The 55,815-nt window shown below is 73.2% G+C and carries 54 protein-coding genes and 2 pseudogenes (2 of these 56 cut by a window edge); 35 read left to right on the plus strand and 21 right to left on the minus strand.

Features of this window, described 5'->3' with window-relative positions; all coding sequences use genetic code 11:
* The 3 genes in view from ACIBEJ_RS08005 to ACIBEJ_RS08015 are tightly spaced (each overlapping or abutting the next) and all read left to right on the plus strand, a layout consistent with a single transcriptional unit that may run on beyond the window.
* Positions 1–752, plus strand: the 3' portion of a protein-coding gene (locus ACIBEJ_RS08005) for an ABC transporter ATP-binding protein (protein WP_397181878.1). The gene continues 250 nt to the left of window position 1, outside the view; the window shows 752 of its 1,002 coding nt (coding positions 251–1,002); its start codon lies off the left edge, out of view; the stop codon is at positions 750–752.
* Positions 728–2,128 carry a serine hydrolase domain-containing protein gene (locus ACIBEJ_RS08010; protein WP_397181879.1) on the plus strand — a complete coding sequence of 467 codons (1,401 nt, stop codon included), beginning with the start codon at positions 728–730 and terminating at the stop codon, positions 2,126–2,128. The genes ACIBEJ_RS08005 and ACIBEJ_RS08010 overlap by 25 nt, the downstream gene beginning before the upstream one ends.
* A complete protein-coding gene (locus ACIBEJ_RS08015; protein WP_397181880.1) occupies positions 2,125–4,035 on the plus strand; it encodes a S9 family peptidase in 1,911 nt (636 codons plus the stop codon). The genes ACIBEJ_RS08010 and ACIBEJ_RS08015 overlap by 4 nt, the downstream gene beginning before the upstream one ends.
* 4 nt (positions 4,036–4,039) lie before the next feature.
* Here the strand turns inward: ACIBEJ_RS08015 and ACIBEJ_RS08020 are convergent, their stop codons facing one another.
* From ACIBEJ_RS08020 to ACIBEJ_RS08040, 5 genes are all read right to left on the minus strand, one after another.
* Positions 4,040–4,666: a response regulator gene (locus ACIBEJ_RS08020; protein ID WP_397181881.1), complete on the minus strand. Its 627-nt coding sequence runs from the start codon at positions 4,664–4,666 to the stop codon at positions 4,040–4,042.
* Positions 4,663–5,901, minus strand: coding sequence for a sensor histidine kinase (locus ACIBEJ_RS08025; protein ID WP_397181882.1), 1,239 nt, complete (start codon positions 5,899–5,901; stop codon positions 4,663–4,665). Before ACIBEJ_RS08025 ends, ACIBEJ_RS08020 begins: the two co-directional genes overlap by 4 nt.
* A 114-nt stretch (positions 5,902–6,015) precedes the next feature.
* A complete protein-coding gene (locus ACIBEJ_RS08030) occupies positions 6,016–7,179 on the minus strand; it encodes a DUF418 domain-containing protein (protein WP_397181883.1) in 1,164 nt (387 codons plus the stop codon).
* A 131-nt stretch (positions 7,180–7,310) separates the two neighbouring features.
* Positions 7,311–7,841: a hypothetical protein gene (locus ACIBEJ_RS08035; protein WP_397181884.1), complete on the minus strand. Its 531-nt coding sequence runs from the start codon at positions 7,839–7,841 to the stop codon at positions 7,311–7,313.
* A gap of 184 nt (positions 7,842–8,025) precedes the next feature.
* On the minus strand, positions 8,026–8,424 hold the full coding sequence (locus ACIBEJ_RS08040; protein ID WP_397181886.1) for a hypothetical protein: 399 nt from the start codon (positions 8,422–8,424) through the stop codon (positions 8,026–8,028).
* A gap of 182 nt (positions 8,425–8,606) precedes the next feature.
* On the opposite strand from ACIBEJ_RS08040, the gene ACIBEJ_RS08045 reads away from it, so the two are divergent.
* The 3 genes from ACIBEJ_RS08045 to ACIBEJ_RS08055 all read left to right on the plus strand — a co-directional run bounded on the left by ACIBEJ_RS08045 (position 8,607) and on the right by ACIBEJ_RS08055 (position 12,106).
* On the plus strand, positions 8,607–9,602 hold the full coding sequence (locus tag ACIBEJ_RS08045) for a hypothetical protein (RefSeq protein WP_397181887.1): 996 nt from the start codon (positions 8,607–8,609) through the stop codon (positions 9,600–9,602).
* 108 nt (positions 9,603–9,710) lie between these two features.
* Positions 9,711–10,889, plus strand: coding sequence for a cytochrome P450 (locus ACIBEJ_RS08050; RefSeq protein WP_397181888.1), 1,179 nt, complete (start codon positions 9,711–9,713; stop codon positions 10,887–10,889).
* Positions 10,886–12,106, plus strand: coding sequence for an MFS transporter (locus ACIBEJ_RS08055; RefSeq protein ID WP_397181889.1), 1,221 nt, complete (start codon positions 10,886–10,888; stop codon positions 12,104–12,106). Before ACIBEJ_RS08050 ends, ACIBEJ_RS08055 begins: the two co-directional genes overlap by 4 nt.
* 71 nt (positions 12,107–12,177) lie before the next feature.
* Here ACIBEJ_RS08055 and ACIBEJ_RS08060 read toward each other — a convergent pair whose 3' ends face one another.
* A complete protein-coding gene (locus ACIBEJ_RS08060; RefSeq protein ID WP_397181890.1) occupies positions 12,178–12,939 on the minus strand; it encodes an SDR family NAD(P)-dependent oxidoreductase in 762 nt (253 codons plus the stop codon).
* Positions 12,940–13,049: 110 nt separating this feature from the next.
* On the opposite strand from ACIBEJ_RS08060, the gene ACIBEJ_RS08065 reads away from it, so the two are divergent.
* Positions 13,050–13,652: a DUF998 domain-containing protein gene (locus ACIBEJ_RS08065; RefSeq protein ID WP_397181891.1), complete on the plus strand. Its 603-nt coding sequence runs from the start codon at positions 13,050–13,052 to the stop codon at positions 13,650–13,652.
* 38 nt (positions 13,653–13,690) lie between these two features.
* Here the strand turns inward: ACIBEJ_RS08065 and ACIBEJ_RS08070 are convergent, their stop codons facing one another.
* Positions 13,691–14,029 (minus strand): hypothetical protein, encoded by a 339-nt coding sequence (locus ACIBEJ_RS08070; RefSeq protein ID WP_397181892.1) that lies wholly within the window; start codon positions 14,027–14,029, stop codon positions 13,691–13,693.
* A gap of 189 nt (positions 14,030–14,218) precedes the next feature.
* Between ACIBEJ_RS08070 and ACIBEJ_RS08075 the strand changes: the two genes are divergently transcribed.
* Positions 14,219–15,376, plus strand: a complete 1,158-nt coding sequence (locus ACIBEJ_RS08075; protein WP_397181893.1) for an alkaline phosphatase PhoX — start codon at positions 14,219–14,221, stop codon at positions 15,374–15,376.
* A 701-nt stretch (positions 15,377–16,077) separates the two neighbouring features.
* Here ACIBEJ_RS08075 and ACIBEJ_RS08080 read toward each other — a convergent pair.
* The 3 genes from ACIBEJ_RS08080 to ACIBEJ_RS08090 all read right to left on the minus strand — a co-directional run bounded on the left by ACIBEJ_RS08080 (position 16,078) and on the right by ACIBEJ_RS08090 (position 18,603).
* Positions 16,078–16,827 (minus strand): ATP-binding protein, encoded by a 750-nt coding sequence (locus ACIBEJ_RS08080; protein ID WP_397181894.1) that lies wholly within the window; start codon positions 16,825–16,827, stop codon positions 16,078–16,080.
* Positions 16,817–17,686 (minus strand): MEDS domain-containing protein, encoded by an 870-nt coding sequence (locus ACIBEJ_RS08085; protein ID WP_397181895.1) that lies wholly within the window; start codon positions 17,684–17,686, stop codon positions 16,817–16,819. Before ACIBEJ_RS08085 ends, ACIBEJ_RS08080 begins: the two co-directional genes overlap by 11 nt.
* Before the next feature lie 131 nt (positions 17,687–17,817).
* A complete protein-coding gene (locus ACIBEJ_RS08090) occupies positions 17,818–18,603 on the minus strand; it encodes a DUF2382 domain-containing protein (protein WP_397181896.1) in 786 nt (261 codons plus the stop codon).
* 337 nt (positions 18,604–18,940) lie between these two features.
* On the opposite strand from ACIBEJ_RS08090, the gene ACIBEJ_RS08095 reads away from it, so the two are divergent.
* Complete coding sequence (locus ACIBEJ_RS08095; RefSeq protein ID WP_397181897.1) at positions 18,941–19,870, plus strand: sulfite exporter TauE/SafE family protein; 930 nt, start codon at positions 18,941–18,943, stop codon at positions 19,868–19,870.
* 61 nt (positions 19,871–19,931) lie between these two features.
* On the opposite strand, the gene ACIBEJ_RS08100 is transcribed toward ACIBEJ_RS08095, so the two are convergent.
* Complete coding sequence (locus ACIBEJ_RS08100; RefSeq protein WP_397181898.1) at positions 19,932–20,483, minus strand: hypothetical protein; 552 nt, start codon at positions 20,481–20,483, stop codon at positions 19,932–19,934.
* 7 nt (positions 20,484–20,490) lie between these two features.
* The gene (locus ACIBEJ_RS08105) at positions 20,491–21,132 is read right to left on the minus strand and encodes a TetR/AcrR family transcriptional regulator (RefSeq protein WP_397181899.1); all 642 of its coding nucleotides are present in this window, start codon (positions 21,130–21,132) and stop codon (positions 20,491–20,493) included.
* A 92-nt stretch (positions 21,133–21,224) separates the two neighbouring features.
* Here ACIBEJ_RS08105 and ACIBEJ_RS08110 point away from each other — a divergent pair.
* From ACIBEJ_RS08110 to ACIBEJ_RS08125, 4 genes and pseudogenes are all read left to right on the plus strand, one after another.
* Positions 21,225–22,070, plus strand: a pseudogene (locus ACIBEJ_RS08110) (MFS transporter); the annotation flags it as partial.
* A gap of 83 nt (positions 22,071–22,153) precedes the next feature.
* Positions 22,154–22,276: a hypothetical protein gene (locus ACIBEJ_RS08115; protein ID WP_397181900.1), complete on the plus strand. Its 123-nt coding sequence runs from the start codon at positions 22,154–22,156 to the stop codon at positions 22,274–22,276.
* A 47-nt stretch (positions 22,277–22,323) separates the two neighbouring features.
* Positions 22,324–22,881 carry a TetR/AcrR family transcriptional regulator gene (locus ACIBEJ_RS08120; RefSeq protein WP_397181901.1) on the plus strand — a complete coding sequence of 186 codons (558 nt, stop codon included), beginning with the start codon at positions 22,324–22,326 and terminating at the stop codon, positions 22,879–22,881.
* A gap of 166 nt (positions 22,882–23,047) precedes the next feature.
* Positions 23,048–24,313 (plus strand): hypothetical protein, encoded by a 1,266-nt coding sequence (locus ACIBEJ_RS08125; RefSeq protein ID WP_397181902.1) that lies wholly within the window; start codon positions 23,048–23,050, stop codon positions 24,311–24,313.
* Positions 24,314–24,349: 36 nt separating this feature from the next.
* Here the strand turns inward: ACIBEJ_RS08125 and ACIBEJ_RS08130 are convergent, their stop codons facing one another.
* On the minus strand, positions 24,350–25,372 hold the full coding sequence (locus tag ACIBEJ_RS08130; protein WP_397181903.1) for a LuxR C-terminal-related transcriptional regulator: 1,023 nt from the start codon (positions 25,370–25,372) through the stop codon (positions 24,350–24,352).
* 37 nt (positions 25,373–25,409) lie between these two features.
* Between ACIBEJ_RS08130 and ACIBEJ_RS08135 the strand changes: the two genes are divergently transcribed.
* Positions 25,410–25,793: a hypothetical protein gene (locus ACIBEJ_RS08135; protein ID WP_397181904.1), complete on the plus strand. Its 384-nt coding sequence runs from the start codon at positions 25,410–25,412 to the stop codon at positions 25,791–25,793.
* Here the strand turns inward: ACIBEJ_RS08135 and ACIBEJ_RS08140 are convergent.
* Positions 25,746–26,129, minus strand: a pseudogene (locus ACIBEJ_RS08140) (NB-ARC domain-containing protein); the annotation flags it as partial. The gene ACIBEJ_RS08135 and the pseudogene ACIBEJ_RS08140 sit on opposite strands and share 48 nt — an antisense overlap.
* Positions 26,130–26,319: 190 nt before the next feature.
* Between ACIBEJ_RS08140 and ACIBEJ_RS08145 the strand changes: the two are divergent.
* Positions 26,320–26,763 (plus strand): hypothetical protein, encoded by a 444-nt coding sequence (locus ACIBEJ_RS08145; protein WP_397181905.1) that lies wholly within the window; start codon positions 26,320–26,322, stop codon positions 26,761–26,763.
* Complete coding sequence (locus ACIBEJ_RS08150) at positions 26,748–27,623, plus strand: HTTM domain-containing protein (protein ID WP_397181906.1); 876 nt, start codon at positions 26,748–26,750, stop codon at positions 27,621–27,623. Before ACIBEJ_RS08145 ends, ACIBEJ_RS08150 begins: the two co-directional genes overlap by 16 nt.
* On the opposite strand, the gene ACIBEJ_RS08155 is transcribed toward ACIBEJ_RS08150, so the two are convergent.
* The 5 genes from ACIBEJ_RS08155 to ACIBEJ_RS08175 all read right to left on the minus strand — a co-directional run bounded on the left by ACIBEJ_RS08155 (position 27,528) and on the right by ACIBEJ_RS08175 (position 32,307).
* A complete protein-coding gene (locus tag ACIBEJ_RS08155; protein WP_397181907.1) occupies positions 27,528–27,902 on the minus strand; it encodes a thiol-disulfide oxidoreductase DCC family protein in 375 nt (124 codons plus the stop codon). The two genes, ACIBEJ_RS08150 and ACIBEJ_RS08155, sit on opposite strands and share 96 nt — an antisense overlap.
* A gap of 22 nt (positions 27,903–27,924) precedes the next feature.
* A complete protein-coding gene (gene ppk2 / locus ACIBEJ_RS08160; protein WP_397181908.1) occupies positions 27,925–28,902 on the minus strand; it encodes a polyphosphate kinase 2 in 978 nt (325 codons plus the stop codon).
* Positions 28,903–28,970: 68 nt separating this feature from the next.
* The gene (locus ACIBEJ_RS08165; RefSeq protein ID WP_397181909.1) at positions 28,971–29,462 is read right to left on the minus strand and encodes a hypothetical protein; all 492 of its coding nucleotides are present in this window, start codon (positions 29,460–29,462) and stop codon (positions 28,971–28,973) included.
* A gap of 49 nt (positions 29,463–29,511) precedes the next feature.
* Complete coding sequence (locus tag ACIBEJ_RS08170; protein ID WP_397181910.1) at positions 29,512–31,029, minus strand: LCP family protein; 1,518 nt, start codon at positions 31,027–31,029, stop codon at positions 29,512–29,514.
* 105 nt (positions 31,030–31,134) lie between these two features.
* A complete protein-coding gene (locus tag ACIBEJ_RS08175) occupies positions 31,135–32,307 on the minus strand; it encodes a LacI family DNA-binding transcriptional regulator (protein WP_397181911.1) in 1,173 nt (390 codons plus the stop codon).
* 83 nt (positions 32,308–32,390) lie between these two features.
* On the opposite strand from ACIBEJ_RS08175, the gene ACIBEJ_RS08180 reads away from it, so the two are divergent.
* The 10 genes from ACIBEJ_RS08180 to ACIBEJ_RS08225 are packed head-to-tail and all read left to right on the plus strand — an operon-like array spanning position 32,391 to position 42,096.
* Positions 32,391–33,260 (plus strand): serine hydrolase, encoded by an 870-nt coding sequence (locus tag ACIBEJ_RS08180; protein ID WP_397181912.1) that lies wholly within the window; start codon positions 32,391–32,393, stop codon positions 33,258–33,260.
* Positions 33,261–33,271: 11 nt separating this feature from the next.
* Positions 33,272–34,801 (plus strand): ABC transporter substrate-binding protein, encoded by a 1,530-nt coding sequence (locus ACIBEJ_RS08185; protein WP_397181913.1) that lies wholly within the window; start codon positions 33,272–33,274, stop codon positions 34,799–34,801.
* Between the two features lie 6 nt (positions 34,802–34,807).
* Positions 34,808–35,749, plus strand: coding sequence for an ABC transporter permease (locus ACIBEJ_RS08190; protein ID WP_397181914.1), 942 nt, complete (start codon positions 34,808–34,810; stop codon positions 35,747–35,749).
* Positions 35,746–36,579 (plus strand): ABC transporter permease, encoded by an 834-nt coding sequence (locus ACIBEJ_RS08195; RefSeq protein ID WP_397181915.1) that lies wholly within the window; start codon positions 35,746–35,748, stop codon positions 36,577–36,579. The genes ACIBEJ_RS08190 and ACIBEJ_RS08195 overlap by 4 nt, the downstream gene beginning before the upstream one ends.
* A complete protein-coding gene (locus ACIBEJ_RS08200) occupies positions 36,576–37,565 on the plus strand; it encodes an ABC transporter ATP-binding protein (RefSeq protein ID WP_397181916.1) in 990 nt (329 codons plus the stop codon). The genes ACIBEJ_RS08195 and ACIBEJ_RS08200 overlap by 4 nt, the downstream gene beginning before the upstream one ends.
* Entirely contained in the window at positions 37,562–38,410 is an 849-nt protein-coding gene (locus tag ACIBEJ_RS08205) for an ATP-binding cassette domain-containing protein (protein WP_397181917.1), read from the plus strand. The genes ACIBEJ_RS08200 and ACIBEJ_RS08205 overlap by 4 nt, the downstream gene beginning before the upstream one ends.
* The gene (locus ACIBEJ_RS08210; RefSeq protein ID WP_397181918.1) at positions 38,407–39,459 is read left to right on the plus strand and encodes a C45 family autoproteolytic acyltransferase/hydolase; all 1,053 of its coding nucleotides are present in this window, start codon (positions 38,407–38,409) and stop codon (positions 39,457–39,459) included. The genes ACIBEJ_RS08205 and ACIBEJ_RS08210 overlap by 4 nt, the downstream gene beginning before the upstream one ends.
* The gene (locus ACIBEJ_RS08215) at positions 39,456–40,877 is read left to right on the plus strand and encodes an amidase (RefSeq protein WP_397181919.1); all 1,422 of its coding nucleotides are present in this window, start codon (positions 39,456–39,458) and stop codon (positions 40,875–40,877) included. Before ACIBEJ_RS08210 ends, ACIBEJ_RS08215 begins: the two co-directional genes overlap by 4 nt.
* Positions 40,859–41,728, plus strand: coding sequence for a hypothetical protein (locus ACIBEJ_RS08220; RefSeq protein WP_397181920.1), 870 nt, complete (start codon positions 40,859–40,861; stop codon positions 41,726–41,728). The genes ACIBEJ_RS08215 and ACIBEJ_RS08220 overlap by 19 nt, the downstream gene beginning before the upstream one ends.
* Positions 41,713–42,096 carry a hypothetical protein gene (locus ACIBEJ_RS08225; RefSeq protein WP_397181921.1) on the plus strand — a complete coding sequence of 128 codons (384 nt, stop codon included), beginning with the start codon at positions 41,713–41,715 and terminating at the stop codon, positions 42,094–42,096. Before ACIBEJ_RS08220 ends, ACIBEJ_RS08225 begins: the two co-directional genes overlap by 16 nt.
* On the opposite strand, the gene ACIBEJ_RS08230 is transcribed toward ACIBEJ_RS08225, so the two are convergent.
* Positions 42,088–42,978 carry an aminoglycoside phosphotransferase family protein gene (locus tag ACIBEJ_RS08230; RefSeq protein WP_397182003.1) on the minus strand — a complete coding sequence of 297 codons (891 nt, stop codon included), beginning with the start codon at positions 42,976–42,978 and terminating at the stop codon, positions 42,088–42,090. The genes ACIBEJ_RS08225 and ACIBEJ_RS08230 overlap by 9 nt on opposite strands.
* A gap of 64 nt (positions 42,979–43,042) precedes the next feature.
* Between ACIBEJ_RS08230 and ACIBEJ_RS08235 the strand changes: the two genes are divergently transcribed.
* The 7 genes from ACIBEJ_RS08235 (at position 43,043) to ACIBEJ_RS08265 (ending at position 53,591) form a co-directional block, all read left to right on the plus strand.
* Positions 43,043–43,357 (plus strand): antibiotic biosynthesis monooxygenase family protein, encoded by a 315-nt coding sequence (locus ACIBEJ_RS08235; protein WP_397181922.1) that lies wholly within the window; start codon positions 43,043–43,045, stop codon positions 43,355–43,357.
* 209 nt (positions 43,358–43,566) lie between these two features.
* On the plus strand, positions 43,567–45,519 hold the full coding sequence (locus tag ACIBEJ_RS08240) for a PIG-L family deacetylase (RefSeq protein ID WP_397181923.1): 1,953 nt from the start codon (positions 43,567–43,569) through the stop codon (positions 45,517–45,519).
* Between the two features lie 78 nt (positions 45,520–45,597).
* Positions 45,598–45,936: a YciI family protein gene (locus ACIBEJ_RS08245; RefSeq protein WP_397181924.1), complete on the plus strand. Its 339-nt coding sequence runs from the start codon at positions 45,598–45,600 to the stop codon at positions 45,934–45,936.
* Positions 45,933–47,096: an RNA polymerase sigma factor gene (locus ACIBEJ_RS08250; RefSeq protein ID WP_397181925.1), complete on the plus strand. Its 1,164-nt coding sequence runs from the start codon at positions 45,933–45,935 to the stop codon at positions 47,094–47,096. Before ACIBEJ_RS08245 ends, ACIBEJ_RS08250 begins: the two co-directional genes overlap by 4 nt.
* A 52-nt stretch (positions 47,097–47,148) precedes the next feature.
* Positions 47,149–48,888, plus strand: coding sequence for an RNA ligase family protein (locus ACIBEJ_RS08255; protein WP_397181926.1), 1,740 nt, complete (start codon positions 47,149–47,151; stop codon positions 48,886–48,888).
* A gap of 43 nt (positions 48,889–48,931) precedes the next feature.
* Positions 48,932–51,856 carry a poly(A) polymerase gene (locus ACIBEJ_RS08260; protein WP_397181927.1) on the plus strand — a complete coding sequence of 975 codons (2,925 nt, stop codon included), beginning with the start codon at positions 48,932–48,934 and terminating at the stop codon, positions 51,854–51,856.
* 7 nt (positions 51,857–51,863) lie between these two features.
* Positions 51,864–53,591: a GNAT family N-acetyltransferase gene (locus tag ACIBEJ_RS08265; RefSeq protein WP_397181928.1), complete on the plus strand. Its 1,728-nt coding sequence runs from the start codon at positions 51,864–51,866 to the stop codon at positions 53,589–53,591.
* On the opposite strand, the gene ACIBEJ_RS08270 is transcribed toward ACIBEJ_RS08265, so the two are convergent.
* Positions 53,527–54,264: a hypothetical protein gene (locus tag ACIBEJ_RS08270; protein ID WP_397181929.1), complete on the minus strand. Its 738-nt coding sequence runs from the start codon at positions 54,262–54,264 to the stop codon at positions 53,527–53,529. The two genes, ACIBEJ_RS08265 and ACIBEJ_RS08270, sit on opposite strands and share 65 nt — an antisense overlap.
* 144 nt (positions 54,265–54,408) lie before the next feature.
* On the opposite strand from ACIBEJ_RS08270, the gene ACIBEJ_RS08275 reads away from it, so the two are divergent.
* Both ACIBEJ_RS08275 and ACIBEJ_RS08280 read left to right on the plus strand, forming a co-directional pair.
* On the plus strand, positions 54,409–55,731 hold the full coding sequence (locus tag ACIBEJ_RS08275) for a hypothetical protein (protein ID WP_397181930.1): 1,323 nt from the start codon (positions 54,409–54,411) through the stop codon (positions 55,729–55,731).
* Positions 55,728–55,815: the 5' portion of a substrate-binding periplasmic protein gene (locus tag ACIBEJ_RS08280; RefSeq protein WP_397181931.1), read on the plus strand. It continues 713 nt past the right edge of the window; 88 of the gene's 801 nt are visible here — the first part of the coding sequence; it begins with the start codon at positions 55,728–55,730; its stop codon lies off the right edge, out of view. The genes ACIBEJ_RS08275 and ACIBEJ_RS08280 overlap by 4 nt, the downstream gene beginning before the upstream one ends.

A 55,815-nucleotide genomic window follows, 5' to 3' on the forward strand; every position in this document is an offset into this window, starting at 1 on the left:
CGGTGCGCCGCCGCATGCAGGTCGTCTTCCAGGACCCGTACGAGTCGCTGGATCCGCGCTTCCGCATCGGCCGTTCGGTGGCCGAGCCGCTGGCCGTCCACGGCGTCGGCACCCGTGCCGAGCGCCGCGACCTGGTCCTGGCCGCCCTCGAACGCGCCGGCCTGTCACCGGCCGCGGCCTTCGCCGAGCGTTACCCGCACGAGCTGTCCGGCGGCCAGCGGCAGCGGGCGGCGATCGCCGCCGCGCTGGTGCTGGAGCCCGAGCTGCTCGTCGCCGACGAGCCGGTCTCGATGCTGGACGTGTCGGTGCGCGCCGGCGTGCTGGCGTTGTTCGACGAGCTGCGCGCCGCCGGGCTGGGCATTCTGATGATCACGCACGACCTGTCCACGACGGCGGCGCACGCCGACCGGATCGCGGTCATGTACCTGGGCCGCATCGTCGAGGAGGGCCCTGCCGCCGAGGTCATCGCCAACCCGGTCCATCCGTACACGCGCGCGCTCGTGGCCGCGGTCCCGCGCGCGGGTGAGGAACGCCGCCCGATCCCCATCAAGGCCGGTGAGCCGCCGGACCCGGCGGCGGTGCCGTCCGGGTGCCGCTTCCATCCGCGCTGCCCGCTGGCGCGCGAGGAGTGCCGCCACGACGACCCGGCCCTTGAGGTGGTCTCCGGCGCGCACCGGGTGGCGTGCCCGGTGAGCCTGGCGGAGCCCGTGACGGTGGAGGAGGAGCGGTGCGCCCCGTCCCGTCCCCGCTGAACCCGCCCGGCGCCCTGCCCGCCGGCCTCGACGAGATCGTCACCTCCGCGCTGGCCCGCTACCGGGTGCCCGGCTGCGCGGTCGCGATCGCGCACCGCGGCCGGCACTGGACCGGCGCGTACGGCCTGGCCAGAACCGACCCCGAGCAGCCGTTCCTGCCGCAGACCCGCGTCCCGGTCGCCTCGATGACCAAGCCGTTCACCGCCACGGCCGTCCTGGCGCTGGCCGAGGCCGGCGCAGTCGACCTGGATGAGCCGGTACGCCGCTACCTGCCCCGCTTCCGCGTCGCCGACGAGGAGGCCACCGCCTCGGTGACAGTGCGGCACCTGCTCACCCACCAGACGGGCTGGCTCGGCGACGAGCCGGAGTTCGTCACCGACCGGGGCGACGGCGCGCTGGCCGCGCAGGTGGCGGCCTTCTCCTCGCTGCCGCAGTTCCTGCCGCCCGGCACGACCTTCTCCTACTGCAACACCGGCCTGGACGTGGCCGGGCGGCTGGTCGAGGTGATGAGCGGGCAGAGCTACGAGTCGTTCGTCGAGGACCGCATCCTGACTCCGCTCGGCATGACCGGCTCGACGTTCTTCGCCGAGCGCGTGGTCTCGCAGCCCGCCGCCGCCGGGCACACCCGCGAGGACGACGGCTCCCCGCACCCCGTCCAGGACGCGTGGCTGCTGCCGCGCGGCGTCAACCCCTCCGGCGGCCTGATCTCCACGGCCGGCGACCAGTTGCGCTGGATGCGCTGGTGGCTGGGCGAGCTGGACGCGGCGGGGCCGGTCTCGGCGCGGACGCGCAAGGCGATGATCTCCGACCCGGTGCCCGTGCGGGCCGGGCGGGCGGCGACCGGGCTCGGCTGGCACGTCGACTACCTTCCGCGCGGGGCGTCGCGGGTCGGCGCGGTCTACCACGAGGGCAGCCTGCACGGCACCGCCACCGTCTGCCGCTTCGTACCCGAGGCGGACCTGGCCGTGGTCGTGCTGACCAACGCCGACGACGGGCAGCTCGTCTACCGGGAAGTCGGTGACGCGCTGCTGGCCGAGCTGGGCGGGATCGGCCGGCCGGACAGGAAGATCGCCCTGGACACCGGCGGGCGGGAGCTCGCCGCCTACACGGGCTCCTACAGCACGCCGGAGCGGCGGGAGGCGTCCTCGCGCGTCGAGGTCACCGCCGGGTCCGGCATCCTTCACCTGCGGGTGACGACCGTTCACTACGACCAGCCGATGGTGATGGGCGCGGGCCGCGCCGGGGGCGACGAGTTCGCGCTCCTGGACGGCCCGTGGCGGGAGGAGCCCCTCGCGTTCCTGCGCGAGCCCTCCGGCGCCCTGCTCGGGCTCCGCATCGCCGGCCGGGTCTTTCTCTACCAAGGAGGTACCGCGTGAAGCGCCGTCTCACGCTCGACGACCTGTGGGACTTCGCGATCCCCAGCTCCCCCGCCCTGTCCCCCGACGGTTCGCGCGTGGTTTACGTGCTGCGCACCGCCGAGCGCGAGCCCGACCGCAACGTGCGCGCGCTGTGGATCGCCGGCGTCTCCGGTACGGCGCAGCCGCGCCCGCTGACCGCAGGCCCCGCGGACGCGGCCCCCGCCTGGTCGCCGGACGGTTCCCGGCTGGCGTTCCTGCGCGAGGGGCAGGTGCACACGCTCCGGTTCGACGGGGGTGAGCCGGAGCGCCGCACCGACTTGCCGCACGGCGCCGGCGCGCCCCACTGGAGCCCGGACGGCGAGCGGATCGCCTTCAGCGCCCCGGTGCGGGTGGCCGAGTCGTGGCCGGGCGGCCCGGTGGTCATCGACCGGCTCGGCTACAAGGCCGACGGCGCCGGGCTGCGCGCGGCCTTCCGCCGCCAGGTGCACGTCCTCGACCTGGGCACCGGCGAGGTGCGGCAGCTCACCTCCGGCGACTGGGACGCCGGCGAGCCCGCCTGGTCGCCGGACGGCACCCGGCTGGCCTACACCTCGGGGGCCGGTCCGCAGGCCGATCTGACGTTGACGGCGGCGCCGTACGTGGTGGATCTCGACGGCGGGCGGCCGCGGCCGGTCGGCGACGAGAAGGGCTGGTTCGGCGGCGTCCAGTGGTACCCGGACGGCTCGGCGCTGCTCGCGACCGGCCTGCCGGAGGTGCGCATCGGCCACACGCGGCTGGTGAAGCTCCCGCTGGACGGTGGCGCGCCCGTCGACCTCACCCGCGACCTCGACCGCAACGTCATGCCGGGCGGTCCCGAGTGGCCTGGCGGCGCCCCGCGTTTCACCCCGGACGGCGCCCACGTGCTCTTCTGCGCCCGCGAGCGGGGCAGCACCCTGCTCTTCCGGGTGCCCGCGGACGGCGGCAGGCCCGAGCGGGTCCTCGACGGCAGCGTCTCCGGCCTGACCACCTCCCGCGACGGCGTCACCGTCGTCGTGACCGTCACCACGACCTCCCACGGCGAGCTCGCGCTGGCCGACCTGGACAGCGGCCGGGTGCGCGAGCTGACCGCGCACACGGCGAACGCGCTGCCCGACGTGGAGTTCATCCAGCCGCAGGAGCGGGAGTTCACGATCGGCGACGGGAGCACCGTCCACGGCTGGATCCTGCGCGAGCCCGGCGCCACGGGAGCGGGCCCGCTCCTGCTGGACGCGCACGGCGGCCCGCACCTGGCCTGGGCGCCCCATCTCGAACCCGCCCACCCCTACCACCAGCTACTGGCCGCCCAGGGCTGGACCGTGCTGCTGCTCAACCCGCGCGCCAGCGACGGCTACGGCGAGGACTTCTACGCCGCCAGCGTCGGCCGCTGGGGGCGGGGCGACGAGCGCGACTTCCTCGACCCCGTGGAGGCGCTGGTCGAGGAGGGCCTGGCCGACCCCGACCGGCTGGCGGTCTGCGGCTACAGCTACGGCGGCTTCACCACCTGTCACCTGACCACGCGCACCGACCGCTTCGCCGCGGCCGTCGCGGGCGGGCCGGTGACCAACCTGCTCAGCATGGCCGGCAGCTCCGACGACAGCCACGTCTTCGCCGCGCTGGAGTTCGGCGGCGACATCTACTCCGGCGGCGAGCTGCTGCGCGCGCAGTCCCCCATCGAGCGCGTACGGCACGTGCGCACCCCCACCCTGCTCGTCCACGCGATCAACGACGACCGCTGCCCGGTGGGCCAGTCGGAGGAGTGGTTCACCGCGCTGCGCACCCTGGGCGTCCCGGCCGAGATGGTCCTCTACCCGGAGGAGTCACACCAGTTCATGGCCGACGGCCGCCCCTCCAACCGGGTCGACTACAGCCGGCAGATCGTGCGCTGGGTCACCGCGCACGTGCGGTAGCCGATCAGGGCAGCAGGCCGCGGTCGTAGCCGGCGGCGACGGCCGCGGCCCGGTCGGAGACGCCCAGCTTGGCGTAGATGTGCGCCAGGTGGGTCTTGACCGTGGTCTCGCTGATGAACAGGGCCGCGGCGGCCTCCTTGTTGCTGTGTCCGCGGGCGACGAGGGACAGGACGGTGCGCTCGCGCTCGCTGAGCTCGGCCGGAACCGGCGCGCGAGCCGTCCGGCCGAGCACCCGTCCGGCGACGGCGGGAGAGAGCACCGACTCCCCCGCCGCCGCGGCGCGCACGGCGCGGAAGACGGCCTCGCGCGGCGAGTCCTTGAGCAGGTAGCCGATCGCGCCCGCGGTCAGCGCGGGCAGCACGTCGTCGTCGCCGTCATAGGTGGTCAGGACGAGCACGCGGGCCGAGGGCACCCTCCTGGCCAGCAGCCCGATGAACTCCGCGCCGGCCAGGCCGGGCATCCGCAGGTCGGTGAGCACGACGTCGGGGCGTTCCCGCACGGCCACGGCCAGCCCCGACTCGCCGTCGCCCGCCTCGCCCACGACCTCGAGGTCGCCCTGCTCGGCGAACATCCCGCGCAGGCCGTCCCGCACCACCGGGTGGTCGTCCACGATCACCAGCCGCACGCTCACGCGTCCTCCCCCTCGGCCGGGATCGCCGGGACGGTCACGCTGACCGCGGTGCCCTGGCCGGGCGCCGACTCGACCTCCAGGCCGCCCGCCAGCCGCAGCACCCGCTGGCGCATCGCGGTGAGCCCGAACCCCGCCACGTCCGACTCCCCGCGTGGCCCGCCCGGCGTGAACCCCGCCCCGTCGTCACGCACGTCCACCACGACCACATCCTCCATGTACGACAGCGTGACCCCGGCCTTGGCCGCACCGGCGTGCCTGGCGACGTTCGTCAGCGCCTCCTGCACGGCCCTGAACAGCGTGACCTCCACCTCGGGGTGCAGCAACCTGGCCGGTCCCGTGACGGTGAGCGTGGCGGGCACCTCGTGCGCGGCGCTCCAGCCGGACACCAGGTCGGCCAGCGCCTCCGGCAGCCGCGAGCCCGCCAGCGGGCCTGGGCGCAGGTCGTTCAGGGAGCGGCGGACCTCGGTCAGGCTCTCCCTGGCCAGCGCGCGGGCCGTGGAGAGGCGGCGGCGCAGCGCCTCCTGGTCACCGGCGGCCTCCTCCGCGGCTTCGAGCTGGGTGACGATGCCGGACAGGCCCTGGGCGAGGGTGTCGTGGATCTCCCTGGCCATCCGGCCGCGCTCCCCCGCCACGCCTTTCGCCCGCGCCGCCTCCAGCAGCCTCCCCTGGAGTTCCGCGTTCTCCTCGCCGAGCCTGGCCAGGCGCTCGTTGGCGCTCTCCAGGGCCCGGTTGGCGGCGTGGCGGCGGGCGACCTCCTTCTCCATGGCCCTGATGAGCCAGCCGAGAAAGGCCGCGAACGCCCCACCGGCCAGCGTGGCCAGCAGCCTCGGCCAGGGGGCGTCCTGCGCGAGCAGGTCGAGCGGGGCGCCGGGCAGGAGGATCGCGGTGGCCGCCACCCCGGCGTAGGACAGCCTTCCCGGCAGCGCCACGAACGCCATGGGGAAGCAGACGATCACCGCCAGCGCGTACGCGGGCTCACGCGCGGCCAGCACCAGCGTCAGCCCGAGCAGCCCCGCGAAGTACACGGTCATCGGCGCCGCCTCCCGCTCCGGCCAGTGGGGGTGGGCCAGCACCATCCACCAGTGCCACCCCGCGAGGGCGGCGGCCAGGGCCAGCGTGACCAGCCGGTGCTGGAGGGTGGCGGTGGAGCCGACCATCGCGATCAGACTGGCCACCCCCAGCACGACCAGGGGTAAGGCACGCCACAGCGTGTCCCATTCCCGCTCCGCCCGCACCCCGCCCTCCCCGTCGTCCGCACCGGTGGACTCTCGTCCTCGCCCTGGCGAGCCCTCGTCCGTGCCCGGCTCTCATCCTCACCCGGTGGACTCTCATCCTCACCCGGTGAGCTCTCATCCGCGTCCGGTTGGCTTTCGTCCGCGCCCGTAGACCAGGCGGCGTAGCAGCGTTTCCGCCGGTCCGCGGTGGCCCGCCCGGCGCATCAGGTCGGCCGCCACCACTGTGGCCGCCCACGTCGCGAGGGCCAGACCCGCCGTCGCGGCCGAGCCCAGCGTGCCGCCGAGCCCGGCGGTATAGGGGGCCAGGAGCGCCACGAACACCGCCGACTGCAGGAGATAGCAGGTCATCGAGCACTCGCCACAGGCCGCCAGCGCACGGACCACCGGGCCGCGCCGGGCGCCGATCCGCTGGGCGAGCAGGCTCATCAGCGCCGCGTACCCCAGTCCTCCGGCCACGCCGGTGACGATGTGCAGGGCGTTGAAGAGCATCATCGTGCCCTCGTCGCCGACGGTCAGGAACCCGCCCGCCACCAGGCCGACGGGCAGCCCGCCGAGGATCCCGGTCAGCGGGCCCCAGAGCGCGGCCTGCCGTACCAGCCGGTCGGGGGCGGTGAGCAGGTTCCTGCGCGCCGCCCACATCCCGACCAGCGCCGCCGCGACCACGCCCAGCATGCCGAACGGCGTCATCAGCCATTCGACCGGCCGCAGGGTCAGCGCGGTGAGCGGGTCCGGTTCGGCGAAGGACCAGAAGAACGTGCGCTCGGCCGAGCCGTACGGCGTGGTGTAGACGACGGCGGCCGAGGCGGCCACGGGCACCATCCAGGCGGCGGCCAGCAGGAGCAGCGTCCGGTCGCGCACCCGTAGCAACCGGACGAACACCAGGCCGATCAGCCCGTAGAGGCCGAGGATGTCGCCCGAGAACAGCAGCGCGCCGTGGACCGCCCCGAAGACCACCAGCCACAGGCCGCGCCGCCGCAGCACCCGCCGGCCCTCGTCGTCGTCGCGCCGCCGGTTCCAGATCTGGACCAGGCCGTAGCCGAACAGCGCCGCGAACATGGGGTAGCCGCGCACCTCGACCAGCATCATGCTCAGCGCCGAGGTCACCCGGTCGGGCAGGTCGTGCTCGATGACGTGCTGCCTGATGCCGTACGGCCGGCCGTACAGGTAGACGGCCGAGTTCGCCACGGCGATGAGCGCCAGCATGGCGCCTCTGGCCAGGTCGGGCGCCAGCAGGCGTTCTCGATGCCCGACCGGGCCCTGTCGCAGGGTGGACGTCACGTCCCCTCCTCGCCTCGACGGTGTCGCGTCGAGTCTGCGAGGTACGGCCGCGCGCCGGATCATGCGTCAGGGCACGGCAGGAGCGGCGGACGGATGATTCGCCGCATCCTCCGATCAGAGGATGCCGGGGCCTACTGCGGCGCTTCCGTGGCCTCGTCGGTGGGCACCGCCGTGCCCTCCGCGCTGACCTGGACGTAGGTGGCGTCGCCCTTGAGGTTCTGGTGGATCACGAGGGTCGCCGAGCCGCCCGATCCGGTGGTCGCCGGGGCGAACCAGACCTTGAGCGCGCACTCCTCCTCGACGTCGAGCGACGTGTCCCCGCAGGCGTTGTCGTGCTGGAAGTCGCCGGGGTTGTCGCCCTCGAACTCGATGTCGGTGACTTTCAGCGTCGAGGTTCCCGTGCTCAGGATCCGCACTTCCTGGGCGCAGCCTTCCCCTTCACAGGAGAACGCCAGCGATTTCGGGGTTACGGCGATACCTGGAGCCCTTTTCGGACCGCCTTGAATGATCTCCGGGACGCTTTCCCTTTTCGTCTCCGTGCTTTCCACCTCTGCTCCGGGGCCCCAGGGGATCGGCACCTGGCGGGATGTGATCAGTGCGGCGCTGATGGTCGCGGCAGCCGCGATCATCGCCGCGGCGATCGCCACGCCTCGGGTCGACATGATGCTCCTCCGAACGTCTGTCCCAAATGCGGCCCAACCAGGTTTCCGTCGTCCGCGACGCGGCGTCCACAGGTGTATGCGCCCGCGCCCTCAGTGGCATTGTCCGGATTTCGCCGGAGCCGCGAATGAGTAGGCCCTACTCATTCGCACGACTGGGCAGAGACCCAAGGGCGGGGCAGGGAGTTCAGGGGCGGGGTTTGCGGTAGCGGGCGAACCAGGCGCGCGACGACGGCGGCACGAAGAGCAGGACGATGACGGCGAGCCCGGCCAGCGCCAGAACGGACGCGCCGACGAGGATTCCCGCGGGCGCACCGGTGCCGCCCAGGGCGTCGGCCAGCGAGTTGACCGCGTACAGGACGACGAACACGCCGAAGCAGGCCGCCAGGATGCGGGGTCCGCGCCAGCCCGGCCACAGCCCCCGGGCGATCGCCGCGCCGAGGAGGCCGAAACCCACCGGCAGGACGGCGCTGCGCGGCAGGCCGCCCGCGATCAGGAGCGCGCCGGTGCCGAGCAGCAGCGCGGCGACGACGCCGACCGCGACGACGGCTCCGATGACGGGCGCGGGGGGCGTGCGTTCGCTCATGACTGCAACATGGCCGGAATGGGCAGGGGTGAAACCCGTTTCATGACCATAAGGACAACGAACGTTTACTCACACAGTTGATCTTGTTAGTATCGGGTTTCTTATCCGTGATGATGGGTTTTGACACCATAGACAGAATCCTCGGTGCGCCACCCGCATATCCGCCGTGGCGAGTGGCGCACATGGCCGCGAAGGCGGGGATACTGGCGACCTGGCTGTCCTCGGCGCAGGCCCGGGACATCGAGCTCACCCGCGCGGCCACGGAGTATCTGGAACGGACTCGGCGCAGGGTCGCCGAGCTGGCCAGAGTGGGTGACGAACAGGCCGCGGCACACGGGCTGACCGTGCTCAAAGGGCGCAGGATCGCCGCCCACATGCCCGGATGGATGCTCCGCCAGTCCGGCGACGTGGACCTGGTCGCGCCCGGCGAGGAGGCGCTGTGGGCCTGCGTCCTGGACCTGTCGGCACGTTATGACGCCGTCCCGCAGGGCGTCAGCGTCATGGACGGGGAATTCGGGCGGCACGTCTGCGTGGCCATGAAGTGGCCTGCCGAGGAGCCCCATCTCGACAAGCCGATGGGCGCCGACATCGCCACGTGCGCGTTCAGCGGCGACCTGAAGGGCGTTCCGGTAAGGACCGTTCCGCCAGAACATGATGATTTATGCGGATTATTCGCTGTGGCCGAGGAAAGGTTTCAGCGCAAATTCCGCATCAAGGACCTCCTCGATTTCGCGGTGCTCGCCGAACTCGCCGAACGGCGGCTGGGCGACGCGCTGGTGGGCGTGGTCCTGGAGCACGTCGAGGCGCTCGCGCTCGCCCCCGAGCTGCGCGCGCTCATCAGGAAGGCCGATCCCTGGTCACCAGTCTCGCCGCGCTGGCGCGCGACCCTGGACGAGCTGGGACCGGCGGCCAAGGCGGAGAAGGCGCGCAGGCGGCCCGGCCGGGCGGGGGTGGCCCGGCTGCGGTTCGGGTTCCCGCTGGACACCGTGCCGAGCCGCGAGCCGAGGGTCACCGTGCACCGCGGGCCGCGCGCCGACGTGGCCACCACCCCGATCGGCGCCTGCCTGCTCGTGGCGGACCCCGTGCTCACCGAGGACGTCGTGGCCGAAGCCCTCGGCCACGCACGGACGCTCGAAGCAGAAGGAGGTGAATCCCATGCGGCACATCGTGACCGCTGAATTCAAGATCTTGACCACCGTCACGGTCAAGCCCGGCAAGTAGCGGACCGGCGGGACGCTCCCCGGGCCGCTGGGGAGCGACCGCCCACCCACCCCTGGAGATCACGCATGACGGCAGGCTCCTACCCGTTCGGCCCGCCCGACCTGCTGCGCCTGCATCCCCGCTTCGCGCGGTTGCGCGAGAGCGAGCCGCTGTCGCGGGTCCGGATGCCCTACGGCCGCGAGGGCTGGCTGGCCACCCGCTACGAGGACGTGCGCGCGATCATCTCCGACCCCCGCTTCAGCCGGGCGCTGGCGGCGGGCGCCGACGTGCCCCGCATGACGCCCCTGCCCGGCGGCGCCGGATCCATGGCGATGATGGACGCGCCCGAGCACACCCGGATGCGGCGCCTGGTCTCCAAGGCGTTCTCGCTGCGGCGGATCGAGGAGCTGCGGCCCTCGGTGACCGCCCGCGCCGAGAAGCTCCTGCGCGGGCTGCGTCCACCCGCCGACCTCATGCGGGACTTCGGCACGCCGCTCGCGCTGATGACGATCTGCGACATGCTCGGCGTCCCGTACGGCGAGCGCGACCGCTTCGGCGGCTGGGCGGAGGTCGTGGTCACCACCACGGCCTACACCGCCGAGGAGGTCGAGCGCGTCCTCGGGGAGTTCGCCGGCTATCTGCTGGAACTGGTCGAGCGGCGGCGGGCCGTACCCGAGGGCGATTTGCTGAGCGAGCTCGTGCACGCCCGCGACAGCGAGCGGCGGCTCAGCGAGCAGGAGCTGGTCACCTTCCTCGGCAGCTCGCTCACCACCGGCCAGGACAACGTGGCCAAGCAGATCGGCAACATGGCCTACACGCTGCTGACCGAGCCCGGGCTCTACCGGAGCCTGGCCGGGCGGCCGGAGTCGATACCGCGCGCGGTCGAGGAACTGCTGCGCTACCTCGTCATCAGCCCCGGGCTCGGCATCGCCAGGATCGCCACCGAGGACGTCGAGATCGGCGGGCGCACCATCCGCGCGGGCGAGGCGGTGCTCGTCTCCTTCGCCTCGGCCAACCGCGACCCCGCCGCCTTCCCCGACCCCGACACGATCGACGTGGAGCGGCAGGGCGGCCCGCACCTGACGTTCGGGCCCGGGTTGCACCACTGCCTGGCCGCCTCGCTGGTGCGGATGGAGCTGCAGGAGGCGGTGCGGGCGCTCGTGACCACCTGGCCTGGGTTGCGGCTGGCCGTACCGAAGGAGGAGGTCGAGTGGCTGACCACGGCGATCACGATCGGACCGGTGGAGCTGCCGGTGCGGTGGTGAGCCTCTGGCGGCACGCCGACTTCGTCCGGCTGTGGTCGGCGAACACCGTCAGCCAGCTCGGCAGCCGCGCGGGCGCGATCGCCGTTCCGCTGGTGGCGGTCACCGCGCTTGCGGCCACACCGCTGGAGATGGGACTGCTCAACGCGGCGGGCACGGTCGGCGCGCTGCTGTTCGGGCTGCCCGCCGGGGCGTGGGTGGACCGGATGCGACGCCGGCGCGTGCTGCTCACCGCCGACCTCGCGCGGGCGCTGCTGCTGCTGACGATCCCCCTCGGGTACGCCGCGGGGGTGCTCGCCGTCTGGCACCTGCTGGCCGTCGCCCTGCTGGTGAGCATCGCGACGATCTTCTTCGACGTGGCGCACCTGGCCTACGTGCCGGCGCTGGTCGAGCGCGAGCGGCTCATCGAGGCCAATGCCAGGCTGCAGGCGAGCTACTCGGTCGCGGTGGTGACGGGGCCGAGTCTCGGGGGCCTGATCGCCGGGCTGGCCGGGGCGGCGGCCACCGTGTCGGTCACGGCGGCGACGTTCCTGGCCTCCGCCGGGCTGCTGCGCCGGATCCGCGCGCCCGATCCGCCCCCCGCGTCGGCGAGCGGGAAGGGGACGCTCGCCGACATCGGCGAGGGGCTGCGCTTCCTGCTGCGCGACCCGCCGCTGCGCGCGATCGGCTTCTGCACCGGCAGCGTCAACCTGTTCATGTCGATGGTGGCGGCGTTGCTGGTGCTGTTCCTGACGCGCGAGCTGGGCCTGTCGCCCTTGATGACCGGCCTGGTGGCGGCGGCGTCGGGGGCGGGCGGGGTGCTGGCGGCCGTGACCGTCAAGCGGTGGACCCGCGCGTTCGGGCCCACCCGCACGATCGTGCTGTCGCTGCTGCTCACCGAGCCGTTCGGGCTGCTCATGGCGCTGTCGTGGCCGGGGTGGGGCGTCGTGCTGTTCGTCTGCGGCTGGTTCGCCTGCGGGTACGGCGGGACGCTCTACAACGTCGTCCAGGTCAGCTACCGCCAGAGCGCCTGCCCCGGACACCTGCTCGGACGGGTCCAGGCGGCCAACCGGTTCCTGGCCTTCGCCATGGCCCCGGCCGGCGGCCTGCTGGGCGGCGCGCTGGGCACCTGGCTGGGCGTGCGGCCCACCCTGGCGATCGGTGTCCTGGGCGCGCTGGCCGCCACGCTCTGGCTGATCCTGTCCCCGCTGCGCCACGCGGAGGCACCGTCGGCCACCTGAACTCACCCGATGCCTCCTCGAACCGCAGGCGTCACCGTCCGCGGTCAAACCGCAGGCGTCGCCGTCCGCGCTCAGACGGCGGCGTCGCCGCCGTCGAGGATCAGGTCGGCTCCGGTCATCCAGGACGACTCGTCCGAGGCGAGGAAGACGGCGGCCCCCGCGTAGTCCTCCGGGCGGCCCGGACGGCCGAGCGGGATGTCCTTGCCGCGCTCGTGCCACAGGGCGGGGTCGTCGCGCCACTGCGGGGAGTTGGCCTTGGTGGCGGTCAGGCCGGGCGAGATGGTGTTGACCCGGATGCCGTACGGCGCCAGCTCGTACGCGGCACTGCGGGTCAGCATCGACAGCCCGGCCTTGCTGGACTGGTAGTGGGCCATCTTGCTGACGGCCTTGAAGGCGCTGACCGAGCTGATGTTGATGACGCTGCCGGGGGCGCCCTCGGCGCGCAGCCGGGCGGCGAAGGCCTGGGTGGCGAAGAACGGGAAGCGCAGGTTGACCGCCATCACCCGCTCGTACTCCTCCGGGGTGAGGTCGAGGAAGGCCGTCCTGGTCATCGTGGCGGCGTTGTTCACCAGCACGTCGGGCGTGCCCAGCGCGGCCACCGCCGCCGCCATCAGCTTCCCCGCGCCGTCGGGGTCGGCGCCGTCGAGCAGCGCGAAGTCCGCCCGCACGCCGTGTTCGCGCAGCTCGGCGAGGGTCGCCTGGGCCGCCTCCGCATCGGCCAGCGCCGTGAAGAACACCTCGCAGCCCTCGCGGGCGAACGCCACGGCGATGGCCCGCCCGATGCCGTTGGCGCCGCCGGTGACCACGGCCCGCCGCCCCTTCAACCTGTCCATGAAACCGCCCCGTCCCGTGCCAGAAAGATCGTTCGACGACACCTTAGACCGCTCCTCCGACAATCAGATCTGTCTTGACAAAACTTTTTGTCGGCGGAATGCTCAGAGGCATGAACAGAAACCTCCTGCTGTGCGGCGTCCTCGCCGGACCCCTCTACGTCCTCGTCGTCCTGGCCCAGGCCCTCACCCGCGAGCCGTTCGACCTCACCCGCCACGCCGCCAGCCTGCTGAGCACCGGCGACCTCGGCTGGATCCAGATCGCGAACTTCCTGCTCACCGGGGCGCTCGTCATCGCCTTCTCGTACGCGCTCAAGCGCCCCTGGGCCCCCTGGCTCATCCGCGTCTACGGCCTCGGCCTCATCGGCGCCGGAGTCTTCACCGCCGACCCCGCGCTCGGCTTCCCCGCCGGAACCCCCGACGGCCCGCCCGCCGCCATCACCTGGCACGGCATGCCGCACTTCCTCGCGGGCGGCGTCGGCTTCCTGTGCATGATCGCCGCCTGCCTGCTGCACGCCCGCCGCCACGCCGCCGAGGGCAGGACCGGCTGGGCGGCCTTCTCCGCGCTGACCGGGGTGCTGTTCCTCGCCGCCTTCGCCGGCATCGCCTCGGGGAACGCCGCCGCCTGGATCAACGTGGCCTTCGCGCTGGCCGTACTGCTGTCATGGTCGTGGATGAGCGCGACCGGCCTGCGCCTCCTGCGCGCCCCCGCGTGAACCCCGCCGCACCCCCGGGTACGGCGGGGCCGGCCGGATCAGACCGAGTACCTGCAGAGCAGCGCCTGACCCACCCCCTGCGAGTAGCCGATGAGGCTCCAGGTCGGGTGGTAGTACACGCAGGCCTGGCCGGGGTTGCCCGCGCCGGTGAAGACCAGGCCGGACGCGGCCATGTCGTAGCAGTTCAGCCAGCCGTTGTAGAAGCCGATGTCGGAGGTCGGGTTGACCTGGGCGGCGCAGTAGCCGCCGAGGGTCAGCGGGCTGAAGACGTCCTCGACGACGGCCGTGGCCCGAGCCTGGGCCGGGGCGGTGGACAGGCCGGGCGCGCCCAGGGCGAGCAGCGCGGCCGAGACGAGCACGGCGAGACGACGGAGCATGGAACCTCCATGTACCAGGGGGGATGGTGCCTTGATCGCAGTATTAAATAGGAAACTTTCCTAAGCAATAGCGACTTTCCGTATCCACCGGCGCATCGGCGCGACCTCGACGAGAATTGGACACCGAGCGTTCACGGAGGGTGCCTACCCTCGGGTTTTGACACCCCCCGTCAGGAAAGGGTCGCACCGATGAGAAGACGCAACTTCCTGCGTGCCTCGGTCCTCGGCGCCGGAGCCATGGCGCTGCCCTTCACCCTCTGGGAGGGCACGGCACTGGCCGCTCCCGCCCAGAACGCGCCGAGCCCCTACGGCTCGCTGCGGCCCGCGGACGCCAACGGCATCCTGCTGCCCGCAGGCTTCACCAGCCAGGTGGTCGCCCGCTCCGGCCAGCGGGTCACCGGCACCACGCTCACCTGGCACAACGCCCCCGACGGCGGCGCCTGCTTCGCCGACGGCGCGGGCTGGATCTACGTCTCCAACTCCGAGATCGACCCCGGCGGCGGCGCCTCGGCGATCCGGTTCGACTCCTCCGGCGCCGTGGTCTCGGCCAGCCGCATCCTCACCGGCACCCGGCAGAACTGCGCGGGCGGCAAGACGCCGTGGAACACCTGGCTGTCGTGCGAGGAGGTGAGCCGCGGGTTCGTCTACGAGACCTATCCGTTCGGCGGCTCCGCCGTACAGCGGCCGGCCATGGGCCGGTTCAAGCACGAGGCCGCGGCGGCCGACCCGGTCCGCCGGGTGATCTACCTGACCGAGGACGAGAGCAACGGCAGGTTCTACCGCTTCGTCCCCTCGACCTGGGGCGACCTGTCCAGCGGCACCCTTCAGGTGCTCGTCGCGGGCTCGGCCACCTCGGGCTCCTTCACCTGGGCGAACGTCCCCGACCCCGACGGCTCCCCCACGGCCACCCGCAGCCAGGTGTCCGGCTCCAAGTCCTTCAACGGCGGCGAGGGCTGCCACTACGCCGACGACACCGTCTGGTTCACCACCAAGGGCGACAACCGGCTCTGGCAGCTCAACCTGGCGGCCGGCACCTACGAGCTGGCCTACGACGACAGCCTGGTCAGCCCCGGCAGCCCGCCGCTGACCGGCGTCGACAACGTCACCGGCTCGACCGGCGGCGACCTCTACGTGGCCGAGGACGGCGGCAACATGGAGATCTGCATGATCACCCCGAACGACCAGATCTCGGTGTTCCTGCGCATCAACGGCCAGGGCTCCTCGGAGATCACCGGCCCGGCGTTCAACCCCGCGGGCAACCGCCTGTACTTCTCCTCCCAGCGCGGCACCAGCGGCTCGTCCTCCGGCGGCATCACCTACTGCGTCACCGGCCCGTTCCGCCCCTGAAGTCCACAAGTCCCTGACGCCCGCAAGCTCCCTGACGCCCGCAAGCCGCTGACGTCCACAAGGCCCTGAAGCTCACCAGCCCCTGAGGCCCGCAGGCCCCTTACGCCCGCATGCCCTGATGACCGGATGCACACGAGCCCGCCCCCGAGGCGGCGGTGGCGGACTCGTGTGCCGGTCCGCACTGGCTCAGCAGGCGTTCGCGGGTCGGCCTGCTGGACCAGATCGGGTACCAGCCGGCGCCGTCCACGCGAATCCCCCGCCGGGGACGCCGCCGATCTGGCTTACCCCTCCTTGCTACCGCACCGCGGTTGTTCGGCTTCACACGCGTGCGCCGATCAATCAATCCCCGATCAATCCCGGCCCGGTGAAGGAGCAGGAACCGGGCCGGGCGCAGCGCCTCGTACAGGCGGCCGGACGACAACCGGCCCGCCACCCGCCGCCGCAGCGCGTCCCGCACGGCCGGTACGGCCAGCGCCCCCCGCGCCGTGCCGACGGGATGGCGTTCGGCGTGGCAGGAGTCGAGGAACCACGGCGGGCGCCCACCCGTGGATCGCGGCGGCGAGCCTCCAGCCCAGGTACACGGCGTCCTGGATGCCGGGTTCATGCCGAGCGGCGGGTGCTTGGTGTCCTGGGCCTCGGACTTGGGCGGCCGCCCGGGACGTCGAGGGGGACCTTGCCCATATGGCCAGGAACATATTTAGCTAGTCGTCGATGACCTCGGACAGCTCCCGATCCAGGGTCTCGATGCGATCGCGCAGGTAGGACGGCACGCCGATCAGGCTCAGCTCGGTCCGCCGCCGCAGGGTGACCAGGACGGCCAGACCGTCGGCGTCCCAGGGACCGGCGTCGGTGAGGTCCAGCACCAGGCTCGGCGGCGTCCCGGCACGCTCCAGCAGTTCCAGCGCCGCGCTCCGGTCGAACAGGCCGGACAGGCGCAGCACCGCGCGCCCGTTCCGGTGGCCGGGCTCGATCGTCGCGGATTCCCCGGCCGCGCCCGGCAGCGCCATCGCGATGGTGGTGCGCGTCCCGTCCGGGCCCGTGGACACCGCCTGCTCGTCGGCCAGCGTGCGCACGAGCCACAGGCCGTGCCCGTGCCGGAGGGGCCACGGCTCGCTCGGCGCTCCGGCCTCTCCGCCCGCGTCGCCGACCCGGACCCACACCATCCCCTCCTTCTTCCAGAGGGTCACGGTGCCCTGCCCGGCGCCGTGGCGCACCGCGTTCATGGCCAGTTCGTGGACGGCGATGACCAGGTCGGCGGCCCGGCCGGGGGGCAGCCCCGCGTGGGCGCCGTGCGCCTCGACGCTGGCTCGCAGCGTGTAGAGGGAGTCGGCGTCGAAGACCTGTTCGAACAGGACACCGTCGCCGCCAGGCGGGCCGGCGGCGGGATCGGTGCGAGGCGGACCTGCCTGCTCCGCGCCGATCTGCGCGTCTGGGAACTGGTCACCGTTCATCGGCGGTTTCCACCGTAACACCCGCGATGTCCGACGCGCCGAGCAACGCGAAGCGTGCGGCGATGGTCGGGTGGCAGCGCAGCACCACCTTGCGGTCCGGGCAGATGCTGCGCGCGCAGTCGAGGATCATGCGCGTGCAGGCGACGTCGACGAAGGTCAGCTCGGCCATATTGACGAGAACGTCCGCCTCGCCGCGGATGACCTCGGCCAGCGCCAGGGCCAGGGACTCCCCCGCCGTGGCGTCGATCTGCCCGGCCAGCCGGATGCCCGGCGGCGCGTACTGGCGGCAGATGCGCAGCAGCGGATCGTCGTGGTAGGTGGCGGCGGCGACCGAGCGCGTGTGGAAGGCCGACACCGACGCGAGCGTGACCGGGTCGAAACGCTCGCGGTCGTACTGGCACAAGACCGACACGCGGCCGCCCGCCAGCGTCTCGGCGATCTGGCGCTCGAAGGCGGGCAGGTGCTCCACGCCCTGGACCGGGCTCAGCGCCCAGCCCATGTCGATGGCCACCCGCAGGCCGCGGTGGGCGTGCTCGGCCTCCTCGCGCTGGGCGCGCAGCCAGCGCATGGCGTCCTCCAGCGCGAACTGCCGGCCCGACAGCAGCCCGTCCTGCCAGGCCACGATGTGCATCCGCCCGTTCTCCCCGGCGTGCCTGAGCGCGAGGCCGCGCCGGTCGAGCTCGGCGTAGGCGGCCTGCGGCTCCTCGCTCAGCCAGACCACCCGCAGCCCTTCCGCCAGCCCGTCGCGGATGTAGGCCGCGGTCAGGTCGAGGTACTCCTCCCGCTCGCCGAACGTGAGGCAGGCATGGTCGTCCAGTGTCAGATCCGTGATCTGCGAGTCCGCGTCGATCGACCCCACCCACTCTCGTCCGGGCGTCGCCGCGACGGCGTGCCGGTCACACAGCCTAGTGAGCTTGTCGAGTCCCCGCCCGGACGCGGCGGAACCGGGGCCCGCGGTGACGGGCCCCGGTCTCGCGGCAGGACGTGCGGTTACCAGCGGTCGGTGCCGTCAGGCTCCCCGTCCACGTCACCGTCGGCCTCGACGCGCTCCTTGCGCACCTGGCCGGAGACGGTCTCGTCCTCGGTGACCTCCTCCTTGGCCAGCCGTACCCTCTCGACGGGGACGGCCTCGGTCTCCACGACGGCCCGCTCGGCGTGCAGCGTGACCTCGTGCTCGGCCTCGGTGATGTCCTGGCCGCTCATCGCGGCCTCGCGGTTGGCGTCGGTGATGGGCTCGCGCTCGATCCGCACCTCCTCGTGGGTGACCGGCACGGTCACCTGCTCCTCCGTGGTGACGACGTACTTACGCAGCCGGGCGTGGCCGCTCTCGTAGCGCTCGGTGCCGACGCGCAGGTGCTCCTCCGAGCGGGTCATGGCGTCCTCGGTCGTCGAGGCGTCCATGCGGGCGTCGGGGCCGACCGGCTGTTCCGGTACGAGCGGCTGCCGCCGTCCGTCGCCCCATTCGACGCCGTAGTAGCGGTAGAGCTCGCGCTCCTCCTGCTCGGACAGGCGTCCCCCGGCTTCGACGTCGATTCTGGGCGCGTCCATGATCTGGGACTTGCCGAAGCCCGCTTCGGCCCGGTCGCCGATCATCCTGACCGCGCGCAGCGGCACGAACGACTCGTGCATGCCGAACCATCCGGTCTTGACCGTGAGCCACTCCGGATCGCCGGTCGCGTCGTCCAGGTAGACGGTCTTCACCTCCCCCACGCGATCGCCGTCGCTGTCGTAGAGCGTGTGTCCGATCAGGTCGTGGATCTGCTCTTGCGTAATCACGTGAAACCCCCGGTTCGCTTTCTGAACCGCTTCCCGGTGCCGGTGCGCGTATCGGGAGTTGCCCGAATGCCGAACCAACCCTTACCGGGCCGCGCGGCGCACGGAGCGGGCGGATCCACCCGCGTCAGGGCCGATCCCGGCACTCTGGCCCCAGGCGTCTCACATACCTGGGCAGGAGCCCGGCATGACCGTCGCTTGGAGCACGGGCCGGTCGCATGGAGACGGGACGAACCTGGATCTACCCCGCGTCCCGGGCCGGGCGACTTGACCTGACCCCCGTCCAGCATTGATGATAATCCCGACCGATATAGCAGGAAAAGCGGGAAAGGCGGATGCGGTGCGATCACTCATCCTGCTGGGCCTGGTCGGCCTGGCCGCGCAGCTCGTCGACGGCAGCCTCGGCATGGCCTACGGCGTCACCTCCACCACATTGCTGCTGGCCATCGGCACCAACGCCGCCGCCGCGTCAGCCACCGTCCACCTCGCCGAGATCGGCACCACACTCGCCTCGGGCATCTCCCACTGGCGTTTCGGCAACGTCGACTGGAAGGTCGTCGCCAAGATCGGCGTCCCCGGCGCGATCGGTGCCTTCGCCGGAGCCACGTTCCTGTCGAGCCTGTCCACCGAGCTCGCGGCGCCGATCATGTCGGTCATCCTGCTGACCCTCGGCGTCTACATTCTCATCCGCTTCACCGCGTTCGGGCTGCCGCGCGGCAACCTGGGCAAGCCGCTGCGCAAGCGCTTCCTCGGCCCGCTGGGCCTGGTGGCCGGTTTCGTGGACGCCACCGGCGGCGGCGGCTGGGGCCCCGTGGGCACCCCGGCCATCCTGGCCAGCGGCCGCATCCCCCCGCGCAAGGTGATCGGCTCGATCGACGCCAGCGAGTTCCTCGTCGCCATCGCGGCCAGCGTCGGCTTCCTGGTCGGCATCGGCTCGGAGAACATCAACTTCGCCTGGGTCGGCGTCCTGCTGCTCGGCGGCGTGATCGCCGCGCCCATCGCCGCCTGGCTGGTGCGCCACATCCCGCCGCGCATCCTCGGCTCGGCGGTCGGCGGCGTGATCATCCTGACGAACGTGCGCACCCTGCTGCGTAGCGACTGGATCGACGCGCCCGGCAACGTGCAGACGATCGCCTACATCGCCCTCGCGCTCCTCTGGGTGGGCGCGATCGCCTACTCGGTGCGCGAGTACCGCCGCGACAAGGCCAACGAGTCGGTGGAGGCCGTCGACTCCGACGTGGACCGGCAGGAGGAGCCCACCCCGGCCTGACCCGCCGCACGCCTCCCACGATGCCCCTGGCCGGAAGCCGGGGGCATCGTGCTGCGTGAGGTCACCAGGGCGCCTGCCCGCTCCTGACGTACGGACGGATCTTGACGACGTACACCACCGCCACCCACGCCAGGCCGAGCAGCAGGAAGACCAGCGCCACGCGCCCGTCGCGGGTGGCGGCCGCCTCGCCGCGCCCGACGTACTCGGCGGCGGTGTAGACCGGTTTCCCGTCGACCACGGCGCCGACCGCGTGGATCCGGTTGCTCCCGTCGGGGAAGCGGGCGGCCGAGGTGAACGCCTCCTCGGGGTCCTCGAGGATCTCCAGGCGTACGCGGGCCCCGGTCCTGATCCCGCCCTCGGGAGGGACGTCCAGCCGGAAGGAGACGTTCTGCGGGCGGCCGGTCAGCGTGAGCGTGTAGTCGACCCGGCTGGACTGGCGGTTGCCGCTGCCGACCTGGGTCCTGGAGGTGTCGGCGGTGGCGACGGTCCCCTCGACCACCCGGACCTCGGCCATGGTGAACGCCGGCTCGCCCTTGCCGGCGCGGTCGTGGAAGAAGAGCGCGAAGCCCAGCAGGACCAGAGCGGGCATCGCCCAGCGGATGATCGCCTTCACCGGGCGACTATCCCATATCCGCGAACATCCGCCCGATTCCATCCAGGGCGATCGCCAGCTTGGCGGCGAACCACTCCTCCTGCCCCGGCCCCGCCGCCCTCGTGACGATCTCCAGCACGCGCGGGTCGAAGGCGCCGGTCCAGGCGCTCGGCGGCTCGTGTCCGCCCTCCATCGCGCCGGACAGCATGAAGTCCTGCGCCAGGACCGTGTTGGCGGCCAGGTCCACGACGAAGTCGACGGCGAGCGTGGCCTGGTACGGCGGCCGCCCCTGCTCGACCAGATCGAGGCACAGCCGGTTGAAGACGGCCATGAGCTCGTGGTTGGCCAGCAGCCGCCGCCCGGCCGCGAGCATGAGGCCCGGGTTGTCGCGCAGGATGCCCCAGACCGTCCAGGCGGCCTGTTCGAGCAGGTCGCGCCAGTGCCCGCCCCCGGCGGGCCACGGAGCCCGGCTGATCAGCAGGCTCACTCCGGCGTCGACGAGGTCGTCGTGCCCGCCGACGTGCCGGTAGAGGGTCGCCTGGTTGACGCCGAGCCGCCGGGCGATCGCGCTCACGGACAGCTCGGCGAACCCGTGCTCGACGACGGCCCTGGCCACGGCCTCCCGGTCGATCGCCCTGGGGCGGCCGCCCTTCCTGGTCGGTTCCGTCATGGATCCCATTATGAGGGTTTTGCGAATGGCGTTGCAAAACCGCGCGAGCCGTAAGTATGGTGAGCCTTACCTAAGTTCCCCCGAGGAGTGTCATGGCACGGCTGCGCGTGCTCTACCTGAGCGTGTTCGTCATCTTCCTGGGCCAGCAGACCCTGAACCCGCTGATCGCGCCCCTGGCGCGCGAGGTCGGCCTGGCCGACTGGCAGGTCGGCGTCATGATCAGCACGGCGGCCGTCGTGGTCGTGCTCACCAGCCAGTTCTGGGGCCGCAAGTCCGCCCAGTGGGGGCGCAAACCGGTGCTGGTCGGCGCCCTGGCCGGGGCCACCGCGGCGATGCTGGCCTTCGCCGTCCTCGCCCACCTCGGCATCGCCTCCCTGCTGTCGGGCGGGCTGCTGTTCGGCCTGTTCGTGCTGACCAGGGGCGTGCTGTTCGGCGTCTCGTTCGCCGCCGTGCCGCCCACCGCCCAGGCGTACGCGGCCGACGTCACCGAGACCGAGCGCGAGCGCCTGGCCGCGATGGCGGCGATCGGCGCCGCCCAGGGCATCGCGATGATCGCCGGAGCGGGCGTCGGCGGGCTGCTCGGCGGGTTCGGCCTGCTGGCCCCGCTCTACGCCGTCCCGCTGATCCTCGCGATCGGCGCCGTGCTCGTCGCGGTCATGGTCAAGCCGCAGGACGCCCGCGAACTGGTCGCCGCGCCGCCCCGCGTGCGTCCGCTGGACCGGCGCGTGTGGCCGTACCTGCTGACGGGGTTCGGCATTTTCACCGCGCTGGGCTTCGTGCAGATCCTCATCGGGTTCCTGCTCCAGGACCGCAACGGGCTCTCGCCCACCCAGACCGCCGGCGCCACGGGCGGCACGCTGCTGGCGGCGGGCGTCGGCATGCTGCTGGCGCAGGTCGTCATCGTGCCCAGGGCCGCCTGGCCGGCGCGGCGGCTGCTGCGCGTGGGCGCGCTGGTCGCGCTGGGCGGGCTGGCGCTGTTGCTGCCCCCACCCTCGCCACCGCCCTGTACGCGCTGTCGCCCATGGTCCCGCTGGTCGCCGCCGTCGTCATCATGGGCCTGGTCATCGTCCTGCTCTACACCAACCCGCTGCTCAGGCACGACGCCGCCAGGCCCGGCGAGCCCGCGCCGGCCCGGCGGGGATAGGGTGGCCAGCCGGGGAACGGGGAGCTGGGGGACAGTGAGGGGACACGGTGGCTCGTACCACGCCCGCGGGACAGCGGCGCGCGCAATTACTCGACGCGGCGGAGGCGCTGCTGCTCAGGGCGGGGGTCGAGGCACTGACCGTGGACGACGTGACCGCCGCGGCGGGGGTCGCGAAGGGCACCTTCTACCTGCACTTCTCCAGCAAGGACGACCTGATCGGCTCGCTCAGGGACCGCTACGCCGAGCGCTTCGCCGCCCGTCAGCTCCTCGCGGCCGGCCTGGCCGCCGGGGCCGAGCGGATCGAGCGGTGGCTGCTGGCCGGGATCACGGAGTATCTGAGCGACCTGCGGCTGCACGAGGTGCTGTTCCACAGCTCCGCCCGGCCGCGACGGCCCGGGCCCAACGCCGCCGTCGAGGCGATCGTGACCCTGCTGAAGGAGGCGGGCGCGGCCGTACCCGATCCTGAGGCGACCGCGCTCGTGCTCTACCACGTGATGCACGGCGCCGCCGAGCACATCCACCACTGCCCCGGGGACCGCGACCGGCTGACCGCCGAGACCGCGCGCCTGTGCAGGATCCTGCTGGTGAGCCAGAACCGGTCGTGAGGCGGCGGGGCCGGGTGGTGTCCGCTGTCGGCCATGGGGCGGCGGTTGACGGGCGGTCGGGACGGGCAGGAGTCGCTGGGTGGGCATCCCCGGTCCGACCGGGCGCTCCAGCAGGCCGCCGTCACCGCTGGGTCCACCGACGGTTCCCCCTTGCCTGGAGGTGTTCGTGCTCCGTCATCCGTTACCCGTGCTCGCCGGCGTGGTCGCACTGGTGTCGGCGGTGCTGGCCGCGCCCGCCCACGCCGCCTTCCCCGGCGCCAACGGCCCGATCTACTTCGTCGACCAGACGACCGATCCCGACAAGGAGATCTACCGGATCAACCCGGACGGCGGCGGCCTGACCAAGCTCACCGACAACGACGTCGCCGACTCCAACGCCGCGGCCGACGCCGGCAACACGAGGGTGGCCTTCACCCGCTTCGCCGACGGCTCGCACCAGCTCTGGACGATGAACCCCGACGGCACCGGGCAGACGCACGTGGACACCGGCGGCCCGGTCGTGGACGCGCCCGTGGACTGGTCGCCGGACGGCACGAAGATCATCTACCGGGCGGGCGACAGTACGCTGACGGTGATCGGCCCCGACGGCTCCGGCCGTACCTCTCTCGGCGTGTACGGCGACGCCCCCGCCTGGTCGCCTGACGGCACCAAGATCGCCTTCCGCGACCCCACCCGCAACATCTCCGTCATGAACGCCGACGGCACCGGCGAGACCCAGCTCACCTCCTACACCGGCGACGACGGCGCCGGGCTGCCCGACTGGTCGCCCGACGGCACCAGGATCGCCTACGGCTGGACCCGCTTCTCTCCCACGCGCGGCCAGATCCACGTCATGAACGCCGACGGCGGCTCCCAGGCCAACCTGTCGAACGACGCCACCGTCAGCGGCGCGCCCCGCTGGTCCCCCGACGGCACCAAGATCGCCTACACCTCCGACAACGACCTGTTCACCATGAACACCGACGGCACCGGCAAGAGCGCGCTGGCCGTGATCCCCGGCTTCCAGTTCACGATCGACTGGGCGCCCGCGGGCGCCGCCGACACGGCCGACGTGGCCGTGGACCTGGCCGCGCAGCCCCGCCTCGGCCTGCTGGTCCCCTACCTGAGCTACCGGCTGACCGCCCGCAACACCGGCCCCGGATCGCTCACCTCGGCCACGCTCACCGCGACGCTGCCCCCGGGCAGGACCGCCACCGGCCTGTCGTCCGGCTGCACCTCCGCCCCCGGCACCGTCACCTGCGCCTACACCGCGCTCGCGCCCGGCGCCTCGGCGACGGCCACCTTCCGGCTCCCGCTCGCCCTGCTCAGCCTGGGCAACGTGACCGTCACCGCGACCCGCGCCGCCTCCTCCCCCGCCGACCCCGGCCCCGCCAACGACGCCGACTCCGCCCCCTGCACCGTCGTCACCGTCCTGCTCGCCACCTGCGCCTGACCCCCTTCCGGTACGGCTTCCGCCGCACGGGAGCCGTCACCCGGCCTCGCCCCGGATCCAGGCGGCGATCTGGACGCGGGAGGAGATGCCGAGCTTGGTGAGGATGTTCTCCATGTGGGTGTCCACGGTGCGCTTGGCGATGCCGAGCCGTTCGGCGATCTGCCGGTTGGTCAGCCCCTGGGAGACCAGCAGGGCGATCTCGTACTCCCGCTTGGTCAGCGGCTCGGGGCTCTGCGCGGGCGCCGGCGGGTCGGACTCGGCGAGGATGCCGGCCACGGTCTGTTCGAGGCCGATCCGGTGGCCGATGCGGCGCTGGGCGTCGAAAACCTCCTCGCCCAGCGCGTCCCTGCACTGCTGCTCCATGATCTCCCTGATGAGCGTGTGCTGGGGGCCGAACATGGAGATGCCGCTGGCCGTGCGCGCGTCCTCGACGGAGCCGATCAGCCGCGCGGCGGCCTCCGGGGTGCCGAGGTTGACCAGGCAGCCGCCGTAGAACTCCAGGCAGAGCGCGATGCCGAGCATGTCGTCGAGGTCGTGCTTGACGCGCAGGGCCTCGCGCAGCCGGACCAGTCCCGCCGACGGCTCGCCGCCGAGCATGAGCGTCATGCCCCACACCGCCTCGGCGTAGGAGCGGGCCCACAGCTCGCCGGCCTGCGCCCCGCCCGCCACGACCGCGGCGGTCTGCTCGACGGCGCCGTCGAAGTCGCCCTGCAGGGCCGCGACCACCGCGATGAACACCGGCCCGAGCGGGACGAGGACGTCGCGGGTGCCCAGGCGGGCGTGGATCGCACTGCCCTCCTCCAGCCGGGCCCGCGCCTCGGCCAGTTCGCCGGAGAACAGGCCGGCGACGCCGTACACGAGGGCGACGTAGCCCTTGAGCGCCTCGTCGCCGGTCGACGCGGCGAGGGCGGCGGCCGTGTCGAGCAGCGGCCCGGCGGCCTCGACCTCGTTGTGCATGACGGTGAACAGCGCGTGCATCGCCAGGCCCTCGCCGCAGGCGGTGGTGGCGGGGAAGGCCCGCTTGGCCCAGTAGCGGGCCTCGCCGATGAGCCCGTGCATCGCGATCAGGCGGGCGACTGGGGACCTCCAGGATCCGGTGGTCGAGCCTGGCCAGGATCTGCTCGGCCGACAGGGTGCGCACGTGGGCGGCGGCCAGTTCGAGGGCGAGCGGGATGCCGTCGAGGCGTTCGCAGAGCCGGTGCACGGGCTGCAGGTTCGTGGTGGTGAGCTGCCAGTCGTGGGCGACGGCGGTGGCGCGGTCGGCGAACAGCCTGGCCGCCTCCGACAGCTCGGGCTCGTCCTCGGCGGCGGGCGGCGCGCAGGTCAGCGGGCCGATGCCGAGGACGTGCTCGCCGGGGATGTTCAGCGGGATGCGGGTGGTGGTCAGGATGGTCAGCCGGGGGGCGGCGCGCAGCAGGTGCTCGGTGAGGTCGGCGCAGGCGTCGACCAGGTGCTCGCAGGTGTCGAGGATCAGGAGTAAGTGCCGGGTGGACAGGTACTCGACCAGGATCGTGTGGGGCGCGCCGACGTTCTGGGCGCTCAGGCCCAGCGACTCGCAGACCGTGGCGGCGATCAGGTCGGCCTCGTGCAGGGCGCCGAGGTCGATGAAGCAGATCCCGTCCGCGTAGTTCTCGGCGGTCTGCGCGACCGCCTGGATCGCCAGCCGCGTCTTGCCCACGCCGCCGGGTCCGGCCAGCGTAATGAGCCTGGATTGACGGAACAGTCGCAGAATCTCGTGCAGCTCGGCGTCCCTGCCGATGAAGCTCGTGAATTCCGCAGGCAGCCGCCCCATTCGCCGCTCTGTTGCCGAAATCATCACTCCGGGATCGTAACCGGCCGGTCACGGGCCGGATAGAGGATCGTTCAGCTCCGAATGGGACACGCCGAATTTCCTGATTCCGGCTGGCGTGTCGGCCCGATCTGAGGCGTCGTCCTTTGTTGACATATCTGTATTTATCGGGAAATGCCCGGAAACACGAGATTGATCCTGGTAGTTTCCTGGGCGCATGGGGGCGATTCTTTCCCGGGGGAAAAGAATCTGGCGCCTGGCCGCGGCGACAGCCGTGCTCATGGCGCTCGGATACGGCACGGTCGCCGGTGACGACGACCTCTTCCCTTTCGGGCCGATGGTGCAGTACGCGTTCAGCATCCCGCCGGACGGCGAGATCAGATCGCTGATCATGCGGGCCGACACCGCCGCGGGCACGCGCGTGGAGATCCCGATCGAGCCGTACTACGTCGGCATCCGCCGCGCCGAGCTCGAAGGCCAGCTCGGACGCTATGTGGCCGACCCGTCGCTGCTGCAGGAACTGGCCGACAACCACGCCAGGATCCGCCCGCAGGACCCCCGGCTGACCAGGATCTACGTGATCACCAAGGTCATCACGCTGAAGGACCGGCGGCCGGCGTCGACGCACGACGTGGAGAGGGTGACATGGCAGGTGCGCTGACCTCGTGGTGGTTCCCGCAGGCGCCGCTGCGGCGGGTGCGGATCCTGGCGGTGATCGTCTACCTGTTCCTGCCGGTGGACATGATCCTGTTCACCGGAGGCGTGTGGGGTCACGCGCACGGCTCGTCCATCTACCGCCCGGTGCTGCTCGCGCGCCTGCTGCACCTGCCCGGGGCGAGTGAGCCGCTGGTGTACGTCCTGTTCGGGGTCGTCGTGCTCGGCGCGCTGGTCGCCGCGGCCGGCCGGCTGCCGCGCGCGGCGGGGTACGCGGTGGCGCTCGGCTACACGTACTGGGCCGTGCTGGCCATGTCCTACGGCAAGGTCGACCACGACCACCTGGCCCTGATCGTCACCCTGTTCGTCCTGCCCACGGTCGGCGTGACCGCCAGGGAGGTGACGAACGGGCGCGCGCAGGCGGCGGGGTGGGCGTTGCGGTGCGTGCGGATCGCCGTCGTGGCCACCTACTTCCTGTCCGCCTACGCGAAGATCCGGCACGGCGGCTGGGAGTGGCCCAACGGCGCCACCTTCCAGTGGGCGGTCACCCGGCGCGGCACGTTCTTCGGGCACGTCGTGGCGGGCCTGCCCGGCGCGCTGCTCATCGGCCAGTGGCTGGTCCTGCTGGCCGAGACGGCCTCGCCGGTCCTGCTGTTCCTGCGCGGCAGGCTGCTGTACGCCGGGGTGGCCTTCTTCCTCGCCTTCCACTTCCTGACCTGGGCGGCCATCACGATCCACTTCCTGCCGCACGTGATCTGCCTGGCGGCGTTCCTACCGCTTGAGCGGATCGTCCAGCGCGCACGCCGCGGTGCCGCCGGGGAGCCGGTGCCGGTTGCCCGCGACCAGGCGGTAGACGCCATGGGCTAGCCAGCGCACCGGCGGCACCCGCAGGACCGCGCCGAGCGGGCTCCAGGGCAGGCCGGCGTGCAGGAGGAGCTTGGCCACCGCCTGGGCGCCGCCGTACACGCCGTGATCGGTCACCCACAGCAGTTCGTGGCGCGCCCGCTCCGCCGTCACACCGAGGGCGGCCAGGTCGGCCGCCTGCCAGGCGGTGATCCGCGCCCGGACGCGCATGCGCCGTTCGATGAAGCGCACGCACGTGGCGCAGAACCCGCAGTCTCCGTCGTAGACGAGCACGGCTGTCATGCGGCCAACCTAACGCCTCGGCTCAGCTCTCGCCGTTCAGGGCGCTGTGGTCCTCGTCGACGATGTCGGCCGCGGAGATCACGATGAGCGGGTCGGGGGTCTTGACCACGCTCTCGTCCTTGTCCTCGTACGCGAACTGGCTCAGGACGTGGCGCATCGCCTCGATCCTGGCCCGCTTCTTGTCGTTGCTCTTGATCACCGTCCAGGGCGCGGCATCGGTGTCGGTGTGCAGGAACATCTCCTCCTTGGCGGTGGTGTACTCGTTCCACCGGTCCAGCGACTCCAGGTCCATGGGCGAGAGCTTCCACTGCCTGACCGGGTCCACCTGCCGGATGATGAAGCGGGTGCGCTGCTCGGCGCGCGAGACCGAGAACCACAGCTTGACCAGGTGGATCCCCGACTCGACCAGCATCCGCTCGAACATCGGCGCCTGCTCGATGAACTCGTGGTACTGCTCGTCGGTGCAGAACCCCATGACCCGCTCCACCCCCGCGCGGTTGTACCAGGAGCGGTCGAACAGCACGATCTCCCCCGCCGCCGGCAGGTGCGCGACGTAGCGCTGGAAGTACCACTGGGTCCGCTCGCGCTCGCTCGGCTTCTCCAGCGCGACGACCGCCGCCCCGCGCGGGTTGAGGTGCTCGGTGAACCGCTTGATCGTGCCGCCCTTGCCCGCGGCGTCGCGCCCCTCGAACAGGATCACCAGCCGCCCGCCGGTGTGCTTGATCCAGTACTGGAGCTTGAGCAGCTCGATCTGGAGCAGCCGCTTGTCGTGCTCGTAGCGGGCGCGGTCCATCCGCTCGGTGTACGGGTAGTGCTCGCGCCAGGTGGAGACCGCCTGGCCGTTGGCACGGAGCAGGACCGGATCGTCGTCGTCGGAGCTGTCCACGCTCAGCCCGGGGATGGCCTCCAGCAAGGGGCTCTCCTCGGCCGCGACCCGCGGATCGATGACGCCTTCTCCGATCGGGGGCGCGCTCTGCCCGGCCGCGTCAGTGTTTCCCATGTCCTCCCAGCTACCCAGGCACGGCCCGAACCTTCCGGCGAACCAGGCGAACGTTGGGCAAACACCGATCAGGCGGGCCGGGCGGGCGCGGGCACCTCGCTGTAGTCCACCTCGGGCAGCTTGGTGATGGCGCCGGCGCCCACGCGCACGTGGACGACGTCGCCGCCCTGGGCCGCCGACCCCGGCGGCACCGCCAGGAAGCCCTCCCAGCCACGCCGCCCCTCCTCGGTGTACGCCCGCCAGGCCAGCAGGAACGCCGGGTCGCCACCCTTGACCAGCACCATCGGCGGCATCCGCAACGGCTGGGGGTCGGGCTCGCCGGGACCGGGGCGCGGCACGGCCGAGTAGTCGACGCGGGGCAGCTTGTTCAGCTCGCCCGCCGGGGCCCAGCGGTAGTTCAGCCCGTGCACCGGCTCGCCGCGCACGTCGAGCTGCGACTGAGGGACGGCCAGCCGGCCCTCCCACTGGTCGGTCCCGCGTCGCCAGGCCAGCAGGAACGCGTGAGTCTTGCCCTGGTAAAGCACCATCGGCGGCATCTGGAGCGGTTCGACAGCATCCACACCCGGAGAGTAGCCGGATGCGGCGACAAAACGCTCCCCCTGACGGGGCTCAGGCCGCGCAGGTGGCGCTCAGCCTGGACAGGCCGGTGGACGGTCTGGGCTTCTTCGTGACGGAGGCCGAGGGCGTGCCGGACGGGATCGTCGTGGTGGCCTGCGGCGTGCCGGACGGTGATGTCGTGGCGGCCGAGGGCGCGCCCGGCGGCGGCGTGGCGGTGGCCGAGGGTGACGACGTGCCCGTCTGTGTGCCGGACGGGGTCGGCTTGGCCGGAGTCCTGCCCTCGGTGGCGGTGCGCACGGCCCTGCGGATGCGGGGGAAGTCCGGGTAGGCGGGGTTGTAGGCGGGCGGCACGAAGCTCATCGTCGTGACCCGGCCCGATTTGACCTTGTCGGCCAGCGGGACGAGCTCGCCCAGCAGGTCACGGGGGATGTCGGTGACGAACGTGCTCTTGGCCGCGCGGGCCAGCGCGTTGAACTTCAGCAGCACGTTGGCCGGCTGGAGCTGGCTGAGCATCGCGTTCATGACGCACTGCTGGCGCTTCATCCGGGTGCTGTTGTCGCCTCCGGCGCAGGTGCTGCCGGGGTGGTCGCGGGCCCTGCCGTACCAGAGGGCCTGCTCGCCGGTGAGCTTGTGGGTGCCGGCCTTGACCACGCCGCCGTCGCTGCGGCCGACGCCGTAGCAGATGTCGCGCTCGACCTTGATGGTGACGCCGCCCAGCGCGTCGATCAGCCGGGCCACGCCCCACATGTTGACCATCATGTAGTAGTCGACCTTGAGGCCGAGGATCTGGCCGAGCGCGCCCTTGAGCGCGTCGCCGGCGCGGGTGCGGGCGGTGCCGGTCACCTCGGGGTGGCCCTCTGCGTACGCCCACACGCCGTTGAGCAGGTCGGCGCTGCCGCGTCCCTGGCCGGGCGGCAGCCAGAAGTTCTTGGGCGGCGGGAACCGCCTGGCCATGGGGCTGCCGGGCGGGAACGGCGCGTTCTCCATCTCCCTGGGCAGCGAGAACAGCACCGAGTCGCCGGTCTTCACGTCGATGCTGACCACGTTGATGCTGTCGGTCCTGATGCCGACGCCCTGCCGGGAGGCGGCGCCGTCGCCGCCGAGCAGGGCGATGTTGATGCGCCTGCGCCCGTCGAAGGGGTCCTTGGGGTCGATCGGCTTGGACGCGGTCTCCTTGAACACCTCGCGGATCGCGTCGTCGGAGGTGCGCGCGGTCGCCGCCACCCAGGTGAACGGCGCCGCCACCACGACGGCCAGCACTCCCGCGACCACTCCGGTGGCGGCCTGGGCCCGTCGCGGCAGGCTGCCCGGCCGCATCACCACGTACGAGGCGATCACCACGGCGGGCCAGGCCAGGCCGCCCGCCACGCAGCCGATGATCAGCCCGGTCAGCCACGACGGGTCGAGCGCCAGCCCGGCCAGTTGCTTGCCGTTGACCAGGACGACCGTGGTCAGGGCGGCCAGGAGCAGGACGTAGAGCGCGAGGATCACGAACCCGGTGCGCCGCCGGCCCGCGCGCAGGTGCGCGGCGCCGGGCACGAGCACGGACAGCAGCGTCCAGCCGATCACTGACAGAACGCTCGACTTCCCCACGCCGCCCCAGCTTTCACGACAAACGTACAGATTTGCACAGAAATGCGATGTGGGGAAACAAGGTAGCAGGGGTTCCAGCCTTCAGGAGACGCCTTCCTTCCCGGGGCCGGCGGCGGCTTCCCGGCCGGGAGCGGCGGCGTCTTCCCGATCGAGAGCCGAAGCGCCTTCCTTGCCGGGAGCGGTGGCGCCTTTCCGGCCAGGGGCCGGGGCGGCTTTGTGGCCGGCTGTGGAGGCGGGGTCCTGGCTGCGGGTGGAGGCGCGGGGGCGCAGGCCGGCCGGGATGAGGCGGGGGCCTTCGGGGTCGCGGTTCTCGATGCGGCGGGCCAGCAGGTCGACGGCCTCCCTCGCGGTGCGGGCCGGGTCGAGGTCGACGGCGGTGAGGGGCGGTTCGCTGGTGCGGGCGAGGTGGCTGTCGACTCCCACCGCGACGAGCAGGTCGCCGGGCACGCGTACCCCACGCTCGCGGGCGGCGCGCAGCAGACCGGTCGCGAGCCACTGGGGCGGCGCGTAGACCGCGTCGGGGCGCAGGTCGAGCAGCGCGTCGGCGGCCTCGGCGGCGCTGGCGGGCAGCTTGTCGGGCTTGGCCAGGACGAGCAGCGGGTCGCCGCCGCGCGCCCGGGTCCACTCGGCGTAGGCGCGCTCGGCGTCGGTGAACCACGACCACTCGATGTCGACGGAGAGCATCGCGACCCGCTCGGCCCCCGCGGCGGCGAGGTGGTCGAGCACCGCCGTCGTGCTGGCCACGCTGTCGGCGGCCACCCACCACGGGTCCCGCGGGCTCGCGATGTCCCTGCCGATCGTCACCACCGGCAGGTTGAGCCGGTGGAACATGGCCACGCGCGGATCCCGCGGCACCGGGTCCACCACGATCCCGCCGTCGATGCTGAACCTGCGCAGGTCGCCGATCTCGCGCAGCGGGGGCAGTTGCAGCAGGGCCTGGTCGCGGTCGAAGGCGGCCTCCACGCAGTTCACGGTAAGCGAGAGGTAGAAGTCCACGGCGAGGATGTGGTGGCTGTTGGTGGTGTCTACGCCGACCGGCAGCAGCAGGGCGATCGTGTCGGTACGGCCGGAGCGCAGGCTCTTGGCGTTGCTGTTGGGCCGGTAGCCCAGCCGCTCGGCCACCTCCGCCACCCTGGCCCGCGTCGCGGCGTCGACCCGCCCCTTGTTGTTGAGCACGTGGGAAACCGTCGTCTCCGAGACGCCGGCCGCCTCGGCGACGTCGCGGATCCGGGGGCGCGGCCGTGAGGTCTTCATGGGAGCCACCTTAAGCCCATTCGCCAAATCGATTTGTCACCGACCCTTGTGATGCCAAATCGATTTGGCCTAGAGTCCCCGTCATGCATCCGAGTAGGGCTCAGTTGGAACGAGCGGCCCGGCGCCTTGACGCGCTGTGCGCGGCCCAGGACTTCGTCACGGGCTGGTCGCTCATCGGCCTCGGACCCGAAGCGGGCCGCGCCTCGCGGCACGGGTCCCGGCTGTTCCCCGCGGCCAGCACCCGCAAGGTCGCGGTCATGATGACGGTCCTGCGCGCGGTCCACCGGGGAGAGCTGGACCTGGAGGAACGCGTCACCATCGACGGGCGCTACCGCGACCGCGTGTTCACCGGCCTCCTGCAACACCTGGACGCCGGGCTGACCCTGTCACTGCGCGACACGGTCACCCTCATGATCATCCTCAGCGACAACCTGTCCACCGCGCACGTCCTGGACCGGATCGGGCTCGACGCGGTCAACGCGTGGTGCGAGCGGGCCGGGCTCACCGCCACCCGCCACCGCCACGCGCTGATCCCCGCGCTCGCGCCCGACCACCCGGTCGAGGCCACGAACGCGACCACCCCGGACGACCAGGCACACCTTCTGGAGCTCATCGCGCACGGCGCCGCCGGGCGCTCGCAGGCGGTCGAGCGCCTCGGGTGCCCGCCGGACCTGTGCGCGTTCGCCCTCGACGTGCTGCGCCGCCAGCAGTTCAGGGACGCGCTGCCGGCGCTGCTGCCGTACGGCACGCCGGTCGCGCACAAGAGCGGCGCCGGATGGCGGGACGTCAGCGACGCCGGGGTGTTCTTCGCGGGCGGGGAGCCCCGCTACGTCCTGGCGGTCTACACCGACGAGGTCCCCCCGGTCCTGCCCGACGGGCTGCCGGGGGTCGCGGGGGCACGGGGCCACATTGCCAGTCTCAGCCGTGCGTGCTGGGAGGAGTTGCATCCGTAAGGAGGCTTCAGATGTCACGTCTGACCGGCCGCGTCGCAGCGGCCTCCCTGGCCGTGCTCACCGCCTGCGCCCTCGGCGCCGGATGTGCGCGCGGCGGCGGGGAACCCGCGCGCTCCGCCTCGGGCGGCGGGGTCCTGCGCTTCGCCTACACCGCCTTCCCCTCGACCCTCGACCCGCACAAGGCCTCCACCGCGTGGGACGAGCTCTACCTCTTCCCGATCTACGACCGGCTGGTCACGGTGCTGCCCGACGGCCGGATCGGCCCCATGGTGGCCGAGTCCTGGAGCCGCAGGGGCAAGGACCTGACGTTCACGCTGCGCGCCGGCGCCCGCTTCCACGACGGCGCCGCCCTGGACGCCGAGGCCGTCCGCGCCAACCTGGAGCGCGCCAGGACCGCCGAGGGCTCTACCGCCAAGCCGCTGCTGAAGATGATCACCGATGTCCGTGCCGACGGCGGCAAGGTCGTCATCGCCTTCACCGGCGCCGAGACCGCGCTGCTGACCGCCCTGGCCCACCGCGGCGGCGCGCTGGTCAGCCCCGCGGCCTTCGACAAGCCGGACCTGGACCGCGCGCCGGTGGGCTCGGGACCGTACCGGGTCACCTCCTACCGGCGTGACGACCGCGTGGTCTACCAGCCGTTCACCGGCTACCACGACCCCGCCGCCCAGCGCATGAAGGGCCTGGAGATGTCGTTCGTCAACGAGGACGACACCCGGCTCAACGGCGTGCGCTCGGGCCAGTACGACGCCACGCTCATCCGCCCGGAACAGGTGGACACCGCCCGCGATTCCGGGCTCAAGGTGAACGAGTTCCTGACCGGGCTGGTCTACCAGATCAACCTCAACACCGCCCGCTCCAAGTTCGGCGACCCCCGCGTACGGCAGGCGCTCAACCACGCCGTCGACCGCCGCACGATCGCCGAGAAGCTCCTGCTGAACTCCTGCCTGCCCACCGTGCAGCCCGCCCCCGCCGGGCACTGGGCGCACGAGCCCTCGCTCGACGGCGCCTACCCCTACGACCCGGACAAGGCCAAGCGGCTGCTGGCCGAGGCGGGCCTGGCCGGCGGGTTCTCCTTCACCGCGCTGGTCTGGAACAACACCGCGTACGTGCAGGTGGGCGAGGCCGTACAGGACCAGTTCAAGCAGGTCGGGGTCGACATGAGGCTGCGCCCGATGAGCGCCGACCAGTCCATCGACCTCTACCAGAACCGCGGCGAGGCCGACGCGCTGCTCAGCCAGATCGGCGCGGCGGGACCCGACCCCGGCCTCATCACCCAGCAGGACTACCTGAAGGGCGGGCTCAACAATCCGGGCGACCTGAGCGTCGCGCGCATCGAGGAGCTCGCCGAGCGGGCACGGGCCGCGACCGAGCCCGCCGAGCGGGAGAGCGGCTACCGGGAGATCGTCAAGCTGGCCGCGCAGAACGCCTACAACGTCCCCATCTGCAATCGCAAGCTGTACTTCGCCACCAATGACAAGGTGCGCGACTTCGAACGGCTGCTGACCGGGTACGACGACATCCGCGTCGTCGGCATGGGCTGAGCCGTCATGTTCGTCTTCCTGATCAAGCGGCTCGCGGGCGCCGCGGTGGTGCTGTTCGTGGTCTCGATCATCACCTTCGCGCTGTCGCTGCTGGTGCCGGGCGATCCGGCCGTCCACATCGCGGGCGAGCACGCCACGCGCGAGGAGATCGCCGCCGTCCGCGACCGGCTCGGGCTCGACCAGCCGGTGGCGGTGCGCTACGTGAGCTGGGCCGCGGCGGCGCTCTCCGGCGACCTCGGCACCTCCCTGTACAACTCGCAGCCGGTCACCGAGATCCTCGCCGAGCGGCTGCCGGTGACGCTCTCGCTGGCGCTGGCCGCGATGGCCGTCGCCGTGCTGATCTCCATCCCGCTCGGCACGCTCGCGGCGCTGCGGCCGGGCGGGCGGCTCGATCGGGTCATCTCCTCCGGCACCGCGCTGGCCGTGGCGACGCCGTCGTTCTGGCTGGGGCTGCTGCTGATCCTGGCGCTCGCGATCACCTACCCGGTCTTCCCCGCCACCGGCTACCGGCCGATCGGGGACGGGTTCGGCGTGTTCGCCGCGCATCTGGCACTGCCCGCGCTGACGCTCGGGCTGGCCGCCGCCGTCGAGCCGACCCGCCAGTTGCGCGCGGCGCTGGCCGACGTGCTGGAGAGCGACTACGTGCGTACGGCGCGGGCCAAGGGGCTGCTCGGTGGCGCCGTGCTGCGCAGGCACGCGCTGCGCAACGCGGCGGTGCCGTACGTGACGGTGATCGGGCTGGAGACCGGCCAGCTGCTCGGCGGCGCGGTCGTGGTGGAGACCGTGTTCGGGCTGCCCGGGCTCGGGACGCTCGCCGAGTCCACGGTGACCCGCCAGGACCTGCCCGTGCTGCAGGGCATCGTGATCGCGAGCACGCTGGTCGTGGTCGCCGCGAACCTCGCCGTCGACCTGGCCTACCGCCGACTCACCCCCGGGCAGGCGGCATGACGCTCTGGAGGCGCCTGTCCGGGCGCGCGGACGTGATGCTCGCCGTCGCGGTGCTGGCCGTGTTCGTGCTGGTCGCCGTGGCCGCGCCGCTCATCGCCCCCTACGACCCCGTCGACCAGGACCTGCTGCGCCGGCTGGAGGGGCCGGGCGCCGCGCACTGGCTCGGCACCGACGAGTCCGGCCGCGACGTGCTCAGCAGACTCGTGTACGGCACCCGCGTCTCGCTGGGCGCCTCCCTGCTGGCCGTCGCCGTGGCCGCGCTGGGCGGGGTGCCGCTGGGCCTGCTCGCCGGGTACCTGGGAGGCGGCTTCGACCTGGTCGTCTCCCGCGTGGCCGACGCGGTCCTGTCGATTCCCGGCCTGGTGCTGGCCATCGCCATCGCCACCGCGCTCGGGCCCAGCCTCACCAACGCGATGCTGGCCGTAGGCGTGGTCTACGCGCCGGGCTTCTACCGGGTGGTCAGGGGTTCGGCGCTCGCCGTACGCGGCCAGACCTACGTCCAGGCCGCCATCGTCACCGGGTGCTCCACGCCGCGCGTCATCCTGCGCCACGTGCTGCCCAACGTGAGCACGCCGCTCATCGTCAAGGTCTTCCTCACCTTCGGCTACGCCATCCTCGCCGAGGCCGGTCTGAGCTTCCTCGGCCTCGGCGTGCAGCCGCCGCTGGCGAGCTGGGGCTCGATGCTCAAGCGCGCGGTACGCCACCTGGAGCAGGCGCCGCTGCTGGTCATCCTGCCCGGCGTGGTCATCCTCGTGGCGGTGCTGGCGTTCAACACAGTCGGCGACGGCCTGCGCGACGCGCTGGCCCGCCGGGATCGGGAGCACGTATGAGCACGCTGCTGGAGGTCGAGGGTCTGTCCGTCGCCGCCTACCCCGGTGGCCGGGCGGTGCCGCTGGTGCGCGAGGTGTCCTTCCGGCTGGCGGCGGGCGAGGCGGCGGGGCTGGTCGGCGAGTCGGGGTCGGGCAAGTCGATGACCGCGCTGGCGCTGCTCGGGCTGCTGCCGCGCGGCGTCGCGGTGACCGCGGGCTCGGTACGACTGGACGGCGCCGAACTGCTGGCAGCCGACCGCAGGACGCTGGCCGGCATCCGCGGCCGGCGGATCGCGATGGTCTTCCAGGACCCGATGGCCAGCCTCAACCCGGCGATCCCGGTCGGCGAGCAGGTGGCCGAGGTGCTCAGGCGGCATCTCGGGCTGGCGCGGAAGCCGGCCGCGCGCCGGGCGGTCGAACTGCTGGGCGAGGTGGGCATCAAGGAGCCGCGCCGGCGCGCCGCGGAGTACCCGCACACGTTCAGCGGCGGGATGCGGCAGCGGGTGATGATCGCCATGGCGGTGGCCTGCGAGCCGGCCGTGCTGGTCGCCGACGAGCCGACGACCGCGCTGGACGTGACCGTGCAGGCGCGCATCCTCGACCTGCTGGTGCGCATGCAGGAAGAGCTCGGGATGGCGTTGCTACTGGTCACCCACGACCTCGGCGTGGTGGCGGGCACGTGTCACCGGCTCGCGGTCATGTACGCCGGGTGCCTGGTGGAGGAGGGCGAGGTGGGCGAGGTGTTCGACGCGCCGCGCCACCCGTACACGGCGGCGTTGCTGGCCGCCGCGCCGGAGAACGCCATGCGCGGCCGCCCGCCTGAGGCGATCCCCGGCGCGGTCCCCGCTCCCGGGGCGCTGCCGCCGGGCTGCCCGTTCAGCCCGCGCTGCGCCCACGCCCGGCCGGGGATCTGCGACGACGGGCCCGTGGAGGTCCGCGTCACCGGCACCCGCCGCGTCCGCTGCGCCCGCGGCGGGGAACTCACCCTCTCGGGGGCGGGCCGATGAGCGTCCGCGAAAGCCACCGCCGCACCGGGGCGCCGGGCGAGGGTGTGGGCGTGCTGGAGGCTCGGGGGCTGGTCAAGGCGTTCGGGGGCGACGCCGTGGTGCGGGAGGTGTCGTTCGCGGTGGCCGCGGGCGAGACGCTGGCGATCGTGGGTGAGAGCGGGTCGGGCAAGTCCACCACGGCCCGCATGCTGGCCGGGCTGCTGCGCCCCGACCGCGGCCAGGTGCTGCTGGACGGCGTCGATCTCGCCGCGCTGCGCGGGCGGGCGCTGCGGGTCAGGCGGCGCGACCTGCAGATGGTCTTCCAGGACCCGCTCGGCTCCCTGAACCCGATGATGCGCGTCGGCGCCAGCATCGCCGAGCCGCTCCTCCTGCACACGGACCTCGACGCCGCGGCCCGCCGCGAGCGGGTGGCGGACCTGCTCACCCAGGTGGGCCTGCGCCCCGAGCACGCCGAACGGCTGCCGCGCGAGTTCTCCGGCGGCCAGCGCCAGCGGCTGGCCATCGCCCGCGCCGTCGCCTGCGGCCCGCGCGCACTGATCTGCGACGAGCCGGTCTCCGCCCTCGACGTCTCCACCCAGGCCCAGATCCTCGACCTGCTGGCCGGGCTGCGCGCGAGCACCGGCTTCGCCTGCGTCTTCATCTCCCACGACCTCGCCGTGGTCAGGCTCGTCGCCGACCGGATCGGCGTGATGCGCGGCGGGGAGCTGGTCGAGGTCGGCCCCGCCGAGCGGATCTACACCGATCCCCGCCACGACTACACCCGGGAGCTGGTCAGCGCGGTGCCGTCGCTGCACGCGCGACGCCGCCCCATCGCAAGGTCCCCCAGGAAGGAGGTGGACGGGTGAACGCTCCCGTCCGGCTGATCGAGGTCGAGGTTCCCGGTGACGGCCGGGCCGCCGGCCAGGCGTACGGCGAGGCCGTACGGGATCTGGTGCGACGGCACCACGAGATGATCGTCGGCGGCCTGGACCGGGCCGCCGCCCGCGAGCACGCGCTGGCCGTGCGCGCGGTCACCGCGAGCCACGCGCCCGAGCTGGCCGCCGAGGTGGACGGCGTGGGCGAGGGCGCGGGCCTCACCGCGGCCGACGGCTGGATCCTGCAGCTCCGCGCCGAGCTGACCGGGTGGAACACCGCGGCGCCCGAGTGCAGTTCGCTGGCGCTGGTCGATCCGTCGCGGCCCGGCGGGCCGATCGCGGCGCAGAACGCGGACCTGCCGCCGTGGGCCGCTCCCCTGTTCGTGGCGCTGCGGCGCACGCCCACCGGTGCTCCGGCGCTGCTCACCGTCACCCCGGCCGGGCAGCTCGGCCACCACGGCATGAACGAGGCGGGGGTCGCCGTCTTCGGCAACTTCCTGCGCACCGCCCGGTGGGGCGTCGGCGTGCCGCGCTACCTGCTCACCCGGCTGGCGCTCGGCCAGACCGACCGGCACCGCGCCGCCGCGGCCGTCGCCGCCGTGCCGCGCACGGGCCCGCGCAACCTGCTCATCGCCGACGACGACGGCGCGCTCGACATCGAGACCACGCCCTCGGGCGTGGACCGGCTCGACCCCGCGGGCGGCACGCTCCTGCACACCAACCACTTCCTGTCCGCGCGCGCCGCCGAGGAGAACGCGCCGCCCGGGTGGCTGCGCAACTCGCGGGCCCGGCTGGAACGGCTCCGCGCGCTGCTGGCCGAGGCCGGTCCGCACGCCGGGCCGCGCGAGCTGGCCGCGATCCTGGCCGACCGCGCCGGCGCGCCCGACGCCCTGTGCCATCACGCCGCCGACGCGCCGGACATCGACATCGCGACCGTGGTCTCCACGATCGCCGAGATCCGCGCCCGGCGGATGCACGTCTGCGCCGGACCGCCCGACCAGGGCGCCTATGCCGTCTACGACCTGAAGGAGAACCGGTGAGCGAACTGGCCTATCTGCCGGCCACCGAGGCGCTGGCGAGGTTCGCCGCCCGCGAGCTGTCGCCCGTCGAACTGCTGGCCGCCGTCATCGAACGGGCCGAGGAGTGCGAGCCGCGGGTGAACGCCTTCGCCGAGCGGTGGTTCGAGCAGGCCACGAAGCAGGCCAGGCAGGCCGAGGAGCGCTACCTGCGCGGAACCGCCAGGGCGCTGGAGGGGCTGCCGGTGGCGCTGAAGGAGGAGCAGCCGATCGCGGGGCATCCGCTGCGCGACGGTTCCCTGCTGCTGCGCGACAACGTCGCCGACGTCACCCACCCGATCGTCGAGCGGATCACGGCCGCGGGCGGCATCGTGCACGCGCGCACCACCACGCCGGAGTTCTGCGCGGCCGGGTTCACCCACAGCGACCTGTGGGGCGTCACCCGCAACCCGTGGAGCCTCGCCCATTCCAGCGGCGGATCCTCGGGCGGCTCGGGCGCCGCGCTCGCGGCGGGGACGGCGGTGCTGGCGACGGGTTCCGACATCGGGGGGTCCATTCGCATCCCCGCCTCCTTCAACGGGGTCGTCGGGTACAAGCCGCCTTATGGGCGGGTGCCCGCGCTGCCGCCGTACAACCTGGACCATTACTGCCACGACGGGCCGATGGCGCGGACCGTCGCCGACTGCGCGCTGCTGCAGAACGTGATCGCCGGGCAGGACCCGCGCGACCACGTCTCGCTGCCCGCGCCACCGCCGATCCCGCCCTACTCGGGCTCGCTGGCGGGGCGGCGCGTGGCCGTCTGCGTCCACCTGGGCGACTACCCGGTCGAGCCCGCCGTGGCCGCCGCCACCTGGGACGCCGCCCGCGCCCTCGCCGAGGCGGGCGCGGTCGTGGAGGAGGTGGAGCTGACCTGGACGCGGGCCGAGATCATGCGCGCGGCCTGGGCGCACTACGGGGCGATCTTCGGCCCGATCGTGGCCGGGGAGGTCGCCACGCACGGGGAGGGCATCACCCGTTACGCCCGCGACTTCATGGAGCGCAGCCTGAGGGCCGCCGCCGAGACCGGCTTCTACGGCGCGCTGACGATCGAGGCACGCGTGCACGAGGACCTGGCGGCGATCTTCGCCCGGTTCGACGCGCTGCTCTGCCCCGCCTCCGGCACGCCCGCGCTGCTGGCCGGCGAAGACTACCTGGAGACGCCGCTCGTCGTCGACGGCGTCACCCTCGGCCACAACCTGGAGGCGCCGCTCACGGTGCCGTTCAACCTCGCCAGCCGGTGCCCGGTGCTCAGCGTGCCCTCCGGCCGCTCGGAGCAGGGGGTGCCGACGGGGGTGCAGGTGGTCGGCCGGCCGTACGACGACGCGACGGTGTTCGAGGTCGGCGCGGCCGTGACCGCGGCCCTCCCCTGGTACGCGGACGCGGCGTGGCGGCCCCAGCCGTGACCGGGCCCCGCCGCCACGGCGTCGACCTGAGCTACTACGACCTCGGGCACACCCCGTTCTTCGCCTGCGCGGCCGACCAGCGCTTCTCCTACTGCCTCTACGTGCCCGAGGACTACGACGAGGCCGGCGAGCGGCGCTACGACCTCGTGGTGGTGGTCCACGGCACCGACCGCACCGCCGCCGAGTACCGCGACCGCTTCGCCGCGTTCTGCCGGGCGCACGGCTGCATCGTGCTGGCGCCGCTGTTCCCCGCCGGCATCGGCCGGCCCGGGGAACTGCACGACTACAAGTTCCTGGACTACGGCGGCATCAGGTTCGACCGGGTGCTGCTGTCGATGGTGGACGAGGTGGCGGGCAAGTACCGCCTGGCCGGGGACCGGATGCTGATGCACGGCTTCTCCGGCGGCGGGCAGTTCGCGCACCGCTTCTTCTACCTGCATCCCCGGCGGCTGCGCGCGGTCTCGATCGGCGCGCCGGGGCTGGTCACGCTGCTCGACCCGCGCTGGCCGTGGTGGGCGGGGACCGAGGACTTCGCCCGCCGTTTCGGCGCCGGGCTCGACCTGGAGGCGATGCGCGGGGTGCCCGTGCAGATGGTCATCGGCGCCGCGGACACCGACACCTGGGAGATCACCGTGACCGAGCGGGACGAGCTGTGGGTGCGGGGCGCCGACGGCGCCGGGCCGACCCGGATCGACCGGCTGAACAGCCTGCGCCGCAGCTTCGCCGAGGCGGGCATCGCCGCCCGGCTCGACGTGGTGCCGGGGGCGGCGCACAACGGGTTCGAGGTGCTGCCCGCGGTGCGGGACTTCTTCGGCGAGGCGATGGGAGGCGGGCCGTGCCGTTCCTGGTGAAGCTGGGGGTGCTCGAACTGACCGTGGGGGTGCTGACGGGCTGGTTCATGGTCTACGTCACCCGCACCCCCCGGGCGGAACGGCTGCGCCGCGGGCTGCGCGACCCGAGGCGGGTCCGGCAGGGCCACATCGAGCTGCTCATGATGGGCACGATCCTCATCGCGGTCGGCGCCGCGGTGCCGAGCCCGCCCGTGGCGGCGGTGGCGCTCATCGCGTTCTTCTCGTGGCTCGCCCCGCTGTCGTTCTTCCCTGCGGCCGTCCGTCCGGACCTGGCCGGCAGCCGGGCCATGCGCTGGACGGACACCGTCACCTTCCTGGGCCTGTCCGTGGGTTACGTGCTGCTGGCCGCGGACGTGCTCCTACGCTGAACGGGCCAGGACGCGGTCCAGGGTGCGCCGGCCGAGCTCGCTCATCACCGGGTTGGTGTCGAGGTAGTACCAGACCAGGCCGATGGCCTGGACGAAGGCCCATGCCCTGCCCCGCTCCCACTCCAGGTCGCCGCAGCCGAGCCGCTCGCGCAGCACCCGCCTCGGCCCGTCTTCGAGCAGGTGCCAGGCGGCCACCAGGTCGAGCGCGGGGTCGGCCGGTCCGAAGCCGCCCACGTCGAGCACGCCCGCGAGCCTGCCGCCTGAGACGAGGACGTTGCCGGGGATCAGGTCGCCGTGGTTCATGACGTCGGGGGCCGCGCGCGGCAGGGTGCGCAGCGCGGTCCAGGCGGCGCGCAGCCGGGGAACGTCCAGCAGGCGCTCGCTCTCGCGCAGGCACGTCTCCACCCAGGCGTGGTGCGTGGTCAGGTCGCCGCCCCTGCCGCCGCCGGTGAACACGCGGCCGCCCGTCGCGACGGCGCGCAGCCCGGCGACGAACTCGGCCAGGTCGCCGGCGAACCCCGCCGACTCCCCCGGGTCCTCGTCGGTGGCCACGACGCCCGGCAGCCAGGTCTGCACCGCCCAGGGCAGCGGGTAGCCCGCTCCCGGCTCGCCGAGCGCGACCGGCTCCGGGGTGCGGAACCGGGTGACGCCCAGCAGCTCGCGGGCCGCGGCCGCCTCGGCTTCGAGCCAGCGCCGGGCGGCGGCGGGTTCGCGCGCCTCCAGGGGGAACCTGGCTGCCAGGTCGTCGCCGACGCGGAAGATGGCGTTGACCGTGCCCTGGCCGGGCACCCGCCTGACCGGCAGATCCCGCCACCGGGGGAACTGCTCGGCGATCAGCGCGCGGACCGTGGCGAGGGGGATCTCCAACTGGCCGGGGTGCATTTTCACCGGAAGAGCCTACTCTGTGGCGTGATCAGGCTCTGAGAAGGAAGGCCAGGTGCAACGCATGATCGCGCGAACGTGGCGAGGATGGGCCCGACCGGCGACGGCCGGCGACTACGAGCGGCACTACGCGTCGGAGGTGGCCGGCCACCTGCGGAAGATCGACGGCTTCCGCGGCGCCCGGCTGCTGCGGCAGGACGACGGGGATGAGGTGCTGTTCACCTCGATCGCCTACTTCACCGGCATGGACGAGGTACGCGCCTTCGCCGGCGAGGACCCCGGGCAGGCGGTGCTCGCCGAGGCGGCCCGCCGCACCCTGACCCGGTGGGACGAGCGCGTCACCCACCACGAGGTCGTCGTGGACCTGCCCGACGACTAGGGCGCGCGGGGGCGGGCCCGTGCGCCCGCCCCCGTGCCCGTCGCGAAGGCCACGCGGGCTGACGAATCGCTTGCCACTGGACAGAAGAACACTGACAGTGCCTTTGCGCATCAATCCCGGCCTGTCCCTCTTGTATCGATGATCCTTTCATTGATGTAGAGGGGGAGGAATTGAAGAAGAGTGTGCGCCTTTTCCTGACGAGCCTGCTGATGACCGTTATCGGCGCGGCCCTGCCGGGCGAGGCACGAATGTCCAGGCTCATCGAACACGTACATTTCCTGCATTTCCTTGCGCATGAGGACGACGATCTCCTCTTTCTCAATCCCGACATCCACCAGACCATTCGCGCCGGATATCCGATCGCGTCGGTCTTCCTGACCGCGGGCGAGGCGCAGGAGGGCCATGCCTACGCCGAAGGGCGGCGGGCGGGCTCGCGGGCGGCGTACGCGCGCATGGCGGGCGTGTCCGCGCCCGTCTGGGACATCGAGCCGCTGCGCGTCGGCGGGCAGGTCATCGAGCACAACCATCTGCGCGGCACCGGGATCCACCTGCTGTTCCTGCGGATACCCGACGGCGGTGACCGGCGCCGCCAGGACGCGCGCGGGCGGGGGGCGCTGGTCCGGCTCTGGGACGACCGGGCGAAGGCGGGATGCGTGCCGACGTTCACCGAGCCCGGCTCGCCGTACGAGCAGTGCTACACCTACGGCGCGCTCGTCGGCACGCTGCGCAAGCTGATGGAGATGTTCACCCCGCACGCGATCCGCGCGCAGGACCCGCAGCCGGACCTCTACCGCACGCACGACCACCCCGACCACGTCCAGACGGCGCGCTTCACCGCGGAGGCCGCGGGACAGTACCGGGACACGAACCCGAGGGTGGTCGAGATCAACTACCGCGACTACTTCATCCAGGACGTTCCCGCCAACCTGGGGCCGTCCGAGCGGGACATGAAGAAGGACGTCTTCGACGCGTACGCCCCGCACGACCCGCTGGCCAGGGACTCCGACCTCAACTACCCCGCCTACGTCTGGCGGATGAACCGGATGGTCTACCGCTGGACCGACGAGTTGCTGAGCGTGGGCGCGAACGCCGACGGGCGGCTCAGCGTCCTGTCGGTGCAGGGGCGCCGCGTGGTCTCCTGGGACCAGGGCGGGGACGGCCGCTGGCGCGGGCCCAGCTCGCTCGGCCACGCGGGCGCGTGGATCGCCCCGGGCGTCGCCGTCGAGCGCGACAGCGACGGCCGGCTGCGCGCGTTCGCGATCCGGCTGCGCGAGAACGGGCTGACCGACGCGATCGTCACCACCGCGCAGCGCACCCCCGGCGGCCCGTGGAGCGGCCGGTGGAGCAGCCTCGGCCACCCGCCCGACGGCGGCAACCGCACCAGCGCGCCCCAGCTCGCGCTCGACCGGCGGGGCCGGATCAACGTCTTCGTCCAGACCGGCACCCACCAGATCAGCTACCGGACCCACCTCGGCAACGGCGTGTGGGCGCCGTGGCAGACGCTGCCCGAGCAGGGGCTGCGCAGCGGCATCACCGCCATGCGGGACCGCATGGGCCGCATCGAGCTGTTCGCCACACTGTGCGCGCGGGCCAATCCGGCCAGAACCCGCTGCGACTCCGCCCGCGTCCTGCGCTGGCGGCAGGCCAGGCCCGACGGGCCCTTCCGCTCGGCGCCCTTCGCCTCCACCACGCCGGGCAGCCCGCCGACGCTCGTCCACAACGCGGACGCGCGCCTGGAGCTCCTCTACCGTCAGGGCGACCTCGACACCGGTACGGTCACCGTCGGCGACGTCGTCAGAACCCGGCAGGAGCCGCCCGGCTACAAGTGGAGCCGCACGCGCTCGATCCTCCCGGCGCCGGGCGGCGTGGGCAACGTGCAGGCCGCCCGGGGGCCGAACGCCTCCGTCCCGTCGGCCAGGGTCGTGCTGGCCGTGCGCAACCCGGCGATGGGCGTCTCGGTGGCCGTGCAACAGCAGGCGAACGGCGGCTACGGCCCGTGGCAGGACCTCGGCGGGAAGATCATCGGCGTGCCCGCGCTGTACGCCGACCGCTCGGGCCGCGTCATGGTCTTCAGCCTCGGCGTCAGGGGGCAGTTGTTCGCCCGCTGGCAGGAGGAGGTGGGCGGCACGCACTTCACCCCGTGGCGGATGCTGGGATGGTGAATTCCGAGCGGGGTGTCGATTTCCGCCCGGCCCGTTTGTCTATGACGCGACCCTTCCCGAGCACGCAGGAGGAGCCCGATGAAGTACATGCTGCTGATCACCCACGGCGAACCGGGCGCGTGGGACGACCTGACGGATGAGGAGCGCGAGGCGCTGCCCGCCGCCTACCAGGCGATCGAGCAGACGCCCGGGGTGACGCCCGGCCAGTGGATGCAGCCGCCGGACACCGCCACCACGGTACGGGTGCAGGACGGCAGGACGCTGACCACCGACGGGCCGTTCGTGGAGATGAAGGAGGCCATCGGCGGCTACCTCTTCTACGAGGCCGACGACCTCGACGCCGCGATCGAGCTGGCCGGGCGGATCCCGGCGGTTCGCATGGGCGGAGCGGTCGAGATACGCCCGCTGAACCAGTGACCGAAGAGCTGGAGCGCGTCTTCCGCGAGCAGTGGGGACGCGTCCTGGCCGCGTTGATCGGCTTCCTCGGCGACTTCGACCTCGCCGAGGAGGCCGCGCAGGAGGCCTTCGCGATCGCCGCCGACCGGTGGCCGCGCGACGGGACGCCGGCCCATCCGGGCGCCTGGCTGATCACGACGGCGCGCAACCGGGCGGTCAACCGCGTGCGCCGCGACCGCACGCTGGCCGAGAAGACCCGCCTGCTCGCGGCCGAGCGGCCGGGGGAGGACGAGATGGACGACACCGGCTTCCGCGACGAGCGGCTCGAGCTCATCTTCACCTGCTGCCATCCGGCGCTGTCCATGGAGGCGCAGGTCGCGCTGACGCTGCGCGCGCTCGGCGGGCTGAGCACCGACGACCTCGCGCGCGCGTTCCTGGTGCCGGAGCCGACGATGGCGCAGCGCCTGGTGCGGGCCAAGCGGAAGATCCGGGCGTCCGGCATCCCCTTCCGGGTGCCGGCCGACCATCTGCTGCCCGACCGGCTGGCCGCCGTGCTCGCGGTGGCGTACCTGATCTTCAACGAGGGGTACACGGGGCGGGTGGACCTGGCCGGGGAGGCGATCAGGCTCGGGCGGGCCCTGGTCGAGCTGATGCCGGACGAGTCCGAGGCGCACGGGCTGCTGGCCCTCATGCTGCTGCACGACTCGCGCCGGCTGGCCCGCTTCCGCGACGGGGAGCTGGTGCTGCTGCCGGAGCAGGACCGGTCGTTGTGGGACTCCGGCATGATCGCCGAGGGGCGGCGGACGCTGGCGCGGGCGCTGGCTCTGCACGGGCGCGGGCCGTACGTGGTGCAGGCGGCCATCGCGGCGCTCCACACCGAGGAGCCGGTCGACTGGGCGCAGATCGTTTTGCTGTACGGCGAGCTCGCCCGGCTGACCGGTTCGCCGGTGGTCGAGCTGAACCGGGCCATCGCCCTGGCCCAGACGCGGGGGCCGGAGGCCGGGCTGGAGATCATCGACGGGCTTCCGCTCCAGGACTTCCACTATCTGCACGCGGCGCGGGGTGAGTTGCTGGAGCGGGCCGGCCGTACCGGGGAGGCCCGCGCGGCCTTCGAGCGCGCGCTCGCGCTCGTCCGCGACGACGCCGAGCGGCGGCTGTTGCTGCGGCGGCTGGGCTCCTGACGCGCGTTTATTGGCTGGAGGGCGCTTTCTCCGCGCTTGTACAGTGATCTCCATGCGCGTGCACTATCCGCGTACCTCCCATCTGCCCTGGTCGCCGGGTGCGACCCCGGACGACGTGCGCGCGGGCGACCTGTCCGGGCTGCGGGGCCGCGAGGTCGTGGTCACCGAGAAGCTGGACGGGGAGAACACCACCCTGTACCGGGACGGCCTGCACGCCCGGTCGCTGGACTCGGCCCACCATCCTTCCCGGGCTTGGGTCAAGGGGCTGCAGGGGCGGGTCGGGGGCCGGATTCCTCCGGGCGTGCGGGTGTGCGGCGAGAATCTCTACGCCCGGCACTCGCTCGCCTACTCCGGGCTGGAGAGCTGGTTCTACGGGTTCTCGGTCTGGGACGGCGAGCGCTGCCTGGACTGGGACCGCACCGTCTCCTTCCTGCGGGAACTCGGGATTCCGGTGCCGCCTGTGCTGTGGCGGGGGGAGTTCGACGAGCGGGTGTTGCGCGGGCTCCGGCTGGATTCGGAGCGGCAGGAAGGGTACGTGGTGCGGCTCGCCGAGGGGTTCGACCGGGCGGAGTTCGCGGGGCGGGTGGCCAAGTGGGTGCGCCGCGACCACGTGCGGACCGGCACCCACTGGATGCACGCGCCCGTGGTGCCCAACGTGCTCGGGCCTTCGTCGGCGCTGTGGGCGGTGCGTTCCGGGACCGAGACGGACCTGACCGCCCTGCTGACCGCTGTGGATTTCGGCCCCGATGACAGCAGCGATGCTCTCGGGGGCGGCTCGGACGCCGGGGCGGTGGGTGAGGTGGCGGCGCGGCTGGACGCGATCGGCCGCGGTGGGGACGCGCGGCTGGCGGGCGTGCTGGCCGTGGCGCTGCGGTCGGTGCCGAGGGTACGGCTGGCGGCGCGGCTGGCACGTTCCGTGGGCATGCCGCTGGCCCGGCGGGTCGCCGATCTGGCCGGGCTGTACCCGGCGCTGCACCGGCCGTTCCCCGACGAGGAGCGGCGGGCGGGGCTGGGGCGGATGGCACTGGCCGCCGACCTGGGGGTGCTGCACGCGGTATCGGCGGCCGCCCTGACCGGGCAGGCGGAGATGGCGGATGCTCGGGAGCAGGTCGCCTGGTCGGCATTGCATGCCGAGGACGCCGGGTTGCTGGGTCCGGATCCGCTGGAGCCGCTGCGGAGCGGGTTGCGCGAGGCGCTGTCCGAACTTGACGGGGAGGCGGCCGGGCGCTGCTGGGCCGAGGCGCGTGCCGCCTGGGCCGCCGGGCGGATCGCCACGGCGGAGCAGGCGGTGGCGGCGACCTGGCGGTGGCGGGCCGGGCGCTTCCCCAGGCTGGTGCACCTGGTCGGGCCGTCGGGCAGCGGGAAGAGCACGTTCGCGGCCGGGCTCGCGGGGAACGCCGTGCACGTGTCGCTGGACGGGCTGCGTGCCGCCCGGGGTTCACGGGCCGTTCAGCGGGACAACGGGGCCGTGCTCGCCGAGGGCCTGGACCGCCTCGACGCCGCCCTGGCCGAGGGCGCCACGGTGGTCTGGGACGCCACCTCGCTCAACCCCCACCAGCGGAACCTGGTCCACGCCGTGGCCCGCCGCCGTGACGCCTGCACCACGCAGGTCGTCTTCCTGGTCGAGGAGGTCGAGCTGGGCCGCCGCAACGCCTCCCGCCCCCACGCGGTGCCCGCCGGCGTGCTGGCCTCGCAGGTGCGGAGGTTCGCCCCGCCGTACCCGGGCCAGGCCCATCGCACCTGGTACGTCGGCGAGCACGGAACCGTCGACGACCGGGACGGATGGCCGTGATGCGCGCCGGCGAAGAGCCCTGCCACCGGAACGGACGGTTGTGATGCGTACCAGCGAGCAGGTCTACCACCGGGTCCGCTGGGATCCGCGCTTCGACCCGGCCCGGTTCGTCCTGGGCGTGGGCCAGCGCGGCGCCGGGCCCAAGCGGGTGCCGCTGCCCGCCTTCACACCCGGCGGCGAGATCCCGTGGCACCGGGTGCTGTTCGTGGAGGCGGACGGCGAGCTGGTCTGGGACCGGGCATCGGGGCTGGACCGCCTCGACACCTGCGAGGCGGGCCGGGCCAGGGACCCGCGCCTCCTGCTCGCGCCGTTCTTCACCGCGCGGACGCCGTACACGTGGAACCCGGCCGAAGGCTGGACTCCCACAGGCGAGCACGCGCCCGAGGGATCCACGCACACGCGGCCAGCCGGCCCCCAGCCCGCAACCAGCCGCACGGCAGGTGACCGGCCGGGCGTGCGGGTGCTGACGTGGAACACGCTCTGGGACCGTTACGACAGCGACCGCATCGACACCGCCCGCCGCCGTGTCCTGCTCCTGCGGGCCCTTGAGGAGGCCGACGCGGACGTGCTGGCGTTGCAGGAGGTCGAGCCCGCGCTGGTGTCCATGCTGCTGGCCGCCCCCTGGGTGCGCGCCCGCTACACCCTCGGCACCGACCCCCAGGGGCCGGACGTCGCCGAGGCCGGGCTCCTGCTGCTGAGCCGGCTGCCGGTACGCGAGGCCGCCTGGCACGGGCTCGACCCGCACAAGTCCGTGGCCGCCGTCGTCGTGGACACCGCCGCCGGGCCGCTCGTCGTCGCCGTCACCCACCTGACCAGCGACCATTCGGCCGACGGCCCGGCCAGGCGGCGTACCGAGCTGGCCGGGATCGCCGAGGGGCTGTCCGGCCTGGACGCCGACCTGGTCCTGATGGGCGACTTCAACGACGGCACGGACACCCCCGCCACCACGCTCGGCCTGCGCGACGCCTGGACCGAGGCGCACGGACCCGACGACACCCCCACCTTCGACCCCCGCGCCAACCCGCTGGCCGCGCTCTCCTCCCGCACCGGCCGGGCCGCCCGCCTGGACCGGGTGCTGCTGCGCGGCCGTCCCCGGGTGCTGTCCGCGACCCTGCACGGCGACACCCCCGACCCCGGCGGCCTGTACGTCTCCGACCACTACGGGGTCATGGCGGACCTCGACCTGTCCGGCGCGGGAACCGGCGAGGTGCTCGACGTGCCGCCGACGGCGCGTACGGCGGTGGCGTGGATCCCACCGTCCGACCTGTGGCCCCCCATCCAGCAGGTACGGCACGCCCACGACCCCCACGTGGACCGGTGGCCGCCGCACGTCAACCTGCTGTTCGGTTTCGTGCCCGAGTCGGACTTCGAGGCGGCGGCCCCGCTGCTGGCCGAGGCGGCGGCGGAGGCGGAGCCGTTCACGGCCAGGCTGGAAGGGGTGCGCACGTTCCGCCACCGTGCCTGGACGACCGCCTGGCTCGACCCCGCCGCCGACGACCCCACCCCCTGGACCCGCCTCCGCGAATCCCTCCGCCGACGCTTCCCCCGCTGCCAGGAGCGCTTCACCCCCCACCTGACCCTGGGCCGCACCGAGTCCGCGATCCACCTGCCCGCGATGACGGCGCGGGTGGGCGAGCTGGTACTGCTGTCGCGCCGCGCCGACGAGCCCATGCGCCCCCGCGCCGTGATCACGCTGGGCACCGGCGAACTCCACTGGCTCCCCGACCCCACCACCCCACACCAGACGCGTGACAAGCCCAGACAACCGCACCACGAACCAGAACAAACCCATCGAACGGATCACAGGCCAGGGCATCTGGGTGTGGTGGCCGGGGAGGTCACGCGGCGGCTTGGGGAGGCCGTGGTGCCTGGGGTGGTGCACGTCGCCGGGTCGCGGCGCATGGGCTGCGAGCTGCCCGGCGCCGACCTGGACCTGGTGGCCGTGCTGCCGGATGCGGCTCAGGCCGAGTCGCTGGTACGCGCCGCCCTGCCCGAGGCGACCAGGCTGCGCCACGTGGTGGGAGCCCGGGTGCCGGGGCTGCGCTTCCACCTCGGTGGGCTGGACGTGGACCTGACCGTGGTGCCCGCCGGGGAACTCCCGCCGGACCAGGCGCTGGCCCGCCGCGCCGAGCTGGGCGAACAGGCGGCGATCGCGTTGAGCGCGGTCACCGACGCCGAGGCGATCCGCGCCGCCGTCGAGCGTGGTCATGACGTCGTGGAGCGTGGTCGTGACGCCGCCGGTGACAGGCATGCTCGCTTCGCCCGGCTTGCCAGGCAGGTGAAGGCGTGGGCACGGGCGCGGGGGCTGGACTCCGCGCCGTTCGGCGGGCTGCCCGGTCTGGCCTGGGCGGTCATGGCCGCGCGTACCGCCCGCGAGAACGAGAGCACACCGGAGGACGACCTGCTGGGCCGCTTCTTCAGCACCTGGGCCGCCTGGGACTGGCGCGACCCGGTCACCCTGCACCCCACCGGCCGCGACCCGGCCGCCCTGACCACCGTTGGCCCCTCCCAGGGCTGGGGCGACTCCCCGGATGCCGTGGTGGTGCTGACGCCCAGTGCGCCGGTGCGTAACTGCGCGCGCCAGATCAGCCCCGGCGGCCTGGACCTGCTCGCCCAGGAGCTCTACCGCGCCTGGGAGCTGACCGAGGACGGCGGAACCGCCGCACTCACCGGCCCACCGCCCCTCCACCGCAGGCATGCGGCCTGGGCGGTGGTCAGTGCGAGCGGGGAAACGGCCGGCCTGGCGAGGGGGCGGATGCTGGAGCTGCTGGCTGCGCTAAACGCGGCGGGGGCGCTGGACGCGCACGCCTGGCCGCGTCCCATACCGGGCGAACCGGCCCGGTACGCGATCGGGCTGGGCCGGACTCCCCCGGACGCCGCCCGGCTCGGGGAGATCGCCCGCCGCTGGGCCGTGGAGGGCGTCTCGGTCGAGTGGGCGGAGGGCGGGGCCGTACCCACCTTGATATGAAGGCCGGGTGAGCGAACACGTGCGCGCCGCACGGCCGGAGGAGGCCGAGCCGCTGAGCCGGTTGGCGATGCGGTCCAAGGCGTCCTGGGGGTACGGCCCCGCGTTCATGGCAGCCTGCCGGGAGGAGCTGCGGCTCAGGGACGTCACCGGGACGGTGGTCGCGGAGCGGGACGGGCGCGTGGCCGGGTTCGCGAGGCTGGCCGGGGAGCCGCCGGACGGTGAGCTGGGCATGCTGTTCGTGGAGCCGGAGGCGATCGGCCAAGGGGTGGGCGGGCTGCTGTATCGCCACGTGCTTCGGGAGGCGGGGCGGCTCGGGTACACGCGGCTGTCGATCGCCTCCGACCCGCACGCCGAGGGCTTCTACCTGGCGATGGGGGCGGAGCGTCGCGGGCTGTCCGGCGGGCTGCCGTTGCTGTGCGCGTGGCCGCCCGGTCCTGAGCCGTCGTGGGTGGACGCGTGGACGGGCGGGCGGCCGGCGGTGCACGTCGGGAACGTCGCCGAGTTCAACAGGGGCTTCAGCCACGTCCCGATGGGCCGGGATCATTACTCCTGCCTGGCGGTGTTCGCGGGCCCGCATCCCTCTGTCGTGGTGCTGCCCGAGCCGGTGGACGAGGCGTGGATCCGGGATCTGACGGACGTGCTCGGCTGGGGCGAGGTGGAGGTGCACAGCGGCGTCGCCGCGGACGGCAGGGTGTCGGCGGCGATCGCCTCCCGGCCCAAGCTCATGCGACGCCTGGCCGGAGAGCGGGTGCTGGTGTGGGGGCGGAGTGCGGAGTTCGAGGGGATCGTGCCGTCGGCGGCGGGTGTGCGGGCGGCGGTCGAGCGGTTCGAGTCCAAGCGCGGCGCGCACCAACTGTTCCTGGCCCTGGCCGGCGAGCATCCGGGGATCGCGGTGCCGTGGCAGCGGAAGATCGGCTCGCGGCGGGAGCTGCTGCGTGAGCTGGCCCAAGGGGCGCCGCTGGTGCTGAAGTCCGAGTACGGCGTCGGCGGCTCGGGCACGCGGATCGTGACCGCCTCGACCCCGCGGATCGGGGCGCTGGCGCGGCGATGGGCGCGCACGGGCGGCCTGCTGGAGGAGTACGTGCCGGGCGCGGGCCCGTTCCCCACCTTCGACGCGGTCATCTCCGACGACGGCGCGGTCCACCCGGTCGGCACCGGCATGATGATCATGGACAGCACCCGCTACCAGGGCGTCACCGTCGGCCCGGACACACTGCCCGCCGCGCTCGCCGGGACGGCCGCACGCTTCGGCCGCGCGGTCGGCACGGCGCTGGCCGCGCACGGCTACCGGGGCTGGTACGACGTCGACTACGTCGCGGACCCCGCCGGCCGCCTGGCCCCGACCGAGATCAACCTGCGGCTCACCGGCCCGGCGGCGGCGTTCAGCGTCCAGGCCCGGCTGGACCGCCTGCGCGGCGGGCGGCACCTCGTCCGCACCCTGGACTGGCTGCCGCTCGGCGCCCGCCTGCCTCCGGCCGCGCTGCGCGCGCACGCCGAGGGCATGGCCAGGGAGTGCCGGGAGCTCGGTGCCACGTTGCTGGTCACGGTGCCGACGGCGGCCGAGGCGGCGCGGCCGTACCTCGGCGTGGCGATCGCGGCGCGCACGGCCGGTGCGCTCGACGCGGCCGAGGCGGCGGTGCGCTGCGCGAACGAGGCGCTCGGCGCCCTGTTCACCGCTCCGCCCCGGCGGGCCTGGCGGCCACGTACGCGACGACCACGGCCGCGGCGATCATGAGCGTGATGTTGAACCCGTAGACCAGCGCGGCCTGGCGCGACCAGTCCGTCTTGGCGGCGAGCCGGTAGAAGTTGTCCTGCGGCCACCAGGCGACCAGCAGCCAGGTGATCGCCAGGTGCGCGAGCGTGGTCAGCCAGGCCGGGCGCTCCAGCCGGGCCAGGAACGTCCGCCCGAACAGCAGGAACATCACACCCAGCCCGAACGCGACGTACTCGGCGGCGTAGAGCCCGCGGAAGAACCCCGCCCACGGCTGCGGCACCCCGGTCAGATCCGTCGAGTACGGCCAGAGCACGTCCGTCAGCGCGAACGCCACCATCCCCGACACAACGGCGACCAGCCCCCAGACCGGCGCCATCGTCGCGGGGTCGCCGTCCCAGCCGCCCGCCTTGCCGCCGCCACCGCTTCCCGGCCCGGCCCGCACGGGCAGCGGCAGGCTCCCGCGATCGATCCCGCCCTCCGGCGTGCGCGGCAGCACCGGCACCACGGCCACCAGGTCGGGCGCCCGCCGCCGCGGCAGGCGTTCCAGCAGGTACGCGCCGAGCTCCGCACCGGTCACCCCGCCGGGTGACACGGCGTAGGCGATCAGCGTGTCCCCGTCGCGGACCACGGCGCAGTCGGACACCTCCGGATGCGCGCGTAACCTCCGCTCGATGACCCTCGCACGCTCCGCCATGCCCGGCACCGCCGTCCCGTAGATGATCGTGTCTCATCAGGTTGTACCCCGGCCACTTGCGGAGCCGTCCCGCTCGCGGTCATGCTCGAATTCTTGGCACAGGTCGATCTCGGGAGGCGCGGTGCGCACACGCCGGAGCGGCCCATGACGGTGACGGTGCCGGCCCGGCGGGAGAGATCGGTCTCCGGGCGGGTGCGCGCGCTGTCGGGCCTGTCGCTGCTGGCGCTGGCGCTGCTGCTGGGCGCGTTCGCGGCCGGGGCGGCGAGCACGGGCGCGGGCCTGCGCACCATCGGGCACGAGGCCGGACCCCAGGTGCTCGCCACGACGGGCCTGTACCGGCAGATGTCGGAGATGGACGCGCTGCTCGCCGAGACCCTGCTGCTCGGCAGGGAGTACGGCCCGCGGCGCCAGGCCGACCTGACCGGCTACGACCGGCGGCGCGCGGAGATCTCCGCCAGCCTGCTGAGGTCCTACCGGCTGGCCCAGGACAACCCCGCCGACCAGCGCACGGTCGAGGCGCTGATCGAGGGCCTCGGCCGCTACGAACGGCTGGCCGCCGACGCCCGGCTGCTGGACGCCCAGTCCGAGCACACCGCGGGCGCGCCGCCCGACACCGTGGTCGCCGCCTACCAGCGGGCCACCGATCTCATGCACCGCGTGCTGCTGCCCCAGGCGTACAACCTGACGCTGGAGACCGGGACGATCGTCCGCCGGGCGCACCAGGAGGAGCGTTCGGCCACCTCGCGGGCCCGCGCCGCGATCGTGGTCACCGGGCTGCTGGCGCTGGCCTGCCTGGTGGGCCTGCAGGCGTACCTGACCCGCAGGTTCCGCAGGATCCTGGCGCCCGCGCTGGTGGTGGCCACGCTGCTGACCGCGGCCGGGCTGGCGGGCGGCCTGGCCCTGCTGGGCGGGCAGGGGCGGGCGCTGGAGGAGGCGAAGGGCCGGGGGTTCGACGCGGTGCTCACGCTGACCAGGGCGCGGGCGATCAGCAAGAGCATGCACGGCGACCAGAGCCGCTACCTGCTCGACCGCTTCCGCAAGGACACCTACGAGCACACCTTCCTGGACAAGTCGCGTACGGTCGCCGCCGTCGAGTCCACCAGCCTGCCCGACTACCAGAGCAGGCTGCACCGCGACTTCGAGGGGCTGCTCGGCGGCCTGGCGGGCCTCGACCGCGACCGGGTCTTCGCCGCCTACCAGCGTTTCCAGCAGGCCGACGCGCGGATGCGGGCCATGTCGGGCGAGGCGGCGATCAAGTTCTGGGACGGCGAGCTCACCCGGGCCTACGAAGGCTACGACCAGGTGCTCGCGGAGCTGGTGCGGCGGCACGAAGCGGACTTCGAGCGGGCCGTCGGCAGCGGCGACGGCGCCCTGGTGACGCTGTGGCGGTGGGTCCCGGCGGGGCTGGCCGCCGGGGCGGTGCTCGTCCTGGCCGGTGTCCGGCCCCGGCTGAGGGAGTACCGGTGAGAAGACTGCTGATCTGCCTGGTCCTGGCGCTCACCGCGTGCGGCGCGGCCCGGCCCGCGTCGTTCGCGGACAAGGACGAACTGG

It is taken from the genome of Nonomuraea sp. NPDC050790, from assembly GCF_044456745.1.
In the GTDB taxonomy this organism is placed as follows: Bacteria; Actinomycetota; Actinomycetes; order Streptosporangiales; family Streptosporangiaceae; genus Nonomuraea.

Coding starts and splice junctions, on each gene's coding strand:
- ACIBEJ_RS08035 (WP_397181884.1), bottom strand. CDS start 7,841: ATGTCGACCCGAGGCGTGGCGATCGCCGCGGCGATGATCGCGGCTGCC.
- ACIBEJ_RS08040 (WP_397181886.1), bottom strand. CDS start 8,424: ATGAGCGAACGCACGCCCCCCGCGCCCGTCATCGGAGCCGTCGTCGCG.
- ACIBEJ_RS08045 (WP_397181887.1), top strand. CDS start 8,607: ATGGCCGCGAAGGCGGGGATACTGGCGACCTGGCTGTCCTCGGCGCAG.
- ACIBEJ_RS08050 (WP_397181888.1), top strand. CDS start 9,711: ATGACGGCAGGCTCCTACCCGTTCGGCCCGCCCGACCTGCTGCGCCTG.
- ACIBEJ_RS08060 (WP_397181890.1), bottom strand. CDS start 12,939: ATGGACAGGTTGAAGGGGCGGCGGGCCGTGGTCACCGGCGGCGCCAAC.
- ACIBEJ_RS08065 (WP_397181891.1), top strand. CDS start 13,050: ATGAACAGAAACCTCCTGCTGTGCGGCGTCCTCGCCGGACCCCTCTAC.
- ACIBEJ_RS08070 (WP_397181892.1), bottom strand. CDS start 14,029: ATGCTCCGTCGTCTCGCCGTGCTCGTCTCGGCCGCGCTGCTCGCCCTG.
- ACIBEJ_RS08075 (WP_397181893.1), top strand. CDS start 14,219: ATGAGAAGACGCAACTTCCTGCGTGCCTCGGTCCTCGGCGCCGGAGCC.
- ACIBEJ_RS08080 (WP_397181894.1), bottom strand. CDS start 16,827: ATGAACGGTGACCAGTTCCCAGACGCGCAGATCGGCGCGGAGCAGGCA.
- ACIBEJ_RS08105 (WP_397181899.1), bottom strand. CDS start 21,132: ATGACGGAACCGACCAGGAAGGGCGGCCGCCCCAGGGCGATCGACCGG.
- ACIBEJ_RS08115 (WP_397181900.1), top strand. CDS start 22,154: ATGGTCCCGCTGGTCGCCGCCGTCGTCATCATGGGCCTGGTCATCGTC.
- ACIBEJ_RS08130 (WP_397181903.1), bottom strand. CDS start 25,372: ATGCACGGGCTCATCGGCGAGGCCCGCTACTGGGCCAAGCGGGCCTTC.
- ACIBEJ_RS08145 (WP_397181905.1), top strand. CDS start 26,320: ATGGGGGCGATTCTTTCCCGGGGGAAAAGAATCTGGCGCCTGGCCGCG.
- ACIBEJ_RS08150 (WP_397181906.1), top strand. CDS start 26,748: ATGGCAGGTGCGCTGACCTCGTGGTGGTTCCCGCAGGCGCCGCTGCGG.
- ACIBEJ_RS08155 (WP_397181907.1), bottom strand. CDS start 27,902: ATGACAGCCGTGCTCGTCTACGACGGAGACTGCGGGTTCTGCGCCACG.
- ppk2 (WP_397181908.1), bottom strand. CDS start 28,902: ATGGGAAACACTGACGCGGCCGGGCAGAGCGCGCCCCCGATCGGAGAA.
- ACIBEJ_RS08175 (WP_397181911.1), bottom strand. CDS start 32,307: ATGAAGACCTCACGGCCGCGCCCCCGGATCCGCGACGTCGCCGAGGCG.
- ACIBEJ_RS08180 (WP_397181912.1), top strand. CDS start 32,391: ATGCATCCGAGTAGGGCTCAGTTGGAACGAGCGGCCCGGCGCCTTGAC.
- ACIBEJ_RS08185 (WP_397181913.1), top strand. CDS start 33,272: ATGTCACGTCTGACCGGCCGCGTCGCAGCGGCCTCCCTGGCCGTGCTC.
- ACIBEJ_RS08190 (WP_397181914.1), top strand. CDS start 34,808: ATGTTCGTCTTCCTGATCAAGCGGCTCGCGGGCGCCGCGGTGGTGCTG.
- ACIBEJ_RS08195 (WP_397181915.1), top strand. CDS start 35,746: ATGACGCTCTGGAGGCGCCTGTCCGGGCGCGCGGACGTGATGCTCGCC.
- ACIBEJ_RS08200 (WP_397181916.1), top strand. CDS start 36,576: ATGAGCACGCTGCTGGAGGTCGAGGGTCTGTCCGTCGCCGCCTACCCC.
- ACIBEJ_RS08205 (WP_397181917.1), top strand. CDS start 37,562: ATGAGCGTCCGCGAAAGCCACCGCCGCACCGGGGCGCCGGGCGAGGGT.
- ACIBEJ_RS08230 (WP_397182003.1), bottom strand. CDS start 42,978: ATGCACCCCGGCCAGTTGGAGATCCCCCTCGCCACGGTCCGCGCGCTG.
- ACIBEJ_RS08235 (WP_397181922.1), top strand. CDS start 43,043: ATGATCGCGCGAACGTGGCGAGGATGGGCCCGACCGGCGACGGCCGGC.
- ACIBEJ_RS08240 (WP_397181923.1), top strand. CDS start 43,567: ATGACCGTTATCGGCGCGGCCCTGCCGGGCGAGGCACGAATGTCCAGG.
- ACIBEJ_RS08245 (WP_397181924.1), top strand. CDS start 45,598: ATGAAGTACATGCTGCTGATCACCCACGGCGAACCGGGCGCGTGGGAC.
- ACIBEJ_RS08255 (WP_397181926.1), top strand. CDS start 47,149: ATGCGCGTGCACTATCCGCGTACCTCCCATCTGCCCTGGTCGCCGGGT.
- ACIBEJ_RS08260 (WP_397181927.1), top strand. CDS start 48,932: ATGCGTACCAGCGAGCAGGTCTACCACCGGGTCCGCTGGGATCCGCGC.
- ACIBEJ_RS08270 (WP_397181929.1), bottom strand. CDS start 54,264: ATGGCGGAGCGTGCGAGGGTCATCGAGCGGAGGTTACGCGCGCATCCG.
- ACIBEJ_RS08275 (WP_397181930.1), top strand. CDS start 54,409: ATGACGGTGACGGTGCCGGCCCGGCGGGAGAGATCGGTCTCCGGGCGG.